The organism is Roseobacter insulae (assembly GCF_019375555.1).
Classification (GTDB): domain Bacteria; phylum Pseudomonadota; class Alphaproteobacteria; order Rhodobacterales; family Rhodobacteraceae; genus Roseobacter; species Roseobacter insulae.
The window spans coordinates 744,650-802,320 of the sequence record NZ_JAHXDN010000001.1; the positions used below are offsets into that span (position 1 = coordinate 744,650).

General features: G+C 60.8%; 47 protein-coding genes (2 of these 47 running past the window's edge). 36 read left to right on the forward strand and 11 right to left on the reverse strand.

Annotated features, from left to right (window positions below):
- The 5 genes from KX928_RS03640 to KX928_RS03660 all read right to left on the reverse strand — a co-directional run.
- Positions 1–1,828: the 5' portion of a response regulator gene (locus tag KX928_RS03640; RefSeq protein ID WP_219499044.1), read on the reverse strand. Its footprint begins 494 nt before the window's first position; only the first 1,828 of its 2,322 coding nucleotides appear in the window; it begins with the start codon at positions 1,826–1,828; its stop codon lies beyond the left edge, outside the window.
- A 127-nt stretch (positions 1,829–1,955) separates the two neighbouring features.
- Complete coding sequence (locus KX928_RS03645; protein WP_219499046.1) at positions 1,956–3,998, reverse strand: hypothetical protein; 2,043 nt, start codon at positions 3,996–3,998, stop codon at positions 1,956–1,958.
- Complete coding sequence (locus KX928_RS03650) at positions 3,995–6,772, reverse strand: DUF4159 domain-containing protein (RefSeq protein ID WP_219499049.1); 2,778 nt, start codon at positions 6,770–6,772, stop codon at positions 3,995–3,997. Before KX928_RS03650 ends, KX928_RS03645 begins: the two co-directional genes overlap by 4 nt.
- Positions 6,769–7,629 (reverse strand): DUF58 domain-containing protein, encoded by an 861-nt coding sequence (locus tag KX928_RS03655; RefSeq protein WP_257883582.1) that lies wholly within the window; start codon positions 7,627–7,629, stop codon positions 6,769–6,771. Before KX928_RS03655 ends, KX928_RS03650 begins: the two co-directional genes overlap by 4 nt.
- A gap of 41 nt (positions 7,630–7,670) precedes the next feature.
- Positions 7,671–8,678, reverse strand: a complete 1,008-nt coding sequence (locus KX928_RS03660) for an AAA family ATPase (RefSeq protein ID WP_219499055.1) — start codon at positions 8,676–8,678, stop codon at positions 7,671–7,673.
- Between the two features lie 70 nt (positions 8,679–8,748).
- On the opposite strand from KX928_RS03660, the gene KX928_RS03665 reads away from it, so the two are divergent.
- The 4 genes from KX928_RS03665 to KX928_RS03680 all read left to right on the forward strand — a co-directional run bounded on the left by KX928_RS03665 (position 8,749) and on the right by KX928_RS03680 (position 11,234).
- Positions 8,749–9,324, forward strand: coding sequence for a DUF1285 domain-containing protein (locus KX928_RS03665; RefSeq protein WP_219499058.1), 576 nt, complete (start codon positions 8,749–8,751; stop codon positions 9,322–9,324).
- Positions 9,325–9,423: 99 nt separating this feature from the next.
- Positions 9,424–10,110, forward strand: coding sequence for an SDR family NAD(P)-dependent oxidoreductase (locus tag KX928_RS03670; protein ID WP_257883502.1), 687 nt, complete (start codon positions 9,424–9,426; stop codon positions 10,108–10,110).
- A 34-nt stretch (positions 10,111–10,144) separates the two neighbouring features.
- Positions 10,145–10,909: a hydroxypyruvate isomerase family protein gene (locus tag KX928_RS03675; RefSeq protein WP_219499064.1), complete on the forward strand. Its 765-nt coding sequence runs from the start codon at positions 10,145–10,147 to the stop codon at positions 10,907–10,909.
- A gap of 94 nt (positions 10,910–11,003) precedes the next feature.
- Positions 11,004–11,234, forward strand: coding sequence for a DUF2798 domain-containing protein (locus KX928_RS03680; protein WP_219499067.1), 231 nt, complete (start codon positions 11,004–11,006; stop codon positions 11,232–11,234).
- Between the two features lie 60 nt (positions 11,235–11,294).
- Here KX928_RS03680 and polA read toward each other — a convergent pair whose 3' ends face one another.
- A complete protein-coding gene (gene polA, locus KX928_RS03685; protein WP_219499069.1) occupies positions 11,295–14,096 on the reverse strand; it encodes a DNA polymerase I in 2,802 nt (933 codons plus the stop codon).
- Between the two features lie 15 nt (positions 14,097–14,111).
- Between polA and KX928_RS03690 the strand changes: the two genes are divergently transcribed.
- Positions 14,112–14,612 carry a hypothetical protein gene (locus KX928_RS03690; protein ID WP_219499072.1) on the forward strand — a complete coding sequence of 167 codons (501 nt, stop codon included), beginning with the start codon at positions 14,112–14,114 and terminating at the stop codon, positions 14,610–14,612.
- Positions 14,613–14,663: 51 nt separating this feature from the next.
- Here the strand turns inward: KX928_RS03690 and KX928_RS03695 are convergent, their stop codons facing one another.
- The 3 genes from KX928_RS03695 to KX928_RS03705 form a co-directional block, all read right to left on the reverse strand.
- On the reverse strand, positions 14,664–15,113 hold the full coding sequence (locus KX928_RS03695; protein WP_219499076.1) for a hypothetical protein: 450 nt from the start codon (positions 15,111–15,113) through the stop codon (positions 14,664–14,666).
- A gap of 64 nt (positions 15,114–15,177) precedes the next feature.
- Entirely contained in the window at positions 15,178–15,354 is a 177-nt protein-coding gene (locus KX928_RS03700) for a zinc-finger domain-containing protein (protein ID WP_219499080.1), read from the reverse strand.
- Positions 15,355–15,433: 79 nt separating this feature from the next.
- A complete protein-coding gene (locus tag KX928_RS03705; RefSeq protein WP_219499083.1) occupies positions 15,434–15,901 on the reverse strand; it encodes a DUF1203 domain-containing protein in 468 nt (155 codons plus the stop codon).
- Between the two features lie 132 nt (positions 15,902–16,033).
- On the opposite strand from KX928_RS03705, the gene KX928_RS03710 reads away from it, so the two are divergent.
- The 8 genes from KX928_RS03710 to KX928_RS03745 all read left to right on the forward strand — a co-directional run bounded on the left by KX928_RS03710 (position 16,034) and on the right by KX928_RS03745 (position 28,248).
- A complete protein-coding gene (locus KX928_RS03710) occupies positions 16,034–18,967 on the forward strand; it encodes an error-prone DNA polymerase (protein WP_219499086.1) in 2,934 nt (977 codons plus the stop codon).
- A gap of 91 nt (positions 18,968–19,058) precedes the next feature.
- Entirely contained in the window at positions 19,059–20,576 is a 1,518-nt protein-coding gene (gpmI, locus tag KX928_RS03715; protein WP_219499089.1) for a 2,3-bisphosphoglycerate-independent phosphoglycerate mutase, read from the forward strand.
- Positions 20,573–21,703, forward strand: coding sequence for a murein hydrolase activator EnvC family protein (locus KX928_RS03720; protein ID WP_219499092.1), 1,131 nt, complete (start codon positions 20,573–20,575; stop codon positions 21,701–21,703). Before gpmI ends, KX928_RS03720 begins: the two co-directional genes overlap by 4 nt.
- Before the next feature lie 6 nt (positions 21,704–21,709).
- Positions 21,710–23,047, forward strand: coding sequence for a S41 family peptidase (locus KX928_RS03725; RefSeq protein ID WP_219499094.1), 1,338 nt, complete (start codon positions 21,710–21,712; stop codon positions 23,045–23,047).
- A gap of 224 nt (positions 23,048–23,271) precedes the next feature.
- Positions 23,272–23,607, forward strand: a complete 336-nt coding sequence (locus KX928_RS03730) for a GFA family protein (RefSeq protein WP_444518279.1) — start codon at positions 23,272–23,274, stop codon at positions 23,605–23,607.
- A gap of 570 nt (positions 23,608–24,177) precedes the next feature.
- Positions 24,178–24,963 carry a M12 family metallopeptidase gene (locus KX928_RS03735; protein ID WP_219499100.1) on the forward strand — a complete coding sequence of 262 codons (786 nt, stop codon included), beginning with the start codon at positions 24,178–24,180 and terminating at the stop codon, positions 24,961–24,963.
- 4 nt (positions 24,964–24,967) lie between these two features.
- A complete protein-coding gene (locus KX928_RS03740) occupies positions 24,968–26,266 on the forward strand; it encodes a S1 family peptidase (RefSeq protein WP_219499102.1) in 1,299 nt (432 codons plus the stop codon).
- Positions 26,263–28,248 (forward strand): peptidoglycan-binding domain-containing protein, encoded by a 1,986-nt coding sequence (locus tag KX928_RS03745; protein WP_219499105.1) that lies wholly within the window; start codon positions 26,263–26,265, stop codon positions 28,246–28,248. Before KX928_RS03740 ends, KX928_RS03745 begins: the two co-directional genes overlap by 4 nt.
- A 219-nt stretch (positions 28,249–28,467) precedes the next feature.
- Here KX928_RS03745 and KX928_RS03750 read toward each other — a convergent pair whose 3' ends face one another.
- Positions 28,468–29,241 (reverse strand): LytTR family DNA-binding domain-containing protein, encoded by a 774-nt coding sequence (locus KX928_RS03750; RefSeq protein WP_219499108.1) that lies wholly within the window; start codon positions 29,239–29,241, stop codon positions 28,468–28,470.
- A 135-nt stretch (positions 29,242–29,376) separates the two neighbouring features.
- On the opposite strand from KX928_RS03750, the gene KX928_RS03755 reads away from it, so the two are divergent.
- From KX928_RS03755 to gyrB, 23 genes are all read left to right on the forward strand, one after another.
- Entirely contained in the window at positions 29,377–30,426 is a 1,050-nt protein-coding gene (locus tag KX928_RS03755) for a linear amide C-N hydrolase (RefSeq protein ID WP_219499110.1), read from the forward strand.
- Between the two features lie 174 nt (positions 30,427–30,600).
- On the forward strand, positions 30,601–31,605 hold the full coding sequence (locus KX928_RS03760; protein ID WP_308342143.1) for a Gfo/Idh/MocA family protein: 1,005 nt from the start codon (positions 30,601–30,603) through the stop codon (positions 31,603–31,605).
- Positions 31,602–33,173: an acyl CoA:acetate/3-ketoacid CoA transferase gene (locus KX928_RS03765; protein ID WP_219499113.1), complete on the forward strand. Its 1,572-nt coding sequence runs from the start codon at positions 31,602–31,604 to the stop codon at positions 33,171–33,173. Before KX928_RS03760 ends, KX928_RS03765 begins: the two co-directional genes overlap by 4 nt.
- Complete coding sequence (locus KX928_RS03770) at positions 33,170–33,937, forward strand: enoyl-CoA hydratase/isomerase family protein (protein ID WP_219499116.1); 768 nt, start codon at positions 33,170–33,172, stop codon at positions 33,935–33,937. The genes KX928_RS03765 and KX928_RS03770 overlap by 4 nt, the downstream gene beginning before the upstream one ends.
- A 2-nt stretch (positions 33,938–33,939) precedes the next feature.
- Complete coding sequence (locus KX928_RS03775; protein WP_219499118.1) at positions 33,940–35,493, forward strand: aldehyde dehydrogenase family protein; 1,554 nt, start codon at positions 33,940–33,942, stop codon at positions 35,491–35,493.
- A 58-nt stretch (positions 35,494–35,551) separates the two neighbouring features.
- On the forward strand, positions 35,552–36,757 hold the full coding sequence (locus tag KX928_RS03780) for an ABC transporter substrate-binding protein (RefSeq protein ID WP_257883584.1): 1,206 nt from the start codon (positions 35,552–35,554) through the stop codon (positions 36,755–36,757).
- An 87-nt stretch (positions 36,758–36,844) separates the two neighbouring features.
- The gene (locus KX928_RS03785) at positions 36,845–37,738 is read left to right on the forward strand and encodes a carbohydrate ABC transporter permease (RefSeq protein ID WP_219499121.1); all 894 of its coding nucleotides are present in this window, start codon (positions 36,845–36,847) and stop codon (positions 37,736–37,738) included.
- The gene (locus KX928_RS03790) at positions 37,738–38,619 is read left to right on the forward strand and encodes a carbohydrate ABC transporter permease (RefSeq protein WP_219499123.1); all 882 of its coding nucleotides are present in this window, start codon (positions 37,738–37,740) and stop codon (positions 38,617–38,619) included. The genes KX928_RS03785 and KX928_RS03790 overlap by 1 nt, the downstream gene beginning before the upstream one ends.
- Before the next feature lie 103 nt (positions 38,620–38,722).
- On the forward strand, positions 38,723–39,835 hold the full coding sequence (locus KX928_RS03795) for an ABC transporter ATP-binding protein (RefSeq protein WP_219499125.1): 1,113 nt from the start codon (positions 38,723–38,725) through the stop codon (positions 39,833–39,835).
- Positions 39,835–41,331, forward strand: a complete 1,497-nt coding sequence (locus tag KX928_RS03800) for an FAD-dependent oxidoreductase (RefSeq protein ID WP_219499130.1) — start codon at positions 39,835–39,837, stop codon at positions 41,329–41,331. Before KX928_RS03795 ends, KX928_RS03800 begins: the two co-directional genes overlap by 1 nt.
- Positions 41,328–42,086, forward strand: a complete 759-nt coding sequence (locus tag KX928_RS03805; protein WP_219499133.1) for a 3-ketoacyl-ACP reductase — start codon at positions 41,328–41,330, stop codon at positions 42,084–42,086. The genes KX928_RS03800 and KX928_RS03805 overlap by 4 nt, the downstream gene beginning before the upstream one ends.
- Before the next feature lie 8 nt (positions 42,087–42,094).
- A complete protein-coding gene (locus KX928_RS03810) occupies positions 42,095–43,687 on the forward strand; it encodes a GMC family oxidoreductase (protein ID WP_219499137.1) in 1,593 nt (530 codons plus the stop codon).
- On the forward strand, positions 43,684–43,992 hold the full coding sequence (locus tag KX928_RS03815; RefSeq protein WP_219499140.1) for a Dabb family protein: 309 nt from the start codon (positions 43,684–43,686) through the stop codon (positions 43,990–43,992). Before KX928_RS03810 ends, KX928_RS03815 begins: the two co-directional genes overlap by 4 nt.
- Positions 43,993–44,002: 10 nt before the next feature.
- Complete coding sequence (locus KX928_RS03820) at positions 44,003–45,163, forward strand: dihydrodipicolinate synthase family protein (protein WP_257883504.1); 1,161 nt, start codon at positions 44,003–44,005, stop codon at positions 45,161–45,163.
- Between the two features lie 12 nt (positions 45,164–45,175).
- Positions 45,176–46,174, forward strand: coding sequence for a LacI family DNA-binding transcriptional regulator (locus KX928_RS03825; RefSeq protein WP_219499142.1), 999 nt, complete (start codon positions 45,176–45,178; stop codon positions 46,172–46,174).
- 256 nt (positions 46,175–46,430) lie between these two features.
- Positions 46,431–47,582, forward strand: a complete 1,152-nt coding sequence (locus tag KX928_RS03830; RefSeq protein ID WP_219499145.1) for an extracellular solute-binding protein — start codon at positions 46,431–46,433, stop codon at positions 47,580–47,582.
- 29 nt (positions 47,583–47,611) lie between these two features.
- A complete protein-coding gene (locus KX928_RS03835; RefSeq protein WP_257883505.1) occupies positions 47,612–49,213 on the forward strand; it encodes a BCCT family transporter in 1,602 nt (533 codons plus the stop codon).
- Positions 49,214–49,520: 307 nt separating this feature from the next.
- Entirely contained in the window at positions 49,521–49,784 is a 264-nt protein-coding gene (gene rpsT / locus KX928_RS03840; protein ID WP_219499148.1) for a 30S ribosomal protein S20, read from the forward strand.
- 525 nt (positions 49,785–50,309) lie between these two features.
- Positions 50,310–51,668 carry a chromosomal replication initiator protein DnaA gene (dnaA, locus tag KX928_RS03845; protein WP_219499151.1) on the forward strand — a complete coding sequence of 453 codons (1,359 nt, stop codon included), beginning with the start codon at positions 50,310–50,312 and terminating at the stop codon, positions 51,666–51,668.
- A 143-nt stretch (positions 51,669–51,811) separates the two neighbouring features.
- Entirely contained in the window at positions 51,812–52,930 is a 1,119-nt protein-coding gene (dnaN, locus tag KX928_RS03850; protein WP_219499154.1) for a DNA polymerase III subunit beta, read from the forward strand.
- Positions 52,931–52,971: 41 nt separating this feature from the next.
- Positions 52,972–54,075, forward strand: a complete 1,104-nt coding sequence (gene recF / locus KX928_RS03855) for a DNA replication/repair protein RecF (RefSeq protein ID WP_219499157.1) — start codon at positions 52,972–52,974, stop codon at positions 54,073–54,075.
- The gene (locus tag KX928_RS03860; RefSeq protein WP_219499159.1) at positions 54,072–54,692 is read left to right on the forward strand and encodes a LysE family translocator; all 621 of its coding nucleotides are present in this window, start codon (positions 54,072–54,074) and stop codon (positions 54,690–54,692) included. Before recF ends, KX928_RS03860 begins: the two co-directional genes overlap by 4 nt.
- Before the next feature lie 78 nt (positions 54,693–54,770).
- Positions 54,771–57,185, forward strand: a complete 2,415-nt coding sequence (gene gyrB / locus KX928_RS03865) for a DNA topoisomerase (ATP-hydrolyzing) subunit B (protein ID WP_219499162.1) — start codon at positions 54,771–54,773, stop codon at positions 57,183–57,185.
- Positions 57,186–57,466: 281 nt separating this feature from the next.
- On the opposite strand, the gene KX928_RS03870 is transcribed toward gyrB, so the two are convergent.
- Positions 57,467–57,671 carry the final stretch of an enoyl-CoA hydratase gene (locus KX928_RS03870; protein WP_219499166.1) on the reverse strand. 572 nt of this gene lie beyond the right edge of the window, so 205 of the gene's 777 nt are visible here — the last part of the coding sequence; the start codon falls outside the window, past its right edge; it ends in the stop codon at positions 57,467–57,469.

Consider the following 57,671-nt stretch of genomic DNA (forward strand, 5'->3'; position numbering starts at 1 on the left):
CCATGCTCCCGGCCACAGGCGGCTTTTCTGCATCGGGGCTGCGACGGTGCGAAAAGGTCGGCAGCGGAAGGTCGGGCATCGCGTTGGGGTCTGTGTCGGTCGGTGCGGCGGCACCTGCGGAAAGCCAGTGCATCACGTCGCGGCGGGGCAAGGGTTTTTGCGAGATCGCATTCACCACGCCGGTGGCAGACTCCGCGTGGGCGTGACCGACGTTTGAACTGAGCAGGTAAATCGGCATGGCGTGGCCGGCGTCGCGGGCGGTCCGCGCAAAATCCACACCGTTCATTTCGGGCATGATGTGATCGACCAGCACAACATCCACCGTGCGGTCGAGCAGGGCCAAAGCACTGGCCGCGTCCTCGCAGGCCGTCGCCTTCAGGCCAAGCTCTTCGATCTGCCGGCGCAGGACGATGCGGCTGGGTTCGAAGTCATCCACGACCATCACGTGCCGCAGCGTCGCGGGCAAGGCAGGGTGCGCGGCCTGCAGGCCGTCGGGCGCATCAAACGAGATCTCGAACCCGAAGCAGGACCCGACCCCTTCCTCCGAGGTCAGCCAGATACGTCCGCCCATCATCTTGATCAGACGCTTGGTGATCGCCAGCCCGAGGCCAGTGCCGTCGAACTGACGGTTTCGTTCGTTCTCCACCTGGTTGAATTCGCCGAAAACATGCTCGATCATGTCCTCCGCGATGCCGATACCGGTATCTTCGACCGTGACGCTCAGCGCGATCTTGCCGGTCTGCGCATCCGGCGTGCCGCGCACTTTGACCGTGACATGCCCCTGCTGGGTAAACTTGACCGCATTGCCGAGCAGGTTCGTCAGAATCTGGCGCATCCGCCCGGGATCGCCGACGAAGCGCGATGGCAGCATCAGGTCATAGTCGAGGATCAGGTCCAGCCCCTTGTCCTTGGCGGTGGATTGCAACAGCATGATGATTTCGAGGATGGATTGTTCGAGGTCGAAGGGTTCGGGGTGCAGGTCCAGACGCTCCGCCTCTATTTTGGAGTAATCCAGAACGTCGTTGATGATGACGAGCAACGCTTCGCCGGAATTCTTGATGGTGTCGACATACAGGCGCTGTTCCTCGCTCAAGGGCGTGTCGCCCAGCACATCCGCCATGCCGACAACGCCATTCATCGGAGTGCGGATCTCGTGGCTCATGTTGGCAAGGAACGCGGATTTGGCGCGGTTGGCGATTTCCGCGCTTTCGCGTGCCGCTTTCAGTTTCTCCTCGTATTTGACCGTCGCGGTGATGTTGAGACCCAGCGAAATGATATCGCCATCCGGGCCGCGCTGGTCGATCATCTTGATGTATTCGCCGTTCCACAGGCGGATGATGACCGGTTCCGGATGTGGCGATTGCACCCGCTCGATCATCATCTGGCGCCAGGCGGCGGGAGAGGTATCGCCGGTGTTGACGATCCCCTCATCGGTCAGGACCTGCAAAATGGTCACATAGCTCACGCCCGGCTGGATTTCTTCGAGCTTGTCGAACACGGCGAGGTAGGAGCGGTTGGCCATGATCATTTCCAGATCCGGTGTGAAAAAGGCAAACCCGTCGTTGATGGTTTCAATCGAATGCCAGAGGCGCCGCTCGACCAGTTCGATCTTTTCGTGCGCCGCCGACAGGTCGGATTTCACACGCTGGTTTTCATCGCGTACAGTCGCCACTTCGGCCCGGGTTTCGACGATTTCGTGCGACAGGGCCTTGGCGTGTTCCCCGAGTTTTCGGTTGGCGGCAAAAAGCTCCGCCTGCTTGAGTTCAAGCAGGCGTTCTGCAGCCAATCTGCCACGTCGTTCCTCGGCCAGTTTATTGGCGAGACTCATACGATCACCGGCATTTCCTATCCTTGGGCGCGCATGATCCCACAGATGTGGTGAACATCTGTTTAATTTGAGCCTTGTTTGCAAGGGGATTGCCCTTGCCATGGGCATGGCGAAGGGTGGTAAAGACTTACCTGCGACCCTCGCGCAGCCAGGCGGCAGTGATCAGGCCCGCCGACAACAGCAGAACCAGCCAGCCGGGCAGCAGGTTAGACTGCCGGACGTCCCGGGTTTCAAAGGCATCGCGCGGGGTCAGTCCGACCCAGCCACGCCCCGCGGCGGGACGCCCGAGGCGCACGTTGCGTATCCGGGGCAGCCCGTCTTCGATCCGGATGGTGCCACCGCGCAGACCGGCCAGCACCGGTGCCAGAACATCCGGCGTCGCGATGGTCTGCTCAAATTCGCGCGGCGCGGCGGGACCAAGCCCGATGACCGCTGTCTGATCGCCATTCTCCAGCCGGTAGAGCCCGATTTCCGGGCCTTCGAACACCCCTTCGAACACCCCGGGACTGGCGTCGCGCAGGGTCAGTTCAGAGACGTTTCCAGACGGGTCTGTCAGGGTCAGCGGCGGCACTGTATCCTCCAGCGTGCGCCGGCGGATGCGCATGGTCTGGCCGGTGGCCTCCGCCGTCAGAGACTCTTCTTCCAGTTCGGGTTCCTTCATCATCCAATGTGCCAGACGACGCAGGAGTTCGAGCTGCGGCCCGCCGCCTTCGTACCCGCGGTTCCAGAGCCAGGCGTGATCGGAAGCCAGAAGGGCGACCCGGCCCTGACCCACCCGGTCAAGCACTAGAAGCGGTCGTTCCGCGATGCCGGACATCACAACGTTGCCCCGCGCTTCGGCCACATCGACCTGACGCAGCCATCGGCCCCAATCCCCGCCCCCCGGCAAATCCGTTGTCACCGGATGACGCTGGCCCAGGTCGGTGATGGCCGGGAGATAGGGTTCTTCCAGAACACGCGCGGTCGGGGCGGCGGGCAGAACCGTGCCAAGGGGAGAGCGGAAAATGCTGTCGGCACCGGCGAAATCCTCGCCCGCGGCCACCAGCACGGCGCCGCCCTGCCGGATGTAGTTGGCGACATTGTCGAGGTAGAGCGCTGGCAGAATGCCCCGGCGTTTGTAGCGATCGAAGATGATCAGGTCGAAGTCGTCGATCTTTTCAAGAAACAGCTCCCGGGTCGGGAAGGCGATCAGCGAGAGTTCGTTGACCGGGACGCCGTCCTGCTTTTCCGGTGGGCGCAGAATGGTGAAATGCACCAGATCGACGGAGCTGTCCGATTTCAGCAGGTTGCGCCATGTGCGCCCGCCGGGGTGCGGCTCTCCGCTCACCAGCAGGACGCGCAGACGGTCGCGCACGCCGTTCATCTGGATCAGCGCGGTGTTGTTGCGGTCGGTCAGCTCGCCCGGCGCTTCCGGCACGGTGAACTGGATCACATTGCGCCCGCCGTGGGGCAGGGTCACCGGCAGTTCGATGTCCTGGCCAAGCGGCACCTGAAAGCTTTGCGGGGCGTCACCGTCGACCGATATTTCCAGCGGCGCAAGCCCGGTGCCGTCGGGTGCCGCCCCCATGTCCTCGATGCGCAGGGTGAGCGTCACAGGTTCGCCGATGATGGCGAAGGCCGGGGCATTGCGAATGCTCAGGCGGCGGTCCCAGTCGGTGGATTTGCCGGTCATCAGCAGGTGCATCGGTGCCGGCAGTTCGAGCGGCAGATCCGCATCATGGATGCGGCCATCGCTGACGGCGAGAATACCGGCAATGCGCGCGCGCGGTTCCTCTGCCAGGGCCTTGGAGAGGGCGGTCATCAATTGCGTGCCCGCGTCGCCTTCGCCATCCGGGACGGTGACCCGGCGGATTTCCGTGTTCGGGCGCGCGGCGATCCGTGCGGCAAGCGTGTCGGCGGCAAAGGCCACCTGATCCGCCCTGTCAGACAGGTTCTGGCTCGCGCTGTCGTCTTCCAGCAGAATGACAATATCGGTCAGCGGTGCGCGGTCTTCCTGCTGATACGACGGTCCGGTGAGCGCGCCGATGATTACAAGGGCGGCAAGCGCGCGCAGGCCCCATCCGTTCAACCGCCGCACGGCGGCCAGCATCACGCCGATCAGCGCGACGACAGCCACCATGGCCAAGAGCGACCACGGGATGAGCGGATCAAAGACGATGCTGCCGGTCATTGGCCCAGCCTGTCGAGCAAGGCAGGCACATGCACCTGATCGGATTTATAGTTGCCGGTCAGCACGTGCATCACGAGGTTGACGCCGAACCGAAAGGCAATTTCGCGCTGGCGTTCGCCGGTAAATCCGCGCCCGATCGGCACCAGCGGGGCGCCGCTGGAGGTCACCGCCCAGGCCGCTGCCCAGTCATTGCCGCCGATGACAACCGGTGTCACGCCGTCGTTCAGATTGCGGAACGGCATGCCCTCGACCTGCTCGGCATCCGGCGGGGCAGCTTCGACCCAGACATCCCGGCTGGCGTGACGCCCGGGGAAGTCCTGCAAGAGGTAGAAGGTGCGGGTGAGCACATGGTCTGCGGGCAGCGGTTCCAGCGGCGGAATGTCCAGCGGGGCGGCAAGATCCTGCAACTTGCGCCCGTTCGGGCTGGCCGCACCGAAGCGCGCAATGTCAGCATCGCGGGTGTCGAAAAGGATCAGGCCGCCGGAGCGCAGGTATTCGTTAAGCTTGGCATAGGCTTCGGAGGAGGGGCGCGGCTGGTCCGGTGTTATCGGCCAGTAGAGGATCGGGAAGAACGCCAGCTCGTCCATTTCCAGATCGACGCCCATCGGGGCGGCGGGTTCTACCGACGTGCGGAAAAACAGCGTGTCGGACAGGCCGCGCAGCCCGGCTTCGGACATCTCGTCCACCCGCTGATTGCCGGTCTGCACATAGGCCAGCGCCAGCTCCGCCGTTGCATCAAGCGCAAAGAGATCGGCCTGCGGTGTCTGGGCATGGCCGGTCCCGGGCGTCATCACGCCCGCGGTGACCGCAAGCGCGACCATGGCGGCGCGGTTCACGGTTCCCAGCAGGCGGCCCGAGAGCGACAGCGAGGCGACCACATCCGCCAGCAGAAGCAATATCGCCAGGCTGAGCAACCACCCGGCCACGGGCTGTTCCGGCGGCACGGCGAACCCTTTGACCGGGATACGTACGGGCCATGTCACCGGCGTGATCGTCGTCTCAGCCTCGATGACATTGCGCGCAAGGCGGCGGTCGCCCGAGGCGTAGATGCCCGGCTGCATGTCCGGGCCGGGCGGCGCGTTAAGCAGATCGGGACCCGGCACACCCGGCAGCGTTCCGGCATCGCGCAGCGCGCCGAAGCCGTCCATCACCAGTTCGGGCGTCCATGTCGTGCCCTCAAGCTGGGTGACGCTGGGCCGTGTTGCGGAGGTCGATACCGCGAGCCGTTCCAGCATCTGCACAAAAAGACCGGACAGCGGCAGGGTGGACCAATCCGCCGTTGCGGTGATGTGGAACAGCACGATCTGCCCCTGTTCGCGCATCTTGCGGGTGACCAGCGGCGTGCCATCGGTCAGTTCGGCGATCACGCGGGCGGCGAGCGTCGGGTCAGGCTGCGCCATGACCTGGCTTGTCACCTGCACGTCATCCGGTATCCGCAGCCCGAAGAAAGGCGATGTTTCCCGGAAGGGCGCGAGCTTTTTCGGGGCGCCCCAGCTCATCGCGCCGCCCACGGTGCGGCCACCCGAGCGCAGGCGCACCGGCATCATCGGGTCCTCATCGATCCGGCTGACATCGCTGGCGGCAACGCGCGGGCCGGCAAAGCGCACCAGCATGCCGCCTTCGTCGATCCATGCGCCGAGTTGTTCGGCCTCTGCCGGGGCGAGGGTCGCCACATCCGCCAGCACGATCACATCCGGATTGGCGGGCAGCACATCGCGCAGATCCCCGCGAATGAGGTCAGCCGTCGGCAGCAAAGCCTGTTCGATGTAATGCATCGGCGACAGGAGGGGCAAACCCTCGCGGTTTTCACTGCCGGTGATAAGCGCAACCTCGCGCCGTCTCAGGCCGTCATCCGCAAGCGTCGTTGTGCCCGCCGAGCGCTGCCCCTGAAGATCAAAGCGGGTAATGCGGGCGCGCAACTCGGATGGCAGTGCCAGCGCAGTGGTGGCAATGGTGTTGCCTGCCTGAAATGTCGCGGAGGCGGTGGCCAGAATGCTGGCATTCCCGGCCGGGTCGCGCCCGTTCGCCTGAAAGGTCACTTCACGTTCGGGCCCGGCGGCGGCGCGCAGGGCGGTCAGCTGCACCGCGCCATCCTCGAAACCCGCCGGCGCCAGGGCCAAGACATTGGCCGCCGTCTGGTAGACTTCGACAAATCCCCTGGACTCAAAAGCCGCCAAGGCGTCTTCACGACCGGGATAATCCAGACCGTCGCTGAACCAGAGCGTGTCAAACCCGTCCTGCGCGGCGGCGAAGGAGACCGCCTGGGCCGCGCGGGCGGCATCAGGCTGCCAGGGTGCCGGACGGAACCCCGGCAACCGGCTGCGCCAGACATCCGCGGTCTGGAAGACGGGCGGTTCGGGGCGCGCCATGTCGAGGAAAGCGACCGTACGCCCGGCGCGGCTGGCGCGGGTCAGTTGTGCCGCAATCGCTTCTTCCTGTTCGGTCCAGCGGGTCGCGCCCGCCCAGCTTCCGTCCAGAACGATCAGCAGGGGGCCATCGCCCTGTGCCTGATCCTCACTGGGGTTCAGCACCGGGCCCGCCAGCCCCAGAATGATCGCGGCGACCGCCAGCATGCGCAGCAACAGCAGCCACCACGGCGTGCGGTCCGAAACGGTTTCATCGTCTTTCAGCCCCAGCAACAGGGCGACCCCGGGAAAGCGCCGACGGATCGGGGCCGGGGGCACCGCGCGCAGGATCAGCCAGAGCACCGGCAGCACAAGCAGCGCCAGAAGCAACCACGGGGCCGTGAACCCTATGCCGCCCAAAACGGTCATCGCAGGCCCCCGGTATCCAGAGCCCGGTAGAGCCACAGTAACGCCGATTGCGCGGATGCATCCGTGTGGTGAAGACCATATTGCCACCCTGTCAGGGCGCAGAGTTTCTGCAACTCCGATTTCCGCGCGGCCAGGCGTTCGAGGTAACGATCCTTGAGTTCACTGGCCTTCAGGGTCTCGTGGCTGAGGCTGCCACCGACGCTCTCGAATATCGTGCGACCCCGGAAGGGAAAGGCTTCTTCGGAGGGGTCCAGAATATGCATCAGCACGCCCCGCACACCGCGGTCGGCGGCTTTTGTCAGGGCCAGTCTGACCTCGTCGATATCCCCCATGAAATCCGAGATGAACAGCGCCCGGGCCGAGGGGATCATCGCACGATGCTCCGGGGGGGCGTAGTCTTCGGCGGCGTCCTGGGTGAACATCTCCGCCAGCCGCAGGATTTGCGCGTTCCCGCGCCGTGGCGGCAGGGCGGTGCCCGTCAGGCCCACGCGTTCGCCACCGCGCACCAGCAGGATGGCCGTGGCCAGGCCGAGCAGACGCGCGCGATCCGCCTTCAGAGGCAAATCATCCGCGCTGGAGAACCGCATGGAGGCGCCCTGATCCACCCAGAGCATGACCGATTGCGCGATCTGCCATTCGCGTTCGCGCACAAATTCCTGATCGCCGCGCGCGGACCGCCGGTGGTCGATCAGGCGACGGCTATCGCCGCTTTGCGCCGGCCGGTACTGCCAGAAATCATCCCCCATGCCAGCGCGCCTGCGCCCGTGATCCCCCAGCAGGACGGCACCGGCCAGATGTTCGGCGCGCGCCAGCAGGGCTGGCAGCGATGCCGCCTGCGACTCGGCGTCCGCCCGCAGGGCCGTCGGTCTGGAGCTGTCCTGAGAGAGTGTCGAGGGGGTCACGCGGCTGCTTTTGACCCCGCCAGTTGGGCGGCGGTGGCATCGATGAGGCCGGACAGGCTGTCACCCCGGGCGCGGGCCGCAAAGTTCAGCGCCATGCGGTGGCTGAGCACGGGGCGCGCCATGTCCAGCACGTCCTCTGCCGAGGGCGCAAGCCGGCCTTGCAGCAGCGCGCGGGCGCGCACGGTCAGCATCAGCGCCTGTGCGGCGCGGGGTCCCGGACCCCAGGCCACGGTTTCACGCACCTGTTGCGAAGCGCTGTCCTCTTCGGGCCGGAACGCCCGCACCAGATCGAGGATCATTTCCACCACGCTGTCGCCCACGGGCATGCGGCGCAAAAGGTGCTGGGCCGCGATAAGCTCCGCCGCGGTGAACACTTCGGTGGATTGCGCCTCTGTGTCGCCGGTTGTCGCCAGCAGAATGTCCCGCTCGGTGTCGCGATCCGGGTAATCCACGTCGATCTGCACAAGGAAACGGTCGAGCTGCGCTTCGGGCAGCGGATAGGTGCCTTCCTGTTCGATCGGGTTCTGCGTGGCCAGAACGTGAAACGGCACGCCCAGTGCCCGGTTCTCACCCGCGACGGTAACGGTCTTTTCCTGCATCGCCTGCAACAGCGCGGATTGCGTCCGCGGGCTGGCGCGGTTGATCTCGTCCGCCATCAGCAGCTGGCAGAAGATCGGACCCTGGATGAACCGAAACGCCCGGCTGCCGTCGGCGGCGGTGTCGAGAACTTCGGAGCCAAGGATATCGGCGGGCATCAGGTCCGGTGTGAACTGCACCCTGTTGCCATGCAGCCCCATCACGGTCGACAGCGTCTCGACCAGCCGCGTCTTGCCCAGACCCGGCAGGCCGATCAGCAGACCATGGCCGCCACACAAGAGCGCGGTCAGCGTCAGTTCGACAACGCGCTCCTGCCCGATGAACCGCTTTGTCACCGAGGCTTTCGCCTCGGCCAGCTTGTCGCCGAGGGCCTCGATCTCTGCGACCAAATCTTCTGCTTCACTCATGACAAGCCACTCCGATGAAATATATATGTTAGATGTAACTCTATCGCGCGTGAGGGAAATGGCAAAAGCAATGAGTGGACAAAAAACCGTGACACCTTCGGCAGAAAGCCTTGCCGCCTCTTTAACTGCCGCGAAAACACGCGGTTTGCCGCCTGTACACCTGTGGAATCCGCCGTTTTGCGGCGATCTGGACATGCGCATCGCGCGTGACGGTACATGGTTTTATCAGGGCACACCGATCGGGCGCCCCGGATTGGTCAAATTGTTTTCATCGATTCTCAAGAAAGAGGGCGAGAAGTATTTTCTGGTCACGCCTGTCGAAAAGGTCGGGATCGTTGTCGATGATGCCCCCTTTGTCGCCGTGGATTTCGAAGCGCGTGGCACCGGGCAGGAGCAGGTTCTGACATTCACGACCCAAGTGGGCGATGTGGCGGTTGCCGGTCCCGACTTGCCGATCCGCGTGACGCGTGACGACGCCACCGGGGAGCCGTCGCCCTACGTGCTGATCCGGGCCGATCTCGAAGCCCTGATCGACCGCAAAAGCTTTTACCGCCTCGTGGATCTGGGCGAGCATTTCGAAGACTGGTTCGGGGTGTGGTCGCAGGGGACGTTTTTTCGCATCATTCCCAGTGCCGAACTGCCATAGCGACGGGGCGTGAAAAGGCGCACAAGCACTGTGCGATGACAGGCCTTTGGAAACCCCGGCACCGTGCTAATTTAAAGTTGTCACAACAGGGAGATGAGCATGGGCAAGGGCACGGCCGTTATCATTGGCGCAGGCAGCGGGCTGTCCGCGTCGGTGGCCCGCAAACTCGCGGCACGGGGCTACAATCTGGTTCTGGGCGCGCGCGACCCGGCAAAGCTGTCGGATCTGGCGGCGGACACCAAGGCGACAACCATCGCCCTTGACGGCAGCGACCCGGCGCAGGTCAAAGCCCTGTTCGACGGCCTTTCCGGCCCGCTGCGGGTAGCGGTCTACAACCCTTCGGCCCGGGTGCGCGGCAGCATTGCCGAGCTCGACCCGGACACGGTCCGCAAAGCCATCGAGGTCACGGCGTTCGGGGCCTTCCTGACCGGCCAGCAGGCAGCACGGTTGATGCTGGAAAACGATGGCGATGTGAAAGGGACGATCCTCTTCACCGGCGCGTCTGCCGGGGTCAAGGGGTTTGCCAACTCCGCCCCTTTTGCGATGGGCAAGTTTGCGCAGCGTGGTCTGGCGCAATCGATGGCCCGCGAACTGCATCCGCAGGGCATTCACGTGGCCTGGGTCAATATTGATGGCGCGATTGCAAACCCGGGTCGCGCAGAGGACGGCGGCGACGGGATGTTGGACCCCGATGCGCTGGCCGTGGCTTATCTGCAACTGATCGATCAGCACCGGTCGACCTGGAGCAGTGAAATTGCGGTGCGCCCTTGGGTGGAGCGTTTCTGATCCCTAGTCTGGTTGACAAACAGGCTGAGGATTCATGTTCAAAATCGCTGCTAACCTGAGCCACCTGTGGCCGGAACTGCCGTATCTGGACCGTTTCGGCGCAGCCGCGGATGCGGGATTTGACGGCGTGGAAGTGCTGTTCCCATATGACATGCCGGCGAAAGACACCCAGCGCGCCCTGATGCGCTGCGGTTTGCCCATGGTGCTGATCAACGCACCGCCACCGAATTACACCGGCGGGCCGCGAGGGTTTGCCGCTGTGCCCGGCAGTCAGGCGCGATTTCGTTTCGATCTGCGGCGGGCGGTGCGCTATTGCGACGCCCTGCGCGTCCCGACCCTGCACATCATGGCCGGTGTCGCGCATGGCCCCGATGCCCGGGCCACGTTGCTGGAAAATCTTGCGGTGGCGGCGGATACCGTGCCGGATACCATGACCCTGACGCTGGAGCCTTTGAACGGCACCGATATGCCGGGGTACTTTCTGGACAGTTTTGACCTGGCCGTCGAGATACTGGAGGAGTTGCAGGCGCCCAATGTCGGCCTTCAATTCGATACCTACCACGCGCAGATGATCCACGGTGACTGCCTTGCCGTATTCGAAGCGCACAGGAAATGGGTGCGGCATATTCAGATCGGCGATGCGCCGGGGCGCAGCCCGCCTTTCAGCGGACAGGTGGATTTCGACCGGTTTTTCGCCGCCGTGGGGGCCAGCGGCTATGCGGGCTGGATCAGCGCGGAATACACGCCGACGATGCCCACCGAAGACAGCCTTGGGTGGCTGCAGGCGCTGCGACGCTGACATCGGCAAAAACGGCGATACATCTGTGCACCAACGCGCATGCACTTTGCCGCGGCGCATCTTAGGTAGTGTGGACTGCGCAAGGAGACCGGCGATGATACCCGCACGTTACGCATATTTCGTTTTTGGCTTCGTCCTGTCCGGCCTGATGTCGATGATGGTTTCGGGGATCGCGACATACCGGACAGTCGGCATGATCGACGGGTTCGTGACCCTCTGGCTCGGCAACTGGCTGCCGAGCTGGATGGTCGCTTACCCCACGCTTCTGGTTGTCTCCCCGATTGCCCGACGGCTTGTCGCGAAACTCACCCGGCTGGACGCGTAAGCCAGGCCGCGCGTCCGCGCGTCGCAGACCGTGGCGGCCGCTCTACAGACCGTCGGTTGATCAATGTGCGACAGCCCAGTTGGGGCCTTCACCCGCATCGACATTCAGCGTCACGTCCAGCTTTACTACCGGGTCGGGGGCGGATTCCATCACGCCGCGCGCGGCGCTGATCAGGTCTTCCTGCGCGCCTTCTTCAACTTCGAAAAGCAGTTCGTCATGCACCTGTAACAGCATCTTTGCGGGCAAATGCGCAATGGCATCCGGCATCCGCACCATGGCGCGGCGGATCACATCTGCCGCTGTCCCCTGAATCGGCGCATTGATGGCGGCGCGGGCCGCAAAACCCGCATGCGGGCCTTTCGCGGTGATGTTCGGGGTGTGGATGCGGCGGCCAAACAGCGTCTGCACATAGCCATGTTCCTTCGCAAAGGCCTTGGTGGTGTCCATATAGGTCCGGATTCCGGGAAACCGCTCGAAGTAGCGGTCGATGAACCCCTGCGCCTCGCCCCGTGGAATGCGCAGGTTGCGTGCGAGACCAAAGCCGGAAATGCCGTAGATCACCCCGAAGTTGATCGCCTTGGCGCGGCGTCTGATTTCCGGTGTCATGTCCTCCATGGGGACGTCGAACATCTCCGAGGCGGTCATCGAGTGGATGTCGTCGCCGCGTTGGAATGCCTCCTTGAGTGCGGGAATATCCGCGATATGGGCGAGAATGCGCAACTCGATCTGGCTGTAATCAAGCGCGACCAGTGTCTTGCCTTCTTCGGCCACGAAGGCCTCGCGGATGCGGCGGCCTTCCTCGGTGCGGATCGGGATGTTTTGCAGGTTCGGGTCGGTCGAGGCCAGCCGCCCGGTTGAAGCCCCGGCGATGGAGTAGGATGTGTGCACCCGCCCCGTGTCTGCGTTGATATGGTCCTGCAGCGCGTCGGTGTAGGTCGATTTCAGCTTGCTGAGCTGTCGCCAGTCGAGAATGCGCCGGGGAAGTTCATGCTCCGTGGCGAGGTCTTCGAGCACGTCGGCACCGGTCGCATAGGCCCCTGTTTTGCCTTTCTTGCCACCTTCCAGCCCCATCTCGTCAAAGAGGATTTCGCCCAGCTGTTTCGGCGAGCCGACGTTGAAACTGCGGCCTGCAAGCTTGTGGATCTCGTCCTCCAGCCCGGCCATGCTCTGGCTGAAGGCGTTGGACATGCGGCTGAGCGTGTCACGGTCGACCTTGATGCCCGTGCGCTCCATCTCGGCCAGTACCGGCACCATCGGTCGTTCGAGCGTTTCATACACCCGGGTCACCTGCGCGCGGTGCAGCGACGGCTTGAACTGCTGCCACAGGCGCAGGGTGATATCGGCGTCCTCGGCGGCATAGGGCACCGCGTCCTCGAGCGGCACCTTGTCGAAGGTAATCGCCGATTTACCAGAGCCTAACAGGGGCTTGATGGGGATCGGCGTGTGATTGAGGTAGCGCTCGGACAGTGTGTCCATGCCGTGCCCGTGCAGCCCGCCGTGCATCGCGTAGGACATCAGCATCGTATCATCGATGGGGGCCACGGTGATCCCCACTTGTGCGAAGATCTTGGCGTCATACTTCATGTTCTGCCCGATCTTGAGGATCGATGGATCCTCCAGAACGGGCTTCAGCATGTCCAGCGCCTCGGTCACGGGCATCTGCCCCTCGGCCAGCTCATCCGAACCAAAGAGGTCGTCGCCGCTGTGTTTCTTGTGAATCAGAGGGAGGTAACAGGCCTCGCCCGCCTCTACACAGAGCGAAATGCCAACCAGTTCAGCGGTCATTTCATTCAGGCCGGTGGTCTCGGTGTCCACCGCGACATACCCGCGTTCATAGATTCGGTCGATCCAGTTCTGAAGCTCCTCACCCGTCCCGATCTTCGCGTAACCGGCGCGGTCAAAAGGCACGTCCTCGACCTCCGGAGCATCGGGCGCGGCGGCGGGCGTGTCCTCGATCACCGGCGGCTCGACACCCAGTTGGTTGGCGATGCGCTTGGTGAGGGTCCGGAATTCCATTTCCGCCAGGAAGGGCATCAGCTTATCGGCATCCGGATCGCGGACCTCCAGATCGTCCAGCGTGAAATCCAGTGGTGTCTTTTCGTCCAGCAGGACCAGCTTGCGCGACAGTCTGATCTGCTCTGCATGGTCGATCAGGGTCTGGCGCCGCTTGGGTTGTTTGATTTCCCCGGCGCGGTCCAGCAATGCGTCAAGATCTCCGTATTCATTGATCAGCAAGGCCGCTGTCTTGATCCCGATGCCCGGTGCACCGGGCACGTTGTCCACGGAATCGCCCGCCAATGCCTGCACATCCACGACACGCTCCGGATAGACGCCGAATTTCTCGAATACGCCGTCGCGGTCAATGCGTTTGTTCTTCATCGCGTCCAGCATTTCCACGCCGTCGCCTACCAATTGCATCAGGTCCTTGTCCGAGCTGATGATCGTGCAGCGCCCGCCCGCCTCGCGTGCCTGCAGGGCCAGCGTGGCGATGATATCATCGGCCTCGTACCCTTCTTTTTCCTTGCAGGCGATGTTGAACGCCTCGGTGGCGCTGCGGGTCAGCGGGATCTGCGGGCGCAGATCCTCCGGCATGGCCTCGCGGTTGGCCTTGTACTGGTCATACATCTCATTGCGAAAGGTGTGGCTGCCCTTGTCGAAAATCACCGCGATATGGGTCGGCGCATCATCGCCCTTGGTCTCTTCCAGCATCTTCCAGACCATGTTGCAAAAGCCGGAAACCGCGCCAATCGGCAGACCGTCGGACTTGCGCGTCAGCGGCGGCAGCGCGTGATAGGCGCGAAAGATAAAAGCCGATCCGTCGATCAGGTGAAGATGATGCCCCTTGCCAAATGTCGTGCTCATAATAGGGTGCCCTCATTGTCGACCGTTGGAGACGTGCATGTGTTATCTCGTATCGCGCCGGGCGCTGCAATCATCGTTTGCGCGACGCTGGGAATAGCGGATGAGGCGGCTGGTTTTGGCTGCCAGTCCGATGTTGGCGCTTCGGAGGTTTGTGTGCCGTTTGTGGGTTGCGTCGGCGAGCAAGGGGATTTTTTCACAGGACGCGCCCTGGGGCGCAGCGAAGGGACCTTGGCCGTGGAAACCGACAGTGGCACTTTTTGCTCAGGTGAATGGGTGCCTCGCAATTTTATCGGCGTGGGACAAGCCAATTTCTCGTGCGACGATGGCAGGATTGGCATCGCCTATTTCACCTACCAGGATCCCAGAACCGGCACGGCCACCGGTCATGGGCTGTTGTCCGACGGATCGAAGCTGCGGGTTTGGACCGGTAACAACATCCGACAGTTCCTGGCCGTTGACCCGAACAACCCAAATGGAAATCTGACCTGCGCAAATTCAGTGGTGCCAATCAGCTGAACCACGCCAGCCGGGCTCAATATCCGGGGCCTGACCGAACCGACGGACAGGTCAGCCGAGAATGGAGTCCAGATTCTGCATGATGCCGATCAGAAGCATGACACCGGCGACAATCAGCGCCACGAGCAGGATGACCTGTACAAAGATCGCGGCAACGCTTATCGCCATGCCGCAGGTCGCCGCCCGTTTGGGTTCGCGGCGGATGTAGGCGATGATCGCCATAACCACGCCAAGCACGCCCATCGCAGGCGCTGAACCCATGAGGATGCGGTCGATGTCCCACGTGGGTTGCACGATGGTCTCTTCGGGCTGTGGCCGGCCTTGCAGGGCACGTTGGGCCGCGGCTTTCATATTGCCTGCGATCTCGCCAATCGAGGTGCCGATATCGGGTTGCGGCGTGAAGGGGCCTGCGTAGAGCACGAACAGTGCGGTAAACATACCCAACGCGCCAAATGCGATGGCAGCATAGGAGAATGTCATGCTGCGGTCATCGGTTTCCATCGGGCCACTCCGGTTTGTTTCAATAACCGGGTAGACTATAATAATGGCAGCTTTTTGTTGCGCGTCAGCCTTTTTCGACAAAGTCCTTGTGCACGAATTTGCAGTCGCAATAGCCGCATTCGACCCAGCCCGTGTCCCGTGGGATCTGAAGCCAGACCCGGGGATGGCCCAGCGCCCCTTCGCCGCCATCACAGGCGATGCGGAAGCTTTCAACAGTCTTCGTTTCGGGCGGTTTCTGCATGATGGGCCTGTCCTTTGGGTCTGCGATGCAGTTATGACCAAAGCGCAGGCGCGGAGCAAGCCCATGCAGCGGCAATTGCTCAATCTCGTTCGATCCGCGCCTGATAACAGTTGTTGCGGGCGGAACGCACGTGAATGAATGCGACGTCGGGGTTTCGGAAAACATCCGCGACCTTGGCTTTTATCGCCTCGGTCGCCACGACTTCGCCGGTGCCGTACACGATGCGCTCGTCCGCCGAGTAGCCCTTGACCAGATAGTCGGGAGAGGTGGTCAGTACATGCGGCAAGTCGCCGGTATCACCGCCCCGCGCGCAGGCGCTTGCGCATAGAAAGATCGGCCCGGTTTCAGCATAGGCATGGACCCCTTCGAAAGGCCGGTGCGCGAGAATCAGCATTTCCTCTCCGGCTGGGATTTCTTTCAGGCAGTGGCGGCAGGGGTTCCCTTTGCCATCTGAAATCCTGCGGTCAGGCACCTGGCCATGAACGTCCGTTCCGCCGTTTTGCCAATGGCGCACCATATCAGTCTCTAATGCGATGAATTTGGGCATTTCTGTTTCCTTCTGGGGTGATTTCCCTGGGCGCTGGTTATCTCCGTTTGAGCACGGAAAATCGATCCGAATGATGCGCTTTCGAAAGGGACTCCAAATAAGAACAAAAGGTGAATATAATAGGCCTTTGTCATGTTTGCCGAACTCAACATCACCTCGAATTTCTCCTTTCTGAAAGGAGCCTCGCATCCGGAGGAATACATGTCCCGGGCGGCGGCGCTGGGCATGCGGGCGATAGCGATTGCGGATGAGAATTCGGTTGCGGGCATTGTGCGGGCGCATGCGCGTGCCCGCGAGATCGGCAGGCAGGTGCATGAGCGGGAGGCGTGGGAGGCAGCGCATGGCCCGGTTGGCCCACCTGCGCCGGAAGGTCTCGCTGCGTCCGGTAATCTGCTTCATGTCACGCCGCGGCTGATCCCGGCGGCCCGCCTTGTGTTCACCGATGCCTGCCCGGTGACCGTGCTGCCGGAAAACCGGAAAGGCTGGGGGGCGCTGTGCCGCATCCTGTCGACGGGACGGCTGCGTGCGGAGAAAGGTGCCTGCGATCTGCAACTGGCGGACCTCATGGAATTGGGCGCGGCCCTGCAACTGATCCTTTGGCCACAGGCACATGGGTCACCGCGCGGCGCGGGCGGATGGGTGCAAACGGCGCAAGCGCTGACGCGCCGCTTTGCCGGGAAAATCCACATTGGCCTGTCACCGCAATACGATGGTCGCGATCCAGAGCGTTTTGCAGCCCTCACGGGTCAGGCGGCGCGCCTCGGGATGCCCACGCTGGCCAGTGCCTGCCCGCTGATGCACCACGGCGCGCGTCGCAAGCTGGCGGATGTGGTCACCGCCATCCGGCGGGGGTGCAGGGTCGATGACCTGGGCCGTGAGGCGCTGCCCAACAGCGAGGCGCGCCTGCGCTCGGAGACCGAGATGCGGCGGCTCTTTGCAGGGTTCGAAGATGCGGTTGACCGCGCCTATTCCCTGTCACAGAGCCTGACTTTCTCGCTGGATGAGCTGCGCTACGAATACCCGTCGGAAGGCAGCGAAACCGAAACCCCGTCCGAACGTCTGCGCCGTCTGGCCTACGAGGGGCTCAACTGGCGCTACCCGCAGGGCGCACCCGAAAAGGTACACAAACTGCTCGATCACGAACTCACGCTGATCGCTAGGCTGAAGTACGAGCCCTATTTTCTGACCGTACGCGACATCGTGCACTTTGCCCGATCGCGCGACATCCTGTGCCAGGGGCGCGGGTCAGCGGCCAATTCGGTGGTCTGCTACTGCATGGGGGTGACCTCTGTTTCGCCGGAAGTCGGCACCATGGTTTTCGAGCGGTTTGTCTCCGAGGCGCGCAACGAACCGCCGGACATAGACGTGGATTTCGAGCATGAACGTCGTGAAGAGGTGATCCAGCACATCTATGAACGCTACGGTCGCCACCGCGCGGGCCTGTGCGCCACAGTGGTGCATTACCGGGGCAAACGTGCGATCCGCGAGGTGGGTCGCGCGATGGGGCTGACGGAGGATACGATTTCCGCGCTGAGTTCGCAGCTTTGGGGGTTTTTCTCCACCAAGGGAATCGAGGCGGAGCGCATGGCCGAGATCGGCCTTGATGCACGCGACCGCCGCCTGCAGCAGACGCTGGCGCTGGTTTATGAGATCAACGGTTTTCCGCGGCATCTTTCCCAGCATGTGGGCGGTTTCGTCATCACCGAAGGGCGGCTGGACGAGCTGGTCCCCGTTGAGAACGCCACGATGGAGGGGCGCACGGTCATCTGCTGGGACAAGGATGATATCGAGGCGCTGGGGATTCTCAAGGTGGATGTGCTGTCGCTGGGGATGCTGACCTGCATCCGCAAGGCCTTTGATCTGCTCAGGATGCATCATAACGCCGGTTACACGCTGGCCACGCTGCCGCCCGAAGACCCGGCGGTCTATGACATGCTGTGCGAGGCTGACAGTATCGGGGTCTTTCAGGTCGAATCACGTGCGCAGATGAATTTTTTGCCGCGCATGCGCCCGCGCTGTTTCTATGACCTGGTGATCGAGGTGGCGATCATCCGGCCCGGGCCTATCCAGGGGGATATGGTGCACCCTTTCATCCGTCGCCGGAACGGAGAGGAGGAAGTTTCCTTTCCTTCGGACGAGTTGGGCGCCGTGCTGGGCAAGACTTTGGGTGTGCCGCTCTTTCAGGAGCAGGCGATGCAGATCGCCATCGTGGGGGCGGGCTTCACGCCTGACCAGGCGGACCGGCTGCGACGTTCGCTGGCGACCTTCAAGAAGCACGGCAATGTCAGCGAATTTCGCAGCCTGTTCTTACGCGGAATGAAACGCAAGGGATATGAGGACGATTTTGCGGAGCGCTGTTTTTCCCAGATCGAAGGCTTTGGGTCTTACGGTTTTCCTGAAAGTCACGCGGCAAGTTTTGCCCTGCTGGTTTACGCGTCCAGCTGGATCAAGTGCCATCATCCGGGGATTTTCGCCTGCGCGTTGCTGAATGCGCAGCCGATGGGGTTCTATGCCCCTGCGCAGATCGTGCGGGACGCGCGGGAGCATGGGGTGGAGGTGCGCCCGGTCTGTATCAACGCCAGTTTCTGGGACAATACGATGGAGCCTGACGGGCAGGGCGGACTGGCCCTGCGGCTGGGGTTCCGCCAGATCAAGGGGCTGAGCGAGGAGGATGCCACGTGGCTCACCGCGGCTCGCGGCAACGGCTACCGGTCGGTGCGCGATGTCTGGCGGCGCGCCGGCTTGCCACCCGCGATGGTGCAGCGTCTGGCGGAGGCCGATGCCTTCGCGGCTCTGGATCTCAGCCGTCGTAACGCGCTTTGGGATGCACGGGCGCTGGTGCCGGGTGCGCCCTTGCCGTTGTTTGCGGCAGATTTGGATGGTGAGGCGATTGACGAGCCTGCGGCCTTGCTGCCGGAAATGACGTTGGGCGAGGAGGTTGTCGAGGATTACGTGGCGATGCGGCTGACACTCAAGGCGCATCCGCTGGCGCTGCTGCGGGACCGGTTGACACCTGGAGCAGACGCTGGGCCAAAAGAATTTCATGCCTTCGGCGAGGATATTTGAAAACCAGAGAAGCAGGCGCGCGGGAAAGAGGTTCACCCTGCGCGCTGCACCGGTTACAACGCGGCAAAACCTGCAGAGGAGAGATGGGCAGATGGGCACAGGCAAACCGGTGGTTTTGTGCATTCTGGATGGATGGGGCATAAGCGATCGGCGTGAAGGTAACGCGCCGTTGCTGGCGACAACACCCACGATGGATCGCCTGATGGCGACCTGTCCAAATGCGACGCTGACCACTTTCGGGCCGGACGTCGGTTTGCCCAAGGGACAGATGGGCAATTCCGAAGTCGGGCACACCAATATCGGTGCTGGCCGCGTGGTCGCGATGGATCTGGGGCAGATTGACCTCGCGATTGAAGAAGGGGCTTTTGCGCAGAATGCGCGGATCCTCGCCTTTGCCGAGACCTTGAAATCCACCGGCGGCACCGCTCATTTGCTTGGGGTTGTGTCCGATGGCGGCGTTCATGGTCATGTCAGCCACATGATTGCTGCGGCCCGGGCGTTCGACGCATCCGGGGTACCCGTTGTGATCCACGCCCTTGCGGACGGACGTGACGTGCCCCCCTCTTCCGTCAGGAAGTACATCGCGGTCCTGCAGGAGGGATTGCCGGAGGCCGCACGTGTCGTCACGTTAACCGGGCGCTACTACGCGATGGATCGGGACAACCGGTGGGACCGCGTGGCCAGGGCCTATGCCGCGATTGTCAGTGGCAAAGGGGAGGCTGCGGCCTCCGCGGAGGCGGCCATCGATGCGGCCTACGAGCGGGATGAGACCGATGAGTTCATCTCTCCCACCGTGATCGGCGGCTACACCGGGGCGCAGGCGGGCGATGGTGTCTTTTGCCTGAACTTCCGCGCCGACCGCGCCCGCGAGATCATGGCGGCCATCGGGGATCCGGAGTTTGATGCCTTTGACACCGGCAAGCGACCGCAGTGGGCGGCGTTGATGGGAATGGCACCCTATTCGGACCAGCACTCCGCGTATATGTCGGTAGTGTATCCGAAGCCCGAGATCGTGAATACGCTGGGCGACTGGGTCGCGCAGAAGGGGCTGCGCCAGTACCGGTTGGCGGAAACCGAGAAATATCCACATGTGACATTCTTCCTCAATGGCGGAGAGGAGGTTTCCTTTGCCGGTGAAGACCGCAAGATGCCAAAGTCGCCGGATGTCGCAACCTATGATCTGAAGCCCGAGATGTCCGCGGGGGAGGTCACGCAGGCCTTGGTAGGTGCCATCCGGAGCGGCTATGATCTCATCGTTGTCAATTACGCCAACCCCGACATGGTGGGGCATACCGGCGATCTGGAGGCGGCGATCAAGGCCTGTGAGGCCGTCGATGCGGGCCTTGCACAGGCTCTGGATGCGCTCCGTGATGTCGGGGGGGCGATGATCGTCACGGCGGATCACGGCAATTGCGATGTGATGATTGATCCCGAAACGGGCGGGCCACATACGGCCCATACCCTGAACCCGGTGCCCGTTGTTGTTGTGGGCGCGCCCGAGGGTGCGACGCTCAGGAATGGGCGACTGGCCGATCTGGCACCCACTGTCCTGCATCTGATGGGGATCGAGACACCGTCGGAAATGACCGGAGAGTGTTTGCTGGCATGAAAAGGTTGCTCTGCGCCCTTTGTCTTTTCGCGCCGACCGTTGTCTGGGCGCAACAGGACAGCGCCGAGCGCGCGCGCGTTGCGTTGGCGATGCTGGCCGATGCATCGGCTCAGCTGGCGGAGGCCGAAACCGCGCGTGACAGGGTGCGCGCCTTGACAGAAACCGTTCAGGCATTCGAAGCGGGGTTGAGTGCCCTGCGCAGCGGGTTGCGCCAAGCGGCGATACGGGAGGAACAACTCGCCACCCAGCTGCAGGTGCGCGACGAGGAAATCGCCGCCCTTCTGGCCGTGTTGCAGCGGATGGGGGACAGGCCGTCGCCGGTGGCACTTCTTCACCCCGGTGGGCCGACAGGCACCGCGCGGGCGGGCATGCTGCTTGCGGAAATGACGCCTGCACTCAACGCGCGGGCGGTATCCCTGCGCAGCGATCTGCAGGATCTGCAAATTCTGCGGGGTATGCAGACGGACGCGGCAGAGCGTCTCGCGGATGGTCTGCAGCAGGTGCAGGACGCGCGCACCGCGTTGAATCAGGCCATTGCTGAACGCACGGAGTTGCCCAAGCGCTTTGTCAACGACCCCGTGCGCGAGGCGATATTGATCGCCTCCGCCGATACGCTGGAGGGTTTCGCAAGCGGATTGGAACGCATCAGCGTTGACCAAACGGCCGAGGCGCCGGCCTCGCTGGCGGGCGAGAAGGGCGACCTGCCCCTGCCCGTTCAAGGCATTCTGCTGCACGGCGCGGGCGAGGCGGATGCCGCAGGTATCACCCGGCCCGGCATTATTCTGGCGACACGTCCACAAGCCATCGTCACCAGCCCGGTTGCCGCCACGATCCGCTATTCGGGGCCGTTGCTGGATCTTGGTCAGGTGGTCATCCTGGAGCCCCAGGCGCAGGTTCTGTTCGTATTGGCCGGTCTGGACATCGTTTACGGCACCGCCGGAGAAGTCATTGACGCGGGCGCTCCCTTAGGGCTTATGGGCGACGCTGCGGCGAAAAAACGGTCAGAGTTGTCAACAGATGGTGATGACACTGGCGCAGAGCGGTCAGAAACGCTCTATATAGAGGTAAGACAGGACAATCTGCCTGAGGACCCGAGCCTCTGGTTCCGAACCGACAAGAATGGATAGAGAACGATGAAAAAATTTGCCATGGCGGCACTGGGGGGCACCCTTGCGGGCGTCATAGCCACGACCCAGATCGCAGGCCCGTTGCTGGCGCAGGAAGCGGCGAAATCGAGCAGCGTCTATGAGCAGCTGGATTTGTTCGGGGACATCTTCGAACGCATTCGGGCACAATATGTCGAAGAGGTCGAAGCCGGGGAACTCATCGAGGCGGCGATTGACGGGATGCTCACCTCGCTTGATCCGCACTCCAGTTACCTGTCGCCCGACGATGCGGCGCAGATGCGGGTTCAGACACGGGGCGAATTTGGCGGCCTTGGCATCGAGGTGACGCAGGAAGAGGGCTTCGTGAAAGTCGTCTCTCCCATCGACGGCACGCCTGCGGATGAGGCGGGCGTTGAGGCCGGTGATTTCATCACGCATGTCAATGGCGACTCGGTCTTGGGCCTGACCCTCGACGAAGCGGTCGAGATGATGCGCGGCCCGGTGGGCTCTGAAATTCTGATCACCATCGTGCGTGAGGGCGAGGCGGAACCCTTTGACATCTCGATTGTCCGCGACACCATCAAGCTGACGGCGGTGCGCACGCGGACCGAAGGCGATACGGTGGTTCTGCGGATCACAACCTTCAATGATCAGACGTACGGCAACCTCGAAGCCGGTCTGAAGGAACAGATCGAAGCCGCGGGTGGCATGGACAAGATCAACGGCATCGTCGTCGATCTGCGCAACAACCCCGGCGGCTTGCTGACGCAGGCGATCCGGGTCTCCGACGCTTTTCTGGATGAGGGCGAGATCGTCAGCACCCGGGGCCGCGAGATTCAGGATGGCGAGCGGTTTAACGCAACCGAGGGCGATCTGGCCGAGGGGAAGCCCATCGTGGTGCTGATCAACGGCGGATCCGCGTCGGCGTCTGAGATCGTCGCCGGGGCGCTTCAGGACCACCGCCGCGCGATCGTCGTCGGAACCAAGAGTTTTGGCAAAGGGTCCGTGCAGACCGTGATGCCGCTGCGGGGTGATGGCGCGATGCGGCTGACCACAGCGCGGTATTACACACCGTCGGGGCGGTCTATTCAGGCGTTGGGCGTTTCACCGGACATCGTTGTGCAACAGCCCCGTACCCGTCCCGGTGAGGAGGATGAAGACGAAACCCCTGCACGTCTTCGCAGGTCCGAAGCGGATTTGCGGGGCAGCCTGAACAATGACAGCCTGTCCGAAGACGAGATCAAACAGATCGAAGCGGACCGGGCTAAGGCCGAAGCCGCGGCGGCCTTGCGGGAGGAAGACTACCAGCTGGCTTATGCTATAGACATCCTGAAGGGGCTCAACGCTCTGGTGCCGGTAGAGTAGTCATTGCCTGCCCCGGGCAGACCGCAAAAAAGCCCCGCGTCACCACGCGGGGCTTTTTTGTGCCTGAACAGGACATCTGCAAGCGTGTCTGGCATTGATCTGTGATATATGTTCACGTATTGTTCTATTCACGAAGCAATCACTTTTCCGGGAGAAACTGTCCGATGATTAGCGCAAGCTGCTGCTGTGGAAAGATCAGGTTCGAACTCTTGGCGAAACCGACGATGATGGGAACCTGTCATTGCTCGCGATGCCGCAAGCTGGGAGCGAGTACATTCGTATTCATCAAGAAAGATGATTTGAAGTGGATAGAAGGCCGGGATCTCGTTCAGCTTTTCGCGCCGGTTGCGCCTTACAAATACGGGCGCTGCTTTTGCAAAACCTGTGGCACGTCGCTGGGTGAAATCCTTTCGGAGGCGGAGAGCTTTCCGATCGCGGCCAACACCCTCGATGGGGATCTGGATCTGCAGAACCGCTTTCATGAGTTTGTCGCCGAAAAACCGGCATGGTCCCATATTTGTGACGATGCACAGCAGTTCGATGGCCATCCCGTCACGTAATCAGGTGCGGGCACGTCCTGTCGGGCGGTGCCGCGCGCGATCCCGCGCAAAGTCTCGGACCATGGGGGCGGCGGCGTGGGTTTGGTGCGGCGCATGGCGGCAGGCGCGGTCCCTCTGCACCGCAGCGCGGGCCTGCGTTCCGGCCTCAGCCCAACGGTCTCAGCCGCCTTCTCGGGCGGCGCCATCTCCTTTCCAACTCCGGATTTTGAGTTTCACTGAATACGTGTAAACTGAGGGGGCAAAACATCGCCACAGTGCCGGGGAAGGAGGGGGGCCGTGTTTTTCTCAGTATTGGAACGTGAGACGCCCGAGAGACATTATTTTGAGACAAGCGATGGGCGATTAACGCCAGGTATCGCTGACCGTTCTCAGCTTGTGGCCCGCGTCATTCGGCGTGGCGACATCGTGAATGGTCAGAGGCATGACCGGGCCACCAGCTTTTTATACCGCAACTTTTTAGCATCTACCGAGGTCTGAGACAGCGCGATGCACGTCCGCAAGCTGTCGACTCTCAGATCAATTGCAGAGGAGAATTTCAGAGTGACACCAAGTCTATGTTTGATCAGCCGTATGACGCGTGGGGCCATCTTGTGTCTTGCGGCCACAAGCCTGTCTGCGCAGGAATCCAAGATCCTGAACGATATCGACTGGAACGAAAAGACCGAAGGCAGTCTGTTCTCGGTCCCGTCTGGTAATGAGGCCCCCGAAATCGGTGCCTCCGGTGACACCGAACTCTTTTATGGCACGCTGACGGCAGAGCAGGAGGCCAATATCGTCGATAAGGCCTTTCCCCTGATGGCGGCAAAGTGGCCACAAAACTATGCCACCGAGGGGATATTCGTGTGCTGGGAGGATTTTGACGAGGCCCATGAACACGACCGGAAGGTGGTGCGTGATGCCGTTGCGCAAAGCTGGGAAAAGCACTCCGCGCTGACGTTCATTGGCTGGGACGAATGCGTTGACGGCCAGGAGGGTATTCGGATCGGCGTCGAGGACAGCAACCCGAGGGTCCGGTATCTGGGAAAGAAGGTGAACGGCGTTCCCCGCGGGATGATCCTGAACTTCACATATGGATTTTTCAGCCCGACCTGTGCACAGGAGGATTTGAAAGATCAGTGCACCAAAATGATTGCCGTGCACGAGTTTGGCCATGCAATCGGCTTTGCCCACGAGCAGAACCGGCACGACACCCCGGAAGAATGCACCAAGAAACCGCAGGGTACGAAAGGCGATACGATGCTGACGCCCTGGGATAAGGACTCGGTCATGAACTACTGCAATCCGGTTCAAATGGGGAACGGAAAGCTCAGCGAGCTTGATATCCTCGCGGTGCAGTACATCTACGGGAAGGATTAGAAAGATGGGCACTTTCGCGAAACTTGTCTTGCTGGTGGCACTTTTGGTGGTTGGTACATCAGGCGCATCGCGCGCCGAACCGCATGAGATCGCCCGCCCTTCGCTGATATTCATCGAAACCAAGGGCACCGCGCAGATCGGCCCCAATGCGAAACTGAAGGATGAAATCCAAACGCAGGCAACCGGGTTTGTGATCACCGACGACGGGTTCATCCTGACCTCGCATCACCTGCTGGACGAGCATATCAAATTCCAAAGCCTGCGGCTGTCGATTACCGGTGTGCAGGCTGACTATGATGGCGACAGGTTGAACCTGACCGTGGTCGAGGCAAACCCGTTCATGGACCTTGTTCTGCTCAAAGCGCGGCTGCCGCACGGGGAAACGCTGACCCCAATGAAGCTTGGCAACGGCGCGGAAAACCTGACGCCCTCGACGAAGCTTTACACATCGGGCTTTCCCGGACCGACCTACCAGCCCGACGATGGCTATTTCGTCGATGACCAGGGAACCACGCCGCACCTCAAGCAGGTGAAGTTTTCGGTGGAAAACGGCCAGAGTGGCAGCCCGGTGTATCTGGAGGACGGCACTGTTATCGGGGTGGTGAAAGGGTCTTTGAAAAACTCGGATACCGGTGCGGTCATTCCGCAAAAGTCGGTGTTTGTCCCGATCGAGCTTGCCGCCTCGCTGACCAGCCACATCCGGCTGAAAGAGTTGGAACAACGCAATCGCGAGCTTTCCGCAGCAATTGAGTGGCTCAAAAAGGCCGTTGGTGACATGGGGGATGATATCCCGGAGGGCGGAGACGCACATTCGCGCATCGGCACGGTGGAGGATCACATCGAAGCGGTCGCCAGCAATTTCAACTGGAATGCCGAAATTGATGACAGGGGCGATTTGCGGATCGAATACCGCAAGCTGTTGGGCGGCGAGATTCAGATTGAGAACATCGGGTTGCTGGTGACGCCGCTATATAACCAATTTGCCTATGATGCGTCGCTGGACAAGGAAGCGGTTTCACCTATCGAGTTGCCGCCCCTGATCGCGAATACAAAGAAAGAAAGCTGGTTCACGAGAAAAGAAATACTGGACAAGGATCGCAGGGGTGTTTTCATCATCGACACATTTCGGGAAAAGCTGAACAAGAAGCTCGCCGAGGAAACCATAAAGGCCGTTCCCAAAGGTACGGCAAAAGTGGTGTCCGTGGATGTCACGATCGTACCCTTCACGGAACCGCAACAGGAACGGGGAGCGCCCGTGACACTAGCCATTACCTGCGAATTGTCGGAGTGCCTGAACAAATGAAACATCTCATCATTTTTTGCGCCGCTCTTGTGACCTGGCTGGCCTTGCCAGCCGCGGGATATGCCCAGTCGGTATCGAAATTCCAGGCCGCGCCTGCGCCGCTTGCCTTGACTGACACGTGGAGTGTTTCCGGCCCGCTTCAGTACGTTGGGTTCATCGATGATGGCGAGCATTATTTCACCTATCTGGGTGATGAAAGGTCCGGACTGCTGCAAGTCTGGCGCCTGCCGGAAGTTGATGATGAGCCACGCGATATCGTACCCGAACTCGTGGCGGATCAGGTGATTGACAGTGGGCGTGTCGTCGACATCCAGACCGTTGACGATTTACTGTTGGTGCTCAGCAGCACGTTCGAAGGGCAGGCCAAACTGGAAGTCTTCAACCGCAACCTTGACCTGATCGATGTCGGAAAGATGGCGGTTGTCGGCACGCCGCTCTTCAGCACAACGACTATCGAACGCAATATGCTCATAAGCTATGCCAATGACTACGAGGCGGGACTGATCATCCTGCGGCCGTTTGAAGGTATGCAAAGAGCGGGTGCATACCGCCTTGTCGGCGCAGTGGGTAAAGCATGGGAACACCCGGCTTATGACAATTTTTTTGTCAATGTGTTGGGCGGATCGCAGCTTGTCGCCTATCCCAAACGAGGCGGGCGAACCGCTGTTCATGGCTATGAAAGTGGTTTTTCCAGTTCTCTGCCCAGTCTGCATTTTGCCGTCGACGGGCGCCATCTGACCGGCGAGTGTGACAGTGTGGGGGTTTTTTACGACAGCCCGTTTATCGTGGCCGACTACAGCCAGGGAACAATCACCGCCGTGACATTCAGCGAATTCTTCGAGCAGTTCGAGATCAAGTCGCTGGTGCAAAAACGGGCACTGGCGAGCAGGTCTGTGACCATCGACAGGTACGAAGGGGTCCGATACTCTCGAACGCCTATGCGGGTCTCCGCGAGTTGCGACCGTGCGCGCATTCTGGTCACGTCAAATAACGCGCGCGAGGTTTTGCAGCTGTCCTACAATGCCGGCTTCGAAGTTCTCGACAGTCTGCCATCGGTGGAAGTGCCTTTTGCGCCTAATCTGCTTGCGATATCGCACACCGGGAACCGGGCGCTGGTCGCCACCAGCCGGACCGGAGAGATTGCGCTTCTGGAGCCGCGCGGCACAGCCGACCCGCAGATCGCGACATTACCGGACAGGGGACCGGCGGTGCGCGACCTGCAGCGCGTGCTGGCATCGCTTGGATACTCCGTCGGTGCGATTGATGGTCTGATGGGGCAACGCACCGAAGCGGCAATCCAGCAGTTGGAAGGCGATCTCGGAGTAAAGCTGTCACGGGACGATTTCGGCGAACTGGCGACGTTCATCGAAGCAATTGCAGTGGGGATCACGCAACGCAGTTCCTCCACGAGCGAAAGCTTTTTGACCCGAATGTGGCTGCAGGACACCATTCCCGTATGTTGGGAAAATCCCAGTCCCGAACATCAACCGGCAATGGATCTTGTTCGCAAATCGGTCAGCGACAGCTGGGAAGCACACTCCCGGATCACGTTTGTCGGGTGGTCGAAATGCACGAGCACGGCGAGTGGTGTCCGAATTACCATCGAGGATTCGGGGCCTTGGACGAGAAGCCTTGGCAGACGGCTCGCGGGTCTTGAAAGTGGCGTCGTCCTGAACCTGACCTTTGAAGAGCATGCAACGGGATGCAAGGCTCACCCGGAGACATGCATCCGCGGTTTCGCTGTCTATGAATTCGGCAAAGTGCTGGGGTTCGTCCTTGAAAACAGCCGGCCGGACACACCGTTGGATTGTGATCTTCCGCGTGGCGGACACAGTGATTTCTTCTTCCTGGGGTTTCCATATGACCCGGAGTCGGTGATGAACCTCTGCAATCCGAAGTTTGCAAATCGCGGTGTTCTCAGTGAGGGAGACAAGCAGAAGCTGAGTTTTGTTTACGGCGATCAACGACTTCCGCTCGAGTAGTTCTGACGGCTCTGGCGATTGACGGATCGTTCGCCTTGTGTCCGGAGGGGGGCGCCGTTGCCCGGATGGCGGGTTAGCGGTTCCCATGGTCTTGACGCTTCGATCGTCTGCAAGGCGCTGGTTCAGCGAAGATACGGTGAGATGCCCGGGATGTGACCAGAACGGCGACATCACAGTGCGTTGGCGGCGCGCGAGTTGCGTGACCGCCTTGGCCGCTGTCTACAGGATGCCGCGGTCCCTGAGGTGCGGCACGAAGGTTCGCCCGATTGGCACGAGGCTGCCGTCAGACATAACAAAACCGGGGCGACCGCGGATGCGCTTGGATCCGGTGACAGCGTGCAGGGCTATCCAGTGCGATCTGTGAACCTGTGCGCCTGTGACCGGTGCGGTCTCTGCCATGGCATCCCGGAACCGCATGGGGAGCAGCGTTGTGCCCTTGTCAGTGACGACCTCCACGTAGTGATCCTGCGCGGAAATGCGGATCAACGTGCCGCGTTTTGCCCCGGGAAGCCGTTTTATCAAACCGGATTCGCGCGGAAGGGCGGTTTGCGCGCCGGTGCCTTCCACGATGGAAAAAAGACATGACAGGCAGAGTATGACAAGCGTGCACTGTCCGTAGATAGTTGCGGCATCAACACTGGTCGGGGACAAGCCGAACGCACGCGCAATGCCCAGGACAATCGCGCAGATCGGAATGCCCGCAAGCGCGGTACACACGGGCAATCGCCAGACCTTGGCCGCCGGGCCGGGCAGGAGCCGCTCGACGCTTACAATCGCGAGGTATCCGACAGGCGCCGTAAGCCCAACAATCACGGCCCAATAGGCATAGCGTTCGACCGTTGCGAGCGCTGAATAGGTCCCGAACGGACCGAAGAATCCTGCCATGAACGCCGCCAGCGCCAGTATCGTGAGGCATTTCCGTGAGCTGAAGACCTCCCGGACCTCGCGCATGGCCGGAACCGCTGCCGTGTCGTTCACGAAGCCTGATGGCATTTCGCGCATTCCTCCTTGCGTTCGGATGGGACGATCCTCCAATCGCACCCGGTTGAATTCGATACTACCAGAAAAATGGAGCGTTCGATGGGTTTGGTGGGATTTTTGACGAAGCGGTCAAGGCGTCAGCCTGCAATGGCAACGGTTGGCTTTATCTTATGCGCGTCCGGCGCCATCGCATGTACGACGATCGCGCTTGGCAGGCCGGATGCAAAACTGGTGGCCTACAGCTATGACGTCGCGGGACGCGGCGTGGGTCATCTGATCGTCAATCCGTCAGATGTGTCGCGCGTGTCCATCATGGACGGGAAGGTGGCCGCGTGGCAGGCACGGTATGGCAGCGTGACATTTAACCAGATCGGGCCGGGCATGCCGACCGCCGGTATGAACACGGCAGGTCTGGTGGTCACGCTGATGTGGAATGATACCGTCACCTACCCGCGCGGTGTGTCCGGGCAGATCGTCAACGAACTTGAGTTCATTCAGCGACTGCTCGATGTCAACGACACCGTCGACGCGGCGCTGCGGTCTTTGTCGGCGGTGCGTATCGAGGGTCTGGTGCCCCTGCATTTTTTTCTGGCGGACCGAAGCGGTGCGACTGCGGTTGTTGAACCCACCGCAAATGGATTCCTGCATTATTCCTCGACCAGCCTGCCAGTCCCGGCGCTGACCAACACCTCTTATTCCGACCTGATCAGGCTCGGCGACCAAGAAGAAGTTATGGGGGGTGAGCCCGGCGCGTCCGGATCGACAGCAGGTGCAGAGCCGACAAGCCTTGAACGATTTGCGATTGCGACGCGGGCCATCCTCGCTTCGGGCGACACCGTTGGTCCTGAGGAAGCTTTTGGCGTGCTTCAAGAGGTGGAGAATTCGGAAACGCGCTGGCAGATCGTTTTCGATCCCGGGGCGGCGGAAATTCATTTTCGACACGCAGGCCGCTTGCAGACCCAGGTCATTGAAATGACGAGTTTGGATTTCGATTGCCGCGACATGCCGCTCAGCCTGAACCTCAGCGACAGCGATGGGGCCGCGATACCATCGCGATTGACGCCACTGACCTCAGATGCGCTCTCCCCCGTTCTGGGCGAGGTGCTGGCCGGGTTTTCTGATGTCATCGGAATCGGGCCTGAAGTGGCCGATGGTCTGGCGATGGGATTGCTACAGTCAGCGACCTGCATTGACTGAGATTGCAGGCTGTGGCGACGGGCAGCTTTTGGCATTGAATGCCTGGCGCTCACCCGCGTGTTTCTGATCCGGTTGGTATCTGTCGACAGACGGAGTTCAAGGGGATGACATTTTCCACTTGCCAGCAATGGAACGTTCCAGTAGTAATTGGAACGTTCCAAATGGAGTGGGATTGTGAACTGGATTTTCGTAGGTGCCAGCACCATCGCGGCGCAGCACATGATCGGCGCCGTCAGGGCGCAATCGGGTCACGATGTGTCATGGATTGTCAGTGGCTCCGCGAGCCGTGTCTCACGCTGGGCAGGTGATCATGGCATCAGCAACGCGACCAGTGAGCTGTCGGAGGCCCTGGCCGATGACAGCGCCAGCGCGGTTTACATTTCGTCGACAAATGAGAAACACTTTGCGCAGGCCATGGCGGCGATTTCCGCGGGCAAGCATGTTCTGTGCGAGAAACCTTTGGCGCTCACGCCGACAGAGGCAGCCGAAATGGTAAAGGCTGCCAAGAATGCGGGTGTGGTTTTTGGCACCAACCATCACCTGCGTTGTTCCGGCTCACACCGCAAGGTGCGTGATCTGATCTCGTCAGGTCGGATTGGAAAGGTGCTGTCGTTGAGGCTGTTTCATGCCGTTCACCTGCCGGAAAACCTGCAGGGCTGGCGGATCAATGATGCGTCCGCCGGTGGCGGCGTGATCCCGGACATCACCGTGCATGACGCGGATGTGGCGCGTTTCCTGCTGGGAGAAGACCCTCAGGACGTTGTCGCGCAGATGGTGTCGTCCGGCATGGGACGCGGCGTCGAGGATTCCGCCATGTCTGTGTGGTCAATGCCCTCTGGCGCCATGGTCATGTCTCACGAAAGTTTCACCCATCCCTTTGCCGGCAGCGGGTTGGAGGTGCACGGCGATGCGGGGTCGGTTTTTGCGACCGGGGTGATGACGCAGGAGCCTGTCGGCACCGTGGAGCTGGTTACTGCCAGCGGGCGCGAGGCAATCGCCTTTTCGGGCCATTCTCTCTACGCACAGGGTGTCGCCGAGTTTGTCGAGGCGATGTCCGGCACGGAGCGCCCGGCAGCGGACGGGGTTGACGGGATCAAGTCTCTGGCCGTTGCTCTTGCCGTTCGGCAGGCCGCACAGACCGGCACCCGCGTCGAGATCACCTACGGAGAGTTCGCGTGACGAAGGTTGTGTCTCCGGCCGAGGCGGTATCGCGCATACCGGATGATGCGGTTCTGACCGTGTCGTCGTCGTCGTCGCTGGGCTGCCCCGATCTGGTGCTGAAGGCGATAGGAGAGCGCTTCGAGAACGAGGCGCATCCGCGCAACATTACCTCGCTGCATCCGATTGCGGCCGGCGACATGTACGGTGTCAGGGGCATGGATTACCTTGCCAAGGACGGGCTGCTGACCCGGGTGCTCGCGGGCTCTTACCCGTCGGGTCCCTCTCACCTTGAGATGCCCGAGATTTGGCGGATGATCGTCGAGGACCGTGTCGCGGCCTACAATGTGCCGTCCGGTATCATGTTCGACATGCATCGTGAAGCGGCGGCGCACCGTCCGGGCGTGCTGACACAGGTCGGGATGGAAACCTTTGTTGATCCGCAGCGTCAGGGCTGCGCGATGAACAGCCGTGGTGCCGCCGCGCCGATTGTGTCGCGCGTGCGTTTTGCCGGGGACACATGGCTGCATTTCCCGAATGTCGTGCCAACGGTCTGCATCCTGCGGGCCACGACAGCGGATGAGCGTGGTAACCTCACCTATGAACATGAGGGCGCGTACCTTGGCGGGCTGGAGCAGGCCATTTGCGTGCGAAACAACGGTGGTCTGATCATCGCCCAGGTAGAGCGCGTCACGGCGACGGGCAGCCTGCGCCCCCACGATGTACATGTGCCCGGCCATCTGGTCGATCTGGTGGTCATCGACCGCGATCAGAAGCAAACCTGCGAAACCCGGTACGATCCGGCCATTTCAGGTCAGGTGATGCGCCCCTGGGACAGCTTTTCGCATGCCGAACATGGTGTCGAAAAGACCATCGCCAGACGGTCCGCGCAGGAGTTGCGCGCCGGGATGACGGCCAATCTTGGTTTTGGGATCAGCGCGATGGTGCCACGCATCCTGCTGGAAGAAGGCCACCCGGACGCCGTGACCTGGACGATCGAGCAGGGTGCTGTCGGGGGCGTGCCGCTGACCGGTTTCGCCTTCGGCTGCGCGTCCAACGCAGATGCGTTTGTTCCGTCGCCGCAGCAGTTCATCTACTTTCAGGGGGCGGGTTTTGACCTATCCTTTCTGTCCTTTCTGGAAGTCGACATCCAAGGCAACGTCAATGTCTCCAAGCTTGGCAAGAAACCGTATCTCACGGCAGGCTGTGGGGGGTTTGTGGATATCACCGCGCGCGCGCGGAAAATCGTCTTTTCCGGCTGGTTCGAGGCGGGTGCCGAGATCGAGATGACGGAAGAGGGCATCAAGGTCGCGAAACCCGGTCGCTTTACCAAGATGGTTGAGCAGGTGGAACACGTGACCTTTTCGGGCGACAGGGCCCGCGCGCAGGGGCAGGATGTTCTCTATGTCACCGAACGCTGCGTGATCCGGTTGACCGAGCACGGGTTGGTCGCGACCGAAATCATGCCCGGCATCGACGCGCAGGTTGACATCGTCGGCGCATCCGGCGGTCGGGTGACAGTCGCCGAAAATGCGGTGCCCATGCCCGCATCGCTGTTGTCAAAAAGCCCGATGGGACTGACGTTATGAGTGATGTGACGCTTCGCAAGCAAGGATCTGTCGTTGTGCTTACCTTGCAAAATCCCGACAAGCTCAACACCTTGACGCTGCCGATGCTGGAGGCGTTGGAAGGTCATCTGACCGCGATTGAACGCGATACATCGGTGCGCTGTGTCCTGGTCACCGGAACAGGTGATCGCGCCTTTTGCTGCGGTGCCGATATTGCCGCCTGGGGACATCTGACGCCTGCCGAGTTTGCACGCCATTGGGTCCGTGACGGGCATCGGATATTCGATCGGCTAGCGCGGCTGTCACAGCCCACAATTGCCGTGCTCAACGGACATGCGTTTGGCGGTGGGCTGGAATTGGCCTGTGCCTGCGACATCCGCGTCATGGCGCCGCAAGCAACGCTGGCCTTGCCCGAAGCACATGTCGGTATCGTGCAGGGGTGGTCCGGGACGCAGCGCGCGGTGCGGCTCTTTCCCGAACCCGTGGTGAAGGAAATGGCTCTGTTCGGGCGGCGCATCCCGGCTGCCCGTGCCGCATCTTTCGGATTTATCGCCGAGGTCGCCGACAATTACATGGAGCGGGCCACGGAAATTGCAGAGGCATTGACCGGGCTGTCGCCGCGCGCCACGGAGGTGTCGAAGTACATGATACATGCGGCGACCGGTGAAGACAGGGCCGCAATGGTTGAGGCCCTGGGCAGTGCGGCGGTTGCTGGCAGCGCCGACCGGCAAGAGGGTGTGGCGGCATTCCTCGACAAGCGCCAACCCAGGTTCTCGGGACAATGACGATGAAGGAAATGACGATTAACGCCGCAGTGCCTGTGGACATGCCCCCGCCATTCGAAGGGCGGCATCTGATTGACGGTGCATGGAAGGCGAGCGCGGATGGCGCGATGTTCGAGCGGATGTCGCCGTCGCATGGCGTGGTGGTCAGCCGGTCCGCTCTCGGCGGGGTGCCTGAAGCCCAAGCTGCAATCGGCGCGGCAAAGCGTGCGTTCGCAGCTGGTGCATGGAGCCGTATTTCCGGTCAGCAACGTGCCGGTATCCTGCTGAGGGTCGCAGAGCTGATCGAATCCAATGTCGAACGGATCGCTCTTCTTGAAACGCTTGAAAGCGGCAAGCCGATCAGCCAGTCGAGAGGTGAGGTATCCGGCGCTGCGGATTTGTGGCGCTATGCTGCATCGCTGGCGCGGTCCACTCATGGCGACAGCCACAACACGCTGGGCGACGACATGCTGGGCGTGGTTCTCAAGGAGCCGATCGGCGTTGTGTCGATCATCACGCCCTGGAACTTTCCGTTCTGGATATTGAGCCAGAAACTGCCGTTTGCCCTCGCCGCCGGATGCACGGTTGTGGTCAAGCCATCAGAAATGACGCCCTCTTCGACCGTGATGATGGGCGAACTTTTGATGGAGGCGGGCCTGCCCGCAGGTGTGTGTAACATCGTTTTGGGGCATGGACAGCCGGTGGGCAGCACCTTGTCTACCCATGAAGATGTGGACATGGTGACCTTCACTGGGTCCACGGCCGTTGGCAAGATGATCACCCAAGCCGCCTCGGGCACATTGAAGAAGGTGGCGCTGGAACTGGGCGGTAAGAATGCGCAGGTGATTTTCCCCGACGCCAATCTTGAAGACGCCGCCGATGCGGTGGTTTTCGGGGTCTATTTCAACGTCGGCCAGTGTTGCAATTCTTCCAGCCGGATCCTCGTGCACGAGGATATCGCGGACTCGTTTGTCGAGCGGATCGTCGCCTTGTCGCGCGATGTGGCGTTTGGCGACCCGCTCGATCCGGAAACGCAGGTCGGGGCGATCGTCACGCCGGAGCATAACAGCAAGATCCACGCCTATGTGGCGGATGCCGCTGCCGCGGGCGCAGTGGTTGTGCTTGGCGGTGCCCCGATGGATGTGCCCGGGCTTGGAGACCAGTTCTATCAACCGACCATCATCAGCGGCGTCACGGCGGACATGCCCATTGCGCGGGAGGAAGTCTTTGGGCCGGTGCTGGTGGTTCAGACGTTCCGCACCCTGCCAGAAGCGATAGAGCTGACCAACGCCACGGAGTTTGGCCTCTCGGCAGGTGTCTGGAGCGAGAACGTGCATACCTGTCTAGCATTTGCCAAAGCGGCACAGACCGGTACAGTTTGGACAAACACATGGATGGACGGTTACCCGGAATTGGCGTTTGGAGGCATGAAACAATCTGGCCAGGGACGTGAAATTGGCCACTACGGGTTCGAAGAATTCCTTGAGGTGAAATCGGTTGTGATGCGCATCGGGCGCACGCGGACCTCTTGGGTGAAAACACGCGACGAAACGCGTGAAGACATTGTTACGCAATAAGGGAGGAAACCAAATGCGTGCATTTCCAAAGACAAAGGCAACAGTTGTTGCTGCCTTGATGACATCGGCAACCATGGTTGCGGCGGATGACGTTGAAGTTCTGCACTGGTGGACATCGGGTGGTGAAGCGGCCGCCCTGAACGTCCTGAAGCAAGATCTGGAAGGTCAGGGCATCGGCTGGACGGACATGCCGGTTGCCGGTGGCGGCGGGGAGCAGGCGATGACTGTTCTGCGTGCCCGGGTAACCGCCGGCAATGCGCCGACGGCGGTGCAGGGGCTGGGGTTTGACATTCTGGACTGGGGCAAGGAAGGCGCCCTGGCCGATCTGAACGAGGTCGCGGCCAAGGAAGGCTGGGACGAGGTGGTGCCGGATGCTCTCAAGGCTTTTGCCAAGGTCGATGGCAAGTGGGTATCTGCACCCGTGAACGTGCATTCCACCAACTGGGTCTGGGCGAACAAATCCGTTCTGGACGCCAACGGCATCGCGGTGCCGACGTCATGGGAAGACTTCACCGCCGCTCTTGAGACGCTGAAGGCGGCCGGGATCACTCCGATCGCACATGGTGGGCAGGCGTGGCAGGAAGCGACCGTCTTCGATGCGGTTGCGATGTCGGTGCTGGGCCCGGATGGCTACAAGGCGGCCTTCGTCGATCTGGATGAGGCAACCCTCGGATCGGACGCAATGAAGGAGGCCTTCGACCGCATGGCGGTGATCCGCGCCAACGTGGATGACAATTTCTCGGGCCGTGACTGGAACCTTGCCACCGCGATGGTGATCAACGGCGAGGCTGGTTTCCAGATGATGGGTGACTGGGCCAAGGGCGAATTCCTGAATGCCGGGAAAGTGCCGGGCGAGGACTTCCTGTGCTTCAGGTTCCCCGGTACCGCCGATCAGGTCACATTCAACGCCGACCAGTTCATGATGTTCGATCAGGGTGGCCCGGTTTCAGCAGAGCAGGCGGCGCTGGCCTCTGCAATCCTGTCTCCGTCCTTCCAGTCGGCGTTCAACGTGGTCAAGGGCTCTGTGCCAGCGCGCACCGATGTCAGCGATGCTGACTTCGACGCCTGTGGCAAACAGGGGATGAAAGACCTTGCTGCCGCGGCCGCATCGGGCAACCTCTTCGGCTCGATGGCACACGGGCATGCTGCCCCGGCATCGGTCAAGAACGCCATTTATGACGTGGTCACCGCGCATTTCAACGGCGAATTCGACAGCGAAACAGCTGTTGATGAACTCGTCGATGCGGTGTCGATCGCCAAGTAATCCTCCCGGCGGGGCGGTACGTTGCATCGCCCCGCCACCCCGCGTCCCACGCGAAACGATCAAAACGGCTCATGAGGAGGGCGCGTTATGGCGCATTCGGCCAACGCGGATTTCAAGACACGTCTACAGAACTGGATCCCCAAGCTGGTGTTGTCGCCCTCGGTGGCCATGATGCTGGTGTTCGTCTACGGGTTCATTCTGTTTTCAGTCTACCTGTCATTTACCGACAGCCGCCTCCTGCCCAGCTTTGGATGGGTGGGCCTGGAAAACTACTCCAAGCTCTGGCGTCTGAGCCACTGGGAAGTTTCCATCAAGAACATGGGAATTTTCGCGGCCCTCTACATCGTGATCTGCACCACCATCGGCCTTGGGCTTGCCATTTTTCTCGATCAGAAAATCCGCGGCGAGGGTCTGCTGCGCCCCATCTACCTTTATCCCATGGCGCTCAGCTTCATCGTGACCGGCACCGCATGGAAATGGTTTCTGGACCCCGGCATCGGGCTGGAAAATGTCATGCACTCATGGGGATGGGAAAGCTTTGAATTCAGGTGGATCAAGGACAGGAATTACGCCATCTACACCGTTGTGCTGGCCGCCGTGTGGCAAACCAGCGGGTTCGTGATGGCCATGTTCCTTGCCGGTTTGCGCGGCATAGATAACGAAATTCTGAAAGCGGCCCAGATGGACGGGGCCAGCAACTGGAACCTCTATCGCCGGATCATTATCCCACAATTGCGGCCCGCCTTCCTGTCGGCCTTCGTGATCCTGTCGCATCTGGCGATCAAGACCTTCGACCTTGTGATCGCATTGACGGGCGGCGGGCCGGGGCGCGCAACGGAGCTGCCGGCGACCTTCATGTATTCCTACACGTTTTCCCGCAACCAGATGGGCATCGGTGCGGCCTCGGCCACGATCATGCTGATGACAATCGCCGCCATCATGATCCCTTACCTCTACTCTGAACTGCGGGAGAAGCGCTGATGTCCGTAGCGTCTCAAGATACCGCCATCCGCACGGGCCGCATCACCCGCACATTGATCTACGTCGTGCTGATCCTGTTCGCCCTGTTTTACATGCTGCCGCTTTACGTGATGCTGGTCAATTCGGTGAAACCGTTGTCGGAGATCACCGGCGGCGGCATGATGAATCTGCCAGAAGAGTTCACGCTGGAGCCTTGGTTCAAGGCATGGTCCTCGGCGCAGATCGGGGTGGAGCCGACAGGGCTGGCGCCCTATTTCTGGAATTCGATCAAAATGGTCGTGCCCGCCGTGGCCGTCTCCACCGTTCTGGGCGCGCTGAACGGCTACGTGCTGACCAAGTGGCGTTTCAAATACGACACCATCCTGTTCGGGCTGATGCTATTTGCCTGTTTCATCCCGTTCCAGATCGTGCTGATCCCGATGGCGCGCATGCTGGGCCTGATGGGGCTTGCGGGGACGACATGGGGGCTGGCGCTGGTGCATGTCGTCTATGGCATCGGCTTCACGACCCTGTATTTCCGCAACTACTACGCGGTTTTCCCGACCGAACTGATCCGGGCGGCACAGATCGATGGCGCGGGGTTTTTCCAGATATTCTGGCGCATCCTCCTGCCCTCCTCCGGACCCATCGCCGTGGTCTCGATCATCTGGCAATTCACCAACATCTGGAACGATTTCCTGTTTGGGGCGTCCTTTGCGGGCGCGGATAGCCAGCCGATGACCGTCGCTTTGAACAATCTCGTGCAGGCCTCGCATGGCGTGAAGGAATACAATGTTCACTTCGCTGGCGCGATCCTCGCGGCAACACCAACTCTGCTCGTCTACATCGTGGCTGGCCGATACTTCGTCCGCGGTCTGATGGCAGGCTCCGTGAAAGGGTGAGGGATGGCTTTGCATCACGAAATGAACGGCGCAAGTGACGCGTCACAAGGACCAGACGCGCGGGGCCATCGCACCGCGCCGGGTAATCTGAAGGATTGAGACCATGGGTTTTCTCGATATCGACAACACCACCAAGTCTTACGGCGCGGTCGAAGTGCTTCACAACGTGGATATCTCGGTGCAGGAAGGTGAGTTTCTCGTGCTGGTCGGGCCGTCCGGCTGTGGTAAATCCACCCTGCTGAACATGATTGCGGGGCTGGAAGAAATCACCAGCGGCGAAATTCGCATCAAGGACAGCGTGATGAACGGCGTTCATCCCTCCAAGCGCAATATCGCCATGGTGTTCCAGAGTTACGCGCTCTACCCGAACATGACGGTCGGTCAGAACATCACCTTCGGGCTTGAGATGCACGGCACGCCGAAACCGGAACGGGAAAAGGCGATGCGCGAGGTCGCGAAGCTGTTGCAGATCGAACAATTGCTGGACCGCAAACCCGGGCAGTTGTCGGGCGGTCAGCGGCAGCGTGTCGCGATGGGCCGGGCGCTGGTGCGCAACCCGGATGTGTTCCTGTTTGACGAACCGCTCTCCAATCTCGATGCCAAGCTGCGCGTGGATATGCGCACCGAGATCAAGAAGCTGCACCAGAAACTTGGAACGACCATCGTCTATGTCACCCACGATCAGATCGAGGCGATGACCCTCTCCACGCGGATCGCGGTGATGAACGGAGGCTACGTTCAGCAGCTGGGCACACCTCAGGAAATCTACGACAGTCCGGCAAACATCTTCGTTGCCACCTTCATGGGATCACCGGCAATGAACGTGCTGCCGGCGCATGTCCGCCTGCAGAAAGATGCGCCGCATGCCGAGTTCTCGCTGCATGACGGGTCGTTGGCCCTGTTGCCGTTCAGTCAGAAAAACCTCGCCGCCTGGGAGGGGAAGGAAATCCTGCTCGGCATTCGGCCGGAAACCCTGACGGACGTGGACGGCGCAGACCGGAAATCATCCAACATCGCCGAGATGACGAACCGTATCGTGGTGACCGAACCGGCGGGCTCGGACACTTTCGTATCAATGCAACTGGGTGGCAAGGATGTGATTGCACGGATGCGGTCCGATGCCGAAGTGCGGGCGGGGCAGGATTTCACCTTTGCCGTCAACATGGAAAAGGCGGTCGCGTTCGACCCTGAAACCGAAGCCCGCATTGCGCCCTGATGCAACCCGACGTGATCATAGTTGGCTCTGGAATGGGCGGGGCAACGCTGGCCGCGGCCCTTGCGCCCAGCGGCCGTCGTGTCCTGATCCTTGAACGCGGTGAGAGGTTGCGCCCCTGCGCTGCCGACCGCGACGCCGGGGCGATATTCGCGACTGGATTTTTTCGACCGGACGAGCAGTGGGTTGATGGCGACGGCACCAGCTTCAGTCCCGGGAATTACTATTGCGTCGGCGGCAACTCCAAATTTTACGGCGCCGTCCTGATCCGATATCGCGAAGCTGACTTTGCACCGGTTGAACACCTGGGAGGCCGGACGATTGGCTGGCCCATCGCATATGCCGACCTCGAAAAGGATTACCTTGCTGCTGAACACCTCTACCAGGTGCGTGGCAAGGCTGGTGAAGACCCGACGGAACCGCGCCGCTCGGGCAGCTATCTGCACGGGCCGGTCGCGGATGAGCCGGACATCGTGGATGTGCGGCACCGCCTGGCCGGTATCGGCCTGCACCCCGCGTCCCTGCCTTTGGGCGTGGACGTTGATCACTGGCTGGCCAACGGCCAGACGCCTTGGGACGGTCATCCCGACACCTGCGATGGCAAGATGGATGCGGAGACGGTTGGCATCAAGACAGCGCTTGAGCATCCCAACGTCGAACTGCAGACCGGGTGCTGCGTGTCGGGCCTTACCATGCACCCGGACGGGCGCGTTGCGGGCGTGAAATGCGTGGTAGACGGGGTGGCCCAGACGTTTCAGGCGCCGCTTGTCGTGGTCGCGGCGGGGGCGGTTCAAAGTGCGGCCTTGCTGCTGGCATCGGCAAACGACGATTATCCCACCGGTCTGGCAAACACCTCCGATCAGGTGGGTCGCAATTTCATGAACCACAATTGCTCGGCTGTGCTGGCGCTGCACCCGCTGCGCAAGAATCGTGCGATCTATCAGAAAACCCTGATGGTCAATGACTTTTACCTGTCCGGCGGGCAGGGTGGCGCCCCGCTTGGCAATGTGCAGTTGCTTGGAAAAATATCGGCGCCCATTCTGGCGTCCGCAAGCCGATTGCCGGAGTGGATGGCAGGGATGATCGCCACCCGGTCCGTCGATTTCTACGCCATGTCCGAAGATTTGCCTGATCCCGACAGCCGCGTGACGCTGGTGGATGGAGCCGTCAAACTGGACTGGCGACGCTCGAACTGGCAGGCACATGAAGCGCTTGTCGCCAAACTGAAAACCTCGTTGCGCAAGGCAGGTTTCCCGATCGTGATGTCGCGGGCCTTTGATCGCCGCACCCCCTCGCATCAGTGCGGCACCGCGCGCATGGGAAATGATCCGGGCACCAGCGTGGTGAACACCTTCTGCCGCAGCCATGATCATCCCAATCTGTTCATCGTCGACGCTTCGGTGCTGCCAACCTCGGCCGCGGTGAACCCGGCACTGACCATCGCAGCCCTAGCCTTGCGCGCCGGGCGCCATATCACGGAAACGGAGTTTGCAGCATGAGCAGGGTCGCTTTGGTCACCGGCGGGCAGCAGGGCATTGGTCTGGGCATCTCGCGCCTGCTGGTGGACGCCGGATTTCAGGTGGCACTTGCGTCGCGTTCTGGTCAGGATAGTCCGGCGGTCGCGGCCGCGCTCTCCGAACTTGACGGGGCGGCCTGTTATTTTCAGCACGACCTGTCGGACGTTGACCACGTTCCGGCGCTGCTCGATGAGGTCACCCAGGCGCTGGGTCCGATCACGGCCTTTGTCAGCAATGCCGGTGTTGGCGCGCCGGTCAGGGGGGACATGCTGGAGCTGTCACCAGAAAACTGGGATTTCGTCCAGAACATCAACCTGCGCGGCGCCTTTTTCCTGGCTCAGGCAGTGGCGAAGCACATGCTGGCAGAGGCTGGCGAGGACTATCGCTCCATCACCTTCATCACCTCGGTCAGCGCTGCCATGGTGTCCACCGAACGTGCCGAATACTGCGTTTCAAAAGCAGGGGCGGCGATGATGTCGCAACTGTTTGCGGCGCGTCTTGCACCACATGGCATTGGTGTATTCGAACTCCGCCCCGGAATCATTGCAACCGAGATGACAGCAGGAGTGCGCGACAAATACACCAGCCGGATCGAGGGCGGCCTGGTTCCGGCGCAGCGTTGGGGAGACCCGAAGGATGTTGCAGAAGTTGTTGTTGCCGCAGCAACCGGTCAGATGCGCTTTGCCACAGGGGCCAGTATCCCGGTGGATGGCGGTCTGTCGATCTCAAGGCTGTAGAGCGTAAAATGACTGAAGGATACGATTTCATCATCATCGGTGGCGGGTCTGCCGGGTCGGTGATCGCGGCGCGGCTGTCAGAAGATGCAAACGTGCGCGTCCTGCTGTTGGAAGCGGGCGGTGGCGACCGGCACCCGTTTTTCCATCTGCCCGCCGGATTCGCAAAAATGACCAAGGGCATTGGCAGCTGGGGTTGGCACACAACACCGCAGCGGCATATGCAGGATAAGGTCTTCACCTATACGCAGGCAAAGGTGATTGGTGGCGGCTCGTCTATCAACGCGCAGATTTACACGCGTGGTGCGGCGCAGGATTACGATGAATGGCGCCAGCTGGGGTGCGACGGATGGAGCTATGACGAGGTCCTTCCGTATTTCATTAAGTCGGAAGACAACGACACGTTTGACAACGAGTTTCACGGTAAGGGTGGCCCGCTGGGGGTCAGCCAGCCGGCAGCACCCCTGCCGATTTGCGATGCCTACATCAGGGCGGCAGGTCAGCTGGGCATACCTCAAAACAAGGACGTCAACGGCGCCCGGCAGGATGGCGCGGCCTATTACCAGCTTACCCAGAGAAACGCCCGACGGTCTTCGGCGGCGATGGCTTTTCTGGCGCCGAACAAGGGGCGGCCAAACCTGACAGTGCGCACCGGGGCGCATGTGCACCGCATCCTGTTTCGGCGCGGGCGCGCAACGGGTGTGCAAATGGGGGACGGCACCCGGATCATAGCCGACCGCGAGGTGATCCTGTCATCCGGTGCCATCGGGTCGCCCAGACTTTTGCAACTGTCGGGTGTCGGCCCCGCCGATCATCTGACATCCCTGGGTATCGAGGTGGTGGCGGATCAGCCGAATGTGGGGGCGGACCTGCAGGACCACCTGGACCTCTATACAATTTGCGAGGTGACGGGACCGCATACCTACGATCGGTATGCCAAGCTCCATCTGTCGGCGCTGGCCGGGCTGCGCTACCTGTTCACGCGCAAGGGGCCGGTGGCCTCCAGCCTCTTTGAAACGGGTGGTTTCTGGTACGCGGATCCGGATGCACGCTCGCCCGACATTCAGATGCATCTGGGTCTGGGCACCGGGATCGAAGCCGGGGTCGCGGCAATGCCCAACGGCGGTGTGACGCTGAACGCCTGTTTCCTGCGCCCGCGGTCTCGTGGCACGGTCAGGTTACGGTCCGGCGACCCGGCCGACATGCCGCTGATCGACCCCAATTACCTGGCCGACCCCTATGATCGCGAGATGTCGGTGCGCGGGTTGAAGCTGGTGCAATCGATCCTCGCGCAGGATGCTTTGAAACCGTATATCCTTGCCGAGCGGCTGCCCGGGCCGGATGTGCAGACCGATGAAGACTACTTCAACTTCATTTGCACCCATTCCAAAACCTCGCATCACTGCGCGGGCACTTGTCGCATGGGGGGGGACGACCGTGCGGTTGTTGACCCGCGGTTGCGGTTCAACGGCATCGAAGGGCTGCGGGTCGCGGATGCCTCGATCATGCCCCGCGTGAATTCCTCCAACACCAATGCCCCCACCATCATGATCGGTGAAAAGGCCGCTGACATGATCAAAACAGACCAAGGACTTAGCCAATGATCCGCCACATCGTATTGACCCGCTTTGCCACGGATACAGCTGAAGAAACAATTGCCGGTATCTACGGCGACCTGGAACGCCTGACAGAAACGCTGGCCGGTGCTGGCAATTTCGGCGGTGGCCGATCGCAAAGCCCCGAGCAGATTGAACGCGGCTACATGCACGGGTTCACCATCGATTTCGACACATGGGACGATTTGCGAACCTATGCGGAAGATGAACACCACAAGTCGCTTGGTGCGCAGATCGTTGCACTTGCGGCAGGCGGTCTGGACGGTGTCCTTGTTCTGGATATTGAAGTGTGAGGTGACGAGGATGTTGAGGCTGCCCACTGACGACGGAAAGCTAGTGGCCTACGGGATGTCGGGTGATCCGCTGATCCCGCGTGCGCCGGAAGTTGCGCTGTCGAGAACCGCCTTTGCCGCCGCGCATGTGGTGTCTGACCCGCTGAAGGATCGAAACCCGTGGGACACCCGACCTGCCGTGGATTGGGACGCGACGCTGCATTTTCGCCAAGGCTTGTGGGATCAGGGGCTTGGCCTTGCCGAGGCCATGGATACCGCGCAACGCGGCATGGGGGTCGATTGGGAGACAGCGAGGGAACTGATAGACCGGACCATGGCGGCAGCCAGGGCACATCCGCTGAAACCGCGTGTTGCCTGCGGTGCCGGTACCGATCACCGGCCGCTGGAAACACTGATCACGGCCGCCGGGATTCTGCGCGCCTACGTCGACCAGGCAGAGGCGATCGAAGCAGCGGGCGGGCAATTGATCCTGATGGCTTCGCGTGCCTTTACGGCGATGCATGCTTCCCCGGACGTGTATCACACTGTCTACCGATCCTTGATTGACGGAGCCGCGGAACCGGTGATCCTGCATTGGCTTGGCGACATGTTTGATCCGGCCCTGGCCGGATATTGGGGTAGCACCGACATCGGTGCCGCAAATGACTTTGTGCTGGGGCTGATCGCGGAGAATCCCGCCAAGGTTGATGGTATCAAGATATCGCTCCTCGACCAGGCGCATGAAGAAGCTTTCAGAGCCCGCCTGCCGGACGGTGTGCGCCTTTATACGGGCGATGACTTCAATTATGCTGACCTCATCGCTGGCGATGGCGCGCATTATTCGCACGCGCTGCTCGGCATATTCGCGGCCATTGCTCCGGCGGCGTCACAAGCGCTCGAAGCTCTGGCCCGGGACGATGTCGCCACCTTTCACGCGCTTCTCGCTCCGACCGTTCCGCTCAGCCGCGAGATATTCCGCCCGCCGACGCGCTTTTACAAGGCTGGCATTGCTTTTTTGTCCTGGCTGAACGGCTATCAGGCCCATTTCATCATGCCGGCGGGGTTTCAGTCCAGCCGCGACATCACGCATTACGCCAATGTCTTCCGCCTTGCGGACGAGGCGCGGCTGTTGACCAGACCGGATATAGCGGAAGACCGGATGAAAACCCTGCTATCTTTACATGGCATCTGATACGCACGTCCCATGGAGCGACGACCAACGATAATTGATGTGGCCAAGGCAGCCGGGGTGTCGAAATCGACCGTGAGCCTCGTTTTGCAGCGCAGTCCGCAGGTCAAGGAAGACACCCGCATTCAGGTCCGCGAAGCCATGGCGCGGGTTGGCTATGTTTACAACCGGTCAGCGGCCAATCTGAGGTCGGCCTCAACCGGGCTGATCGGCCTTGTCATCAATGATCTGCGCAACCCGTTTTTCACAGAGTTTGCAGCCTCCTTGCAGATGAAGTTGGCCGAAGAGGGATATGCGGTTGTTCTGGCCAACATCAACGAAGATGCCGAAATGCAGGCCAAAATGATCGTTGCCCTGATTGAACACGGCGTCTCCGGTTTTGTCGTCTCGCCGGCTTACGGCGCCGAAGACAATACGCTGGAGGCCATTGCGCGGGCGGGTCTCCCGGCCATTCAGGTCTTTCGAAAGGTCGATGATCGCGACGATCTGTTCCCCTTCCTCGCGCCCGATTATCAGACGGGCAGTCGGCTGGCGACCGAGCATCTGTACAACCGGGGGTGCACGCAGGTGGCATTTGTTGGTGGCCTCGCTGACCGGGCCGTGACCATGGAACGTATGTCCGGCTATCTCGAAGTGACATCGCAGCGCGGTCATGAGCCAATCGTGATAACCGGGGCCGCCAGTCATGAGTTCGGTGTCCGCGGCGCGCGAGACTTGTACGACAACTATCCCGACGTGGATGGCGTGTTGTGCTTCAATGATCTTGTCGCCCTTGGTCTGATGGCGGGCAGCCAAAAGCTTGGACGGTCCATTGGCAAGGACCTGCGGGTTGTCGGGTTCGACAATATTGAGGGATGCCTGCAAAGCGAGCCACAACTGACCTCCGTCAGCTGTGGCATTCCCGGGTTTGCCGAAGAGATTTCCCGGCGGATGCTCGCATGGCTGAATGACGGCACACCGCCAGAACTGGGCGGCCGCACCGCTGTCGAGCTTGTTGTGCGGGGCTCCAGCTGATCTCCGGGTGCTGCGCGCGGCGGCAGTCAGGACATTCATGTTTGGCGGTTGGCGATCCTGTCGTCCGACGATTTTGCTGCTTTTCTGGTCGTTTTTGTTTGGCGTTTCCCGGATTTTCCTCCGATGATCGTATCAGGCGGACGTAGCAAAGCTCGTTTTATTCGCCCGCAGCGGGTTTGTGACCAGAATTGTCTGTGTCAGCGGAACGTCTGTCTGACAAGCAAACGGACGGAATGCCTGATAGGGAGGACGCTTAATGAGCCGCTGTAAATACACAATCGACACTTGGCGAAAGGGGCTATTGACCGCATTCGTTTTCGCCTTATCGGTGAGTTCTGCCAATGCTCAGGCGACGCAAGATGCCGCAGTGCCGATGCCGGAAATTACATTCACCTCGTGGACGGGTCCTTACATGCGCAGCCAGATGCTGGGCTTTGTGCGCCCCTACGAAGAGCAAACCGGTTCTCGCGTGCATGTCGCGCATTACAATGGCGGCATTGCGGAGATCAGAGACCAGGTCGAAAGCGCCAATGTGATCTGGGACGTCGTTGACCTGACTCAGGCGGATTCACTGCGGGCCTGCCGCGAGGGTCTGCTGGAAGATCTGTCCGATATTGATCTGCCGGGTGGCGCGGACGGGACACCTTTTCGCGAAGATTTTGTCGATGGTGCGCTAAATGATTGCGGCGTTGGCGTGATTGTCTGGGGCACTGCCTTTGCCTACAGCAATTCGCTGTTCGCGGATAATCCTCCCGCTACAATTGCCGACTTTTTCGACACGGATGCCTATCCCGGCGCCCGTGCGATCCGGAATGATCCAACCGTCATTATGGAATGGGCTCTGATGGCCGACGGCGTGGCGCGTGAAGACGTCTACCAGACCCTGGAAACGGCGGAAGGTGTCCAGCGGGCTCTTAAAAAGATGGATGCGATCAAGCCGGGCCTGCAAATCTGGCAATCCGGTCGTCAACCGGTCCGCCTGCTGAATGCGGGCGAGGTTGCGATGTCGTCGATCTGGGCCACGACCGGGGCAACCGCCGCCATGGAGGAAGGCGCGGATTTCACCGTCAACATGGATGGTCGCGTGATCGAGCTTGACCTCTTCGGCATTCCCAAGGGCAGTCGGCACAAGGAAGCGGCGAAGGAGTTCATCCGGTTTGCCAGCAGCACCAAATCACTGGCCGATATGGTCGGATACTTGCCCAATGGCCCGACACGCAAGTCGTCGCTGTCGCTTTTGTCCGACGATGTGCTTGGTCAAATTCCGAATGGCCCGGCGTATGAAGACAAACTCTTCATTCGGTCAGATGCGGAATGGTGGTCTGCAAACCACGCCCGGCTGGAAGAGGCATTCAGAGAATGGCTGTCCACATCTGCGCGCCAGGGTGCCGCAGGCTCGACACGATAAGTGGAACATTGGGACAAAGAGGTACTAAGATGACAAACGAAACAACAAATCGACCTGATAATCTTGTTTCACGTTCCGGCCTGTTTGCAGGCATGAATGCAACGATGGGCGTCGCGTCCATCGTAATGATCCTGGGGTTCGTCCTGTTTACGATCCGAGATGTGGAGGCTTCCAGCGCTGTCTTTGCCTCCGGAAAGGATTTTATCATCGGCAGTCTGGACTGGTTTTACGTGGTGGTCGTCAATGCCGCCCTGTTCTTTGTGCTGTGGTTGATGATCAGCCGTTTCGGTGATGTGAAGCTGGGCAAGGACGATGACGAACCGGATTTCTCGACCTTCTCCTGGATCTGCATGCTGTTCAGCGCCGGGCTCGGGTCCGGCCTGATCTACTGGGGGGTGGCCGAGCCGATGTTCCATATCCAGGGCAGCCCGTTCCTGACGCGCGAAGGTCTTGAGGCGGGATCAGTCGACGCCGCCGTTTCCGCGGTCACGATCACGAATTTCCATTGGGGGTTTCATGGCTGGGCCCTTTACGTGCTGGTCGGACTGAGCCTCGCCTATTTCTCTTATCGCCACGATTTGCCACTTACGCTGCGCACCGCGCTATATCCTGTTCTCAAGGATCGGGTTTACGGACCATGGGGCCATCTGGTCGACCTTGTTGGCGTGTTTGGCACGATTTTTGGTCTCGCGACCTCGCTGGGTCTGGGGGTGACCCCGATCGCTGCGGGCCTTGAGAACCTCGGATGGATGGAAAACACCCAGACGAACCAGTTGATCCTGGTGGCGATCATCACCTGTCTGGGAACGGCCTCGGCGGCATCAGGTGTCGGCAAGGGGGTACGGATCCTTTCCGAAGCCAACGTGATGGCCAGCATTGCTCTGCTGATCCTGTTCATCATACTGGGGCCAACAGCCTTCCTGTTGGGCGTGACCATCTCCGGCTTTGGCAACTACATCTGGAACGTCATCCCGATGGGCTTCTGGATCAACGGTGACCCAGAGAACCAATGGCAAAGCTGGTGGACCATATTCTACTGGGGCTGGTGGATCGCATGGTGCCCGTTTGTCGGATTGTTCATTGCCCGCGTGTCCAAGGGCCGGACGATCCGTCAGTTCTGCTACTGCGTTCTGCTGATCCCGACGTCGGTGGTCATGTTATGGATGGGTGTTTTTGGCGGTGCGGCCGCCGGGGTTGACCTGTTCTATAACGCTGGAGTTGTCGACGCCGTGAACGGTGATTACGCGGCTGGCGTTTTCCAGACCGTGGCCGGTTTTGGATACAGCGGACTGGTTTACCCGATCACTGTCTTGATCACGGTCTTGCTGATCTCGTGGTTCGTGACATCGTCGGATTCCGGCACGCTTGTGATGTGCACGATGCTGTCCATGGGTGACGAGCATCCACCGGTCAAATTCCGCATCTTCTGGGGGCTCACAGCCGGTGTCGTGGCTGGCGTGCTGATGCTTGCCGGCGGGCTCAGCGCCCTGCAAACGGCATCCATCGTTGCCGGTCTGCCAATTGCGGTGATCTTGTTGTTGATGATTTACGGCATCGTTCACTCGCTGCATGAAGAGCATCCTTTGCCGGATGTCGAAGACAAGTACGCCCTGGAATTCCTGAACCGCTAGCGGCTTGGTTCAGGTCCATCACAAATCGAAGGGGCGGATCAACCCGCCCCTCTTTCCTCTGCGGCACCACCGACACAGACCCGGATCGCGCCGCATTCCGATAGGCCCGCCGGACAAGACCAGACAAGGCTGGTCGATACCTGCGCGCATTTTCGGGTTTGCAATTCCTGTGACGTTCTTTATAGACCGCCCGATACATGCGCGTGCAGCCCGCTTTGGCTAGAATCACCTTTGGTTGAACAGCAACCGGATCGGGTTGGCACCGTGCTATTGAGAGACACACGACCCGAAAAAAGGTACAGCACATATGGCCAATTCGCCACAGTCCAAGAAACGCGCCCGCCAGAACGAAGCGCGGTTCCAGATCAACAAAGCGCGTCGTTCGCGCATCCGCACCTATCTGCGCAAAGTCGAGGAAGCGATCGCTTCCGGTGACAAAGACGCCGCCTCTGCCGCGCTGAAAGCGGCCCAGCCTGAACTGATGCGTGGAGTAACAAAGGGCGTTTTCCACAAAAACACCGCAGCGCGCAAAGTGTCCCGCCTGTCCGCGCGGGTTAAAGCTCTGGGTTGAGCCAATCTACAACTCTACTCGAAAAGAGCGTCGCGCAAGCGGCGCTTTTTTGCATTATTGAGACACTTTCCTCCCCACCCAGAGATTCTTTTTTGAAAATTCAGAGTCAAGAATGAAGTTCAGTTGCCGTGTCGCTCACGAAGTTGCTACCAGTGTAGTGCGATTCATTTCGCCATGGGGGGACAGGCTCTGAAAGTTCGATCCGCACTGCTGCGGGCCAAAGGACGTCAGGGACTGAGTGTTGCCTAACACGCAATGCGTTCAGTCTGCAAACGCTGCCAACACAGCGTTTTGCCCTGTCATAAAAAGTACGGACGGTGTCGTCTGATTGGTTACTGGGCTTTGTGCATGCAAGGCGCTTGCCAGTCGGATTGTGCCTAATCTGTAGTCGAGCGGCAGCTAGCCATCCGTTTCCATACGCGGGAACGGAGACGCCATTTGTCGTCTGAGATACGAGGCGATGCGGCTATCTAAAAAATGGGGCTGTGTCTGAAATTGGAACGCTAGAGGGAAAACAGGTCAAACATGACTAAAGAAAAATGGGGGCAGCTGAGGCAGCGGCTGCTGAAAACGGTGGGTCAGAACAACTATACAAACTGGATCGAGCCGATTGAGTTTCGGGCAGCAGATGATGGCATCGCAACCTTTGATGTGCCGACGAACTTTCTGGGCAATTACGTCAACCAGAACTTTGCAGATCTGATACTGCATGAGCTGAAATCCGAAGATCCGACCGTGCGACGCCTGGAGTTTTCTGTCCCCGCGCAAGCAGACGGTACGGCAGAAACCACGAATAAGGCGACAGCCCCCCGCGCCGTTCCGAAACCCGCGTCTGGCAGCGCATTGGCGACAGCCCCCCTCGACAAGCGTTTCACCTTTGACACTTTCGTTGTCGGCAAGCCAAACGAACTGGCCCACGCCGCCGCACGCCGTGTCGCCGAGGGTGGCCCGGTGACCTTCAACCCTCTGTTCCTGTACGGGGGGGTTGGCCTTGGTAAAACGCACCTGATGCACGCGATTGCCCACGAATTGCGCCAGCGTCGTCCTGACCTCAATGTCCTGTATCTCTCTGCCGAGCAGTTCATGTATCGGTTTGTTCAAGCATTGCGTGACCGAAAGATGATGGATTTCAAAGAGATTTTCCGTTCGGTTGACGTGCTCATGGTGGATGATGTCCAGTTCATCGCGGGCAAGGACAGCACGCAGGAGGAATTTTTCCACACCTTCAACGCGCTGGTTGACCAAAACAAGCAGATCATCATCTCGGCGGATCGCGCGCCCGGCGAGATCAAGGATCTGGAAGACCGTGTGAAATCACGCCTGCAGTGCGGGCTGGTTGTGGATCTGCACCCAACTGACTACGAGCTGCGCCTGGGCATCCTGCAATGTAAGGTGGAGCAACAGAAGGCCAATTACCCCGGGCTGGAGATCGAAGCGGGTGTGCTGGAGTTCCTCGCGCACCGCATCTCGACGAACGTGCGGGTGCTGGAGGGCGCTTTGACACGGCTGTTCGCCTTTGCCTCGCTGGTCGGGCGTGAAATCAATATGGAGCTGACACAGGATTGTTTGTCCGATGTGCTGCGTGCTTCGGAACGCAAGATCACGGTCGAGGAAATTCAGCGCAAAGTATCCGACCACTACAATATTCGCCTGTCGGACATGATCGGCCCGAAGCGTTTGCGCTCCTATGCGCGTCCGCGGCAGGTGGCGATGTATCTCTGCAAGAAGATGACCAGCCGGTCGCTGCCTGAAATCGGTCGCCGGTTCGGCGGTCGTGACCACACAACCGTGATGCACGGCGTCAAGCGGATCGAGGAACTGAAGTCTCAGGATGGCCAGATCGCCGAAGATCTGGAACTGCTGCGCCGCGCGCTGGAAGAATAGTCACACACAGGTCCCGCGGCCCGCATATGTGGCCGCGGGCCTTGACGCCCTGCGCTTTCCAACAGACAAACCAATAAAAGTCTTGTGAAGTCGGTGGAACCGGGTAATTTGCCTTTCCCGACTGGTGGGAAGGATAAGATATCATGAAGATCAGCATCGAACGCGCGTCCCTGCTCAAAGCAGTGTCCCAGGCTCAATCCGTTGTTGAGCGGCGCAACACGATTCCAATTCTCGCCAATGTGTTGATCGAGGCCGAAGGCAGCGATGTGACCTTCCGTGCAACCGATCTCGACATCGAAGTCGTGGACAGGGCGTCAGCGCAGGTCGAGCGCGCAGGCGCCACCACCGTCGCTGCCACGACACTGCACGAAATCGTGCGCAAACTGCCGGATGGCGCGCTTGTGACGCTTACTGCCGACGGGGCAACCGGTCGTCTGACTGTTGAAGCGGGGCGGTCGAACTTCTCGCTGGCGACGCTGCCCAAGGAAGATTTTCCGGTCATGGCGTCCTCTGAATACGCCTCCAATTTTTCCGCGCCCGCACCGGTGCTGAGACGGCTTTTCGATAAGTCGAAATTCGCCATTTCAACCGAAGAAACCCGCTATTATCTGAACGGCGTCTACATGCATGTCGCGGATGGGGAAGGTGGTCAGGTATTGCGCTGCGTGGCGACGGACGGGCACCGTCTGGCCCGCATCGACGCCGACCTGCCAGATGGGGCCGCGGATATGCCGGGCGTGATCGTGCCGCGCAAAACGGTTGGAGAGCTGCGCAAGCTGCTGGACGACGACGAGATGAAAATCGCGGTCTCGGTCTCTGAAACCAAGGTGCGTTTCGCGACACCCGACATCACACTGACCTCGAAGGTGATCGACGGCACCTTCCCCGATTACACCCGGGTCATTCCACAGGGTAACACCCGCAAGCTGGAGGTCGACGCGTCCGATTTCGCTCAGGCCGTGGACCGAGTGGCGACGGTCAGCTCCGAGCGCTCCCGCGCGGTGAAACTGCAACTTGACGAGGACCGTCTGGTTCTGTCGGTGAACGCCCCCGACAGCGGTGCCGCGGAGGAAGAGCTGGCCGTGGCCTATGGCGACGAACGTTTGGAAATCGGGTTCAATGCCAAGTACCTTCTGGAAATCGCCAGCCAGGTGGACCGCGAGAATGCCGTGTTCATGTTCAACTCTTCCGGCGACCCGACCCTGATGCGCGAAGGCAATGACCAGTCGGCCGTTTACGTCGTCATGCCGATGCGCGTTTAGCCGATCGCACCGGGCGGTGGTCCCACGATCAAGGTGATGTCGTGACGCTGGCACTGACATCTCTCACACTGTCGCATTTCCGCTCGCACAAACTGGGCCGGATGACGCTGGATTCGCGCCCGGTAGCGATTTACGGGCCCAATGGTGCGGGCAAGACCAACGTGCTGGAGGCGGTCTCGCTGTTTTCGCCCGGGCGCGGCTTGCGCCGGGCCAGTGCCGAGGACATGACGCGACGCCCCGAAACGCTTGGGTGGAAGATCACCGGCGTGTTGCAGTCGCTTCACCAGATGCATGAAATTGAAATCTGGTCCGAAGCGGGCGCGGCCCGGCAGGTCAGGATCGATGGCAAGGCCGCGCCGCAGACGGCGCTGGGACGGATTGCAAGGGTGCTGTGGCTGATCCCGGCGATGGACAGGCTGTGGATCGAAGGCGCCGAAGGGCGCCGCCGGTTTCTGGACCGCATGACTCTGAGCTTTGAGCCGGGCCATGCAGAGGCCTCGCTGGCCTATGAACGCGCCATGCGAGAGCGCAACCGGCTGTTGAAAGACATGGTGCGCGACCCGGCGTGGTACAGCGCTTTGGAAAACCAGATGGCCGAAACCGGAATTACCATCGACAGCAATCGACGGGCGGCACTGGGTCAGCTGGCTCAGGCGCAGGAGGATGCGACGACCGCCTTTCCAACTGCTGAACTGACGCTTTTGCATGCCGATGGCGAACTGCCGCAATCGCAGGCAGACCTGCGTGCCACCCTCGCAGACAACCGACAGCGCGACATGGCGGCGGGGCGCAGCCTGATTGGCCCGCACCGGGCCGACATCCGGGGTGTTTACCGCGCCAAGAACGTTCCCGCTAAGGACTGTTCAACCGGTGAGCAGAAGGCATTGCTGGTCTCCCTTATCCTCGCCAATGCGCGGGCCCTGGCGCGTGACTTCGGGGCACCGCCCCTTTTGCTGCTGGACGAGGTTGCAGCACATCTGGACGCAGATCGTCGCGCGGCACTTTATGATGAAATCGTATCTCTGGGTGCACAAGCCTGGATGACCGGCACCGACCCCGAGCTTTTCGAGGCACTTGGACCGCGTGCGCAATACATCCACGTCAGCGAAACCGGTGGAGTCTCGCAGATCGCCGCGCAGCGATGACGATCACCGCTGCCGACCTGCTGCTCTATTCCGGTGCGCTTGTGATCCTGTTCCTGACCCCCGGGCCGGTGTGGCTGGCGCTTATGGCCCGGGCGATGTCGGGTGGTTTTCAGGCGGCCTGGCCACTGGCCGTTGGTGTCGCGGTGGGGGACATTGTCTGGCCGCTTGTGGCGATCCTGGGCATTTCCTGGGTCCTTTCGGTGTTCGACGTTTTCATGACCGTGTTGCGCTGGATCGCCTGCGGCGTTTTCATCGGGATGGGCCTCCTGCTAATCAAGCATGCGCATCAGAAAATCAGTACAGACAGCAGGCTCACCCGCCCGGGGCTCTGGCCGGGATTTCTGGCAGGGATTGTTGCGATCCTGGGCAATCCCAAGGCGGTTCTGTTTTACATGGGCGTGCTGCCGGGTTTCTTTGACCTGCGGCGCATCGCCGTGTGGGATGTCCTTGCCATCCTGTGCGTTTCGGTTGCGATCCCGTTGATTGGCAATCTGATCCTCGCCATGGGTGTTGGTCATGTTCGGTCGATCGTGACCGCTCCGAAAACACTGGCGCGCATCAATATCGTATCGGGAATTTTGCTCATCCTCGTGGGTGTGGTCATCCCTGTCATCTGACACAAAATATTGTGCCAACTGCGTGACATCCCCCGACAAAAATCGTATAAAATGACAAAAATACGAAGGTCCAGCGGCATGTCCGAAAACGCGCAGACGCCAGAAGAATATGGCGCCGATTCCATCAAAGTTCTCAAAGGCTTAGAGGCGGTCAGAAAACGTCCCGGTATGTATATCGGTGACACCGATGACGGGTCCGGTCTGCACCATATGGTGTATGAGGTCGTTGACAACGGAATTGATGAGGCTCTTGCCGGTCACGCAGACGCGGTCACCGTGACGATACATGAGGATTCATCTGTCTCCGTCAGTGATAACGGGCGTGGCATTCCGGTCGGGATCCACGAGGAAGAGGGTGTTTCAGCGGCCGAAGTGATCATGACCCAGTTGCACGCGGGCGGCAAATTCGACAGTAACTCATACAAGGTGTCCGGCGGTCTGCACGGCGTGGGCGTGTCCGTGGTGAATGCGCTGTCTGATTGGCTGGAACTGCGGATCTGGCGCGAAGGTAAAGAACATGTCGCGCGGTTCGAAGGAGGCTTCACCACAAAGCACCTGGAAGTGGTTGGCCCGACTGATCGCACCGGCACCGAAGTGCGTTTCATGGCCTCGACCGATACGTTCTCCAACCTCGAATATTCTTTCGAGACGCTGGAGAAGCGGTTGCGCGAACTGGCATTCCTGAACTCCGGCGTGCGGATCATTCTGGTCGATGAACGCCCCGCTGAACACCTGCAATCCGAGCTTTACTACGAGGGCGGCGTAAAGGAGTTTGTCAAATACCTCGACCGGCACAAGGCGTCCGTCATGCCAGAACCGATTTTCATAACCGGTGAACGTGACGACATCGGTGTTGAAATCGCTATGTGGTGGAACGACAGCTATCATGAGAGCGTGCTGCCATTTACCAATAACATCCCGCAGCGTGATGGCGGCACCCATATGGCCGGGTTTCGCGGGGCGCTGACCCGGACGATCAACAACTATGCCCAGTCAAGTGGCATTGCCCGGAAGGAAAAGGTCAGTTTCACCGGTGACGACGCCCGCGAAGGGCTGACATGCGTTCTGTCCGTGAAAGTGCCGGACCCGAAATTCTCTTCGCAGACAAAGGACAAACTTGTGTCTTCCGAGGTGCGTCCGGCGGTAGAAGGGCTGGTCAACGAGAAACTGGCCGAGTGGTTTGAGGAAAACCCAAACGAGGCCAAGATCGTTGTGGGCAAGATCATTGAGGCGGCGCACGCGCGGGAAGCGGCGCGTAAAGCCCGTGATCTGACCCGGCGCAAGACAGCGATGGACGTGAATTTCCTTGCGGGCAAGCTCAAGGATTGCTCAGAGAAGGACCCCTCGAAGACGGAAGTCTTCCTTGTCGAGGGCGACAGCGCCGGTGGGTCCGCACAGACCGGGCGGGACAGGCAGACACAGGCCATCCTGCCGCTCAAGGGGAAAATCCTGAACGTCGAACGGGCGCGCTTTGACCGGATGCTTGGCAGTCAGGAGATCGGTAACCTTGTCATGGCGCTTGGGACAGGGATTGGTCGCGACGAATTCAACATCGACAAACTGCGCTACCACAAGATCGTTATCATGACGGATGCGGATGTGGATGGTGCGCATATCCGGACATTGTTGCTGACCTTCTTCTACCGGCAGATGCCTGAGCTTATCGAAAAAGGGCATCTCTACATCGCGCAACCGCCGCTCTACAAAGTCTCGCGGGGCAAATCGGAGGTCTACCTCAAGGATCAGGCGGCGATGGAGGAATACCTGATTCAGCAGGGTATCGATGGGGCGATGCTGAAACAGGGTAATGGCGAAGAGATCACCGGGGCCGATCTGTCCCGCGTGGTCGATCTTGCGCGGCAGATGCGGCGCGTTCTTGAAGCCTTTCCAACCCACTATCCTCGCCACATCCTGGAGCAGGCGGCAATTGCCGGCGCCTTTGCCCCCGGCGTGGTAGATGCGGATCTGCAGGGCACGGCTGACAAGGTCGCGGCACGATTGAATCTGATTGCAGAGGAGTACGAACGCGGGTGGCAGGGACGGATCACGCAGGACCATGGCATCCGGCTGGCGCGCATCTTGCGCGGCGTGGAGGAAGTGCGCACGCTGGACGGGCGCATCCTGCGCGGCGGCGAGGCAAAACGGACGGGCAGCTTCACGCAAAGCCTGCAGGAAATCTACAGCCTGCCGGCCACACTCATCCGCAAGGATCGGGTGCAAACCATTCTGGGCCCGATGGACCTGTTGGATGCAATCCTGCAGGAAGGTGAGAAGGGGCTGTCGTTGCAGCGCTACAAGGGGCTGGGTGAGATGAACCCCGATCAACTTTGGGAAACCACGCTTGATCCGGATGCGCGCACGCTGCTGCAGGTCAAGGTCGAAGACATGGCCGAGGCCGATGACCTTTTCACCAAGCTGATGGGGGACGTGGTTGAGCCGCGCCGCGAGTTCATCCAGAAAAACGCGTTGAGTGTGGAAAACCTAGACTTCTAGGGCGGCTCAATATCTCCTCTGCCGCGGGCGTCATTGCGGGGGGCTCCGTACCTTCGTAACCCGGGTCTGACACGCATTCGCCGGACCCGCGCACGGTGCCGCATTCCATCCGTATTTTCAGGGTGTTGGGTGAAGCAGGCCACCCGAGCTGTCGTGCGCGCCGCCACGGGTCGCATGGAAATGCAGCATCGGGGCACCGCAGGGAACCGCTGTGCAGTCTTCACCGGGCAGATGATCCGCTTGGGCTGGTCACCAGTCTGTCGCCCCAACCGGGCCTTGGGTCATTTGTCCCGGAACTGTGCTTCGCGCTTTTCCAGGAAGGCCGACATGCCTTCGGACTGATCCTCGGTTGCAAAGAGCGAATGGAACATGCGGCGTTCGAACAACAACCCTTCGCGCAGCGGCACCTCGTAGGCGCGGTTCACGGCTTCTTTGACCACCATGACCGAGATCATCGACTTTTCCGCGATTTTCTGTGCAGCTGCG

Coding starts and splice junctions, on each gene's coding strand:
- KX928_RS03645 (WP_219499046.1), bottom strand. CDS start 3,998: ATGACCGGCAGCATCGTCTTTGATCCGCTCATCCCGTGGTCGCTCTTG.
- KX928_RS03650 (WP_219499049.1), bottom strand. CDS start 6,772: ATGACCGTTTTGGGCGGCATAGGGTTCACGGCCCCGTGGTTGCTTCTG.
- KX928_RS03660 (WP_219499055.1), bottom strand. CDS start 8,678: ATGAGTGAAGCAGAAGATTTGGTCGCAGAGATCGAGGCCCTCGGCGAC.
- KX928_RS03665 (WP_219499058.1), top strand. CDS start 8,749: ATGAGTGGACAAAAAACCGTGACACCTTCGGCAGAAAGCCTTGCCGCC.
- KX928_RS03670 (WP_257883502.1), top strand. CDS start 9,424: ATGGGCAAGGGCACGGCCGTTATCATTGGCGCAGGCAGCGGGCTGTCC.
- KX928_RS03675 (WP_219499064.1), top strand. CDS start 10,145: ATGTTCAAAATCGCTGCTAACCTGAGCCACCTGTGGCCGGAACTGCCG.
- KX928_RS03680 (WP_219499067.1), top strand. CDS start 11,004: ATGATACCCGCACGTTACGCATATTTCGTTTTTGGCTTCGTCCTGTCC.
- polA (WP_219499069.1), bottom strand. CDS start 14,096: ATGAGCACGACATTTGGCAAGGGGCATCATCTTCACCTGATCGACGGA.
- KX928_RS03695 (WP_219499076.1), bottom strand. CDS start 15,113: ATGGAAACCGATGACCGCAGCATGACATTCTCCTATGCTGCCATCGCA.
- KX928_RS03700 (WP_219499080.1), bottom strand. CDS start 15,354: ATGCAGAAACCGCCCGAAACGAAGACTGTTGAAAGCTTCCGCATCGCC.
- KX928_RS03705 (WP_219499083.1), bottom strand. CDS start 15,901: ATGCCCAAATTCATCGCATTAGAGACTGATATGGTGCGCCATTGGCAA.
- KX928_RS03710 (WP_219499086.1), top strand. CDS start 16,034: ATGTTTGCCGAACTCAACATCACCTCGAATTTCTCCTTTCTGAAAGGA.
- gpmI (WP_219499089.1), top strand. CDS start 19,059: ATGGGCACAGGCAAACCGGTGGTTTTGTGCATTCTGGATGGATGGGGC.
- KX928_RS03720 (WP_219499092.1), top strand. CDS start 20,573: ATGAAAAGGTTGCTCTGCGCCCTTTGTCTTTTCGCGCCGACCGTTGTC.
- KX928_RS03725 (WP_219499094.1), top strand. CDS start 21,710: ATGAAAAAATTTGCCATGGCGGCACTGGGGGGCACCCTTGCGGGCGTC.
- KX928_RS03730 (WP_444518279.1), top strand. CDS start 23,272: ATGATGGGAACCTGTCATTGCTCGCGATGCCGCAAGCTGGGAGCGAGT.
- KX928_RS03735 (WP_219499100.1), top strand. CDS start 24,178: ATGACGCGTGGGGCCATCTTGTGTCTTGCGGCCACAAGCCTGTCTGCG.
- KX928_RS03740 (WP_219499102.1), top strand. CDS start 24,968: ATGGGCACTTTCGCGAAACTTGTCTTGCTGGTGGCACTTTTGGTGGTT.
- KX928_RS03745 (WP_219499105.1), top strand. CDS start 26,263: ATGAAACATCTCATCATTTTTTGCGCCGCTCTTGTGACCTGGCTGGCC.
- KX928_RS03750 (WP_219499108.1), bottom strand. CDS start 29,241: ATGCCATCAGGCTTCGTGAACGACACGGCAGCGGTTCCGGCCATGCGC.
- KX928_RS03755 (WP_219499110.1), top strand. CDS start 29,377: ATGGCAACGGTTGGCTTTATCTTATGCGCGTCCGGCGCCATCGCATGT.
- KX928_RS03770 (WP_219499116.1), top strand. CDS start 33,170: ATGAGTGATGTGACGCTTCGCAAGCAAGGATCTGTCGTTGTGCTTACC.
- KX928_RS03775 (WP_219499118.1), top strand. CDS start 33,940: ATGAAGGAAATGACGATTAACGCCGCAGTGCCTGTGGACATGCCCCCG.
- KX928_RS03780 (WP_257883584.1), top strand. CDS start 35,552: ATGACATCGGCAACCATGGTTGCGGCGGATGACGTTGAAGTTCTGCAC.
- KX928_RS03785 (WP_219499121.1), top strand. CDS start 36,845: ATGGCGCATTCGGCCAACGCGGATTTCAAGACACGTCTACAGAACTGG.
- KX928_RS03790 (WP_219499123.1), top strand. CDS start 37,738: ATGTCCGTAGCGTCTCAAGATACCGCCATCCGCACGGGCCGCATCACC.
- KX928_RS03795 (WP_219499125.1), top strand. CDS start 38,723: ATGGGTTTTCTCGATATCGACAACACCACCAAGTCTTACGGCGCGGTC.
- KX928_RS03800 (WP_219499130.1), top strand. CDS start 39,835: ATGCAACCCGACGTGATCATAGTTGGCTCTGGAATGGGCGGGGCAACG.
- KX928_RS03805 (WP_219499133.1), top strand. CDS start 41,328: ATGAGCAGGGTCGCTTTGGTCACCGGCGGGCAGCAGGGCATTGGTCTG.
- KX928_RS03810 (WP_219499137.1), top strand. CDS start 42,095: ATGACTGAAGGATACGATTTCATCATCATCGGTGGCGGGTCTGCCGGG.
- KX928_RS03815 (WP_219499140.1), top strand. CDS start 43,684: ATGATCCGCCACATCGTATTGACCCGCTTTGCCACGGATACAGCTGAA.
- KX928_RS03820 (WP_257883504.1), top strand. CDS start 44,003: ATGTTGAGGCTGCCCACTGACGACGGAAAGCTAGTGGCCTACGGGATG.
- KX928_RS03825 (WP_219499142.1), top strand. CDS start 45,176: ATGGAGCGACGACCAACGATAATTGATGTGGCCAAGGCAGCCGGGGTG.
- KX928_RS03830 (WP_219499145.1), top strand. CDS start 46,431: ATGAGCCGCTGTAAATACACAATCGACACTTGGCGAAAGGGGCTATTG.
- KX928_RS03835 (WP_257883505.1), top strand. CDS start 47,612: ATGACAAACGAAACAACAAATCGACCTGATAATCTTGTTTCACGTTCC.
- rpsT (WP_219499148.1), top strand. CDS start 49,521: ATGGCCAATTCGCCACAGTCCAAGAAACGCGCCCGCCAGAACGAAGCG.
- dnaA (WP_219499151.1), top strand. CDS start 50,310: ATGACTAAAGAAAAATGGGGGCAGCTGAGGCAGCGGCTGCTGAAAACG.
- dnaN (WP_219499154.1), top strand. CDS start 51,812: ATGAAGATCAGCATCGAACGCGCGTCCCTGCTCAAAGCAGTGTCCCAG.
- KX928_RS03860 (WP_219499159.1), top strand. CDS start 54,072: ATGACGATCACCGCTGCCGACCTGCTGCTCTATTCCGGTGCGCTTGTG.
- gyrB (WP_219499162.1), top strand. CDS start 54,771: ATGTCCGAAAACGCGCAGACGCCAGAAGAATATGGCGCCGATTCCATC.